This is a genomic window from Bradyrhizobium sp. UFLA05-89, from assembly GCF_059803475.1.
In genome coordinates this window covers 1-57,671 of sequence record NZ_JBANBA010000040.1, presented here as the reverse complement: position 1 = coordinate 57,671, position 57,671 = coordinate 1, and the positions used below count along the sequence as shown (strand labels likewise).

Here is a 57,671-nt window from a genome sequence, read left to right as displayed (position 1 = left end):
TCCATAAAAGATGCAAGCGACAAACGTTTTCAGAGCCTGCTCGCTCCGCACGGCTCGATCCCGTCTTCCGTTCGTACCAGAGCCAAGCTAAAAACCTGCAACGGTTTGATCCGTCGTCGTGGAGAGCCGACAGCTCTTGCTGCCGCCAGATGCAAGGCCGAGCAAGAGCTGTTCGATATCGCCGGGTGAGCTCGTTTGGACAGAGATAGCAAGTCACGGGCCGCAACGAACATCCTGATAACAGGTGGGTCGCAAGCCTGGAAACTCTGCGCCGGCTTTCTCTTGACCATCGTCTCGACGCGAAATCTCGCGGCGTCCGACTTCGGCCTGCTTGCCATGTCTGCGACCGCAGCAACGTTCGTCGGGCTCTTCAAGGACCTTGGTGTTGGACAGGCGATCGTTCAGCGCCCGGAAATCACCAAGGGCCAGCTCGATACGCTGTTTTGGCTGTCGGTGATCGCCTCCGCGGCATCTGCTCTCGTTCTGGGGTTGATCGGATATCCGATTGCGCTGCTCTACGATGAGCCGAGGCTCCAACAACTCACCATCGCAATTGCCGGGCTCAGCTTCATCGCGGGCCTTCCAACCGTTCCCGCCGCGCTGCTCGCCAGAGAGAGCCGGTTCAAGGCCTTGGCCATCCTGGATGTCGTAGCGACAACCGCTTCCGTAGCGGCAGGGATCGTCGCCGTGATCATCTTGAGAGATTATTGGGCACTTTACCTGTCCACACTCGTTCTGACGCTCTTTTCGACAGTCGGGATCTGGGCCTGTTCGGCCTATCGTCCTGGATATCCCCACTTGGAAAAAGAGACTCGCCAATTGGCGAGATTTGGCCTGCACGTTTCCGGATTCAATCTGGCCAACTATTTCTCGAGAAACGCGGACAATATTCTCATCGGCAAATTCCGCGGCGGAGACGAGCTCGGCCTGTATGATCGCGCCTATAAGCTGTTGCTGTTTCCGATCATTCAGTTGCACAACCCCATCGGCCAGGTGATTGTCCCTCTGCTTTCGCGCCTTCGTTTCGACAAGGAGAAATATCTGAGCACCTACGAGGATGTTCTTTCGCTGGTCATGCTTGCATGTCAGCCCGGCATCGTCTTCGCCATCCTGCTGTCGGAGCCGCTCTTCAAATTTGTGCTTGGAGAGCATTGGGTGGGTGCAGCCCCGATTTTTTCGTGGCTTGGCCTTGCGGGCCTAATCCAGGTCGCGACCGCGACGGCAACCTGGCTGTTTCTCAGTCAAGGCCGTGGCCGAGAGTACTTCAGGCTCGGCATTTGGACCGCCCTGATCAACGTGACCTCATTCGTCGTTGGCCTTCCCTGGGGCGCCCTCGGGATTGCCATGGCGTATGCGCTGGTGAATTGCGCCATCGTGTTGCCGCTCTACGCGATGTCGGTCGGTCGCACGGGCCCCGTCACAACGAGGAGCTTGATCGAAACGACGGGTCCGCATTGGATCGGTTGTCTCGTGGCAGCGGTCTTCGTTAGGATCTCGACCATCTCGTTGCTGGATGGAAACTCCCTGGCTGGGCTGGCTACACTGCTGGCACTTGCCTATGCCTCATATCTCGTGACCATCATTCTCTTCCCGCGGAAAAGGGCACTCGCAAGACGCGTGTTGCGCAACGGCTATCAGAGGATAGCGACCCAAAGATCCTTCAGCGAAGGATGAAATTGTGCATTTCCGCCAGATGGGCGTCGATCGGGGCCAACGCATGAACGAGGTCGACCTGATGAACGCCGGGGTCGACATCCATGCGACTTGTCTCCACGAGGGACGCTACCCTGGTCGATTCATAGAGTGCCTCGTTACCGAACTCATAGGTGCCCTTTGAGGCGGCAGACTGCGCAAGAACAAATCCGTCGCCTTCCAGGCGCACCGCGGTGACGGCCGGTGTGATTGCGGGAGGCCGCGACGCCGGAACCGACGCGAAATCAAAGCCGGCTTTCGGAGGATCGATGACCAGCGTGCCTCCTGTCCCGTCGCTCGAGAGATTGAAGGTCGACTTGGTGTAGTCGCCGACCAGCGAAATATGTGCGGTGTGATTTTGGGCATCGACCACGGTCAACGTGCCGCCGGCCGTGTTGCCCGAAAAGGACGCCGACGTCCCTGCTCCGTACGCGATGTCCTTCAGATCGAGATGGTTGGAATTGGCGGCGGTGCCGTCGCCCGTCAGGTTGATCAGCGTCCCCGTAAATTGCGCCGCATGGTCCAGCACCAGATTGCCCGTCGTAGCCTTGAAGGTGATCGATCCGGAAGCTGCGCCGGACAATTCGAGTGTGGCGCCCGCGTCGATCGTCGCAGCCTGCGTCATATTGCCGAGCTTCAATACGACGTTCCCGGAAATCTCGAGGACGGTCGATGGCGTATTGATCACGCCGTCGCCGTTGAGGTCCTGGTAAAACGCCGTCTCAATCGCCTTGAGCGACGGGTCGGTCGGGGACACCTTGTTCAGCAGGTTCGATAAGTAATTGCCATTGCGGTCGGTGGTCCATACCGAAAATTCGCCGGTGGCCGGAATCTTCCAGGCCACGTCATAGCCGGAGGACGTCTGCTCCACCGCCACCGGCGTCCAGACGCTGAACTGTCCCGACACGACCGCGACACCGCCAGACTTCAACGTCGGTCCGGTGCCGGCCGCCATCGAGACCAAGGAGAAATTCTTGCCGACGGCAACCAGACTGGTCGAACCGGATGCCTCGATCGTCGTCCCTGCAATTGTTGTCGTGGTTGAGGCCTGCGCCGTAGCAGTCGAGGGAACGCCGATCACGCCGTCGCCATTGAGATCCTGGTGAAAGAGGGTCTCACTCGATTCAAGCGTGGGGTCCGTCCCCGACACCTTGTTGAGATAGTTGGATACGAAATTGCCGTTGCTATCGGTGTTCCAGATCGTAAACTGGCCGGTGGCGGCAATCTTCCAGGCGACGAGATAGCCGTTTGACGACGATGCTTCCGCACCAACCGGCGCCCATGGGCCAAGCTGCCCCGCGACAACCGCCGTCCCGCCATTCTTCAAGAGAACCGATGATCCGGCAGTCGACAGGTAGAAATTGCTTCCTACCTTGGTAATCGTTGTCGCACCGGCCGCTTCGATCACTGTACCGACGGCAGCACTGAAGGCGTCCGACTGCTGGCTTAAATTGCCGGCGATGTCGGTTGCCGTCGCTGTGAAGCTGTGCTGGCCTGCCGTGAGCGATCCGGTGGTGACGCTCCAGGCCCCGCTCACCGCCGCCACGCCCGTGCCGAGCAAGGTCGCGCCCTCATACAGCCGGACCGTGCTTCCGGCCTCAGCCGTGCCGGAGACGATCATGCCGTTCGAAGCGGCGGGTGTGCCCGAGGTCAGGACAGGTGCAACCGGTGCACGCGTATCGACCATGACGTTCAGCGCGCCCGAGGAAGCGCTGACATTGCCGGCGGCATCCGCGGCCCTGCCGGTAAAGGTGTGGTTGCCATCCATCAATGTTCCGGTCGCAAAGGACCAGGCTCCATTGGCATCAGCAACTGCCGTTCCAATCATCGTCCCGGCGTCGAAGACCTGCACGGTGCTCCCCGCGTCAGCGGTTCCAGTCAAGTTCACCCGGTTGACATTGGTGACTCCATCGCCGACGACATTGCTGTCGGGCGAGAACGACGCCACATTGGGCGCGGTGGGAGCCACCGTGTCGATGGTGACATTGACCCCGGCCGAGAGCGCGCTGAGATTGCCGACGCCGTCCGCTGCGGCAGCCGCGAAGGCATGTGCGCCGTCGACCAGCGTTCCGGTCGCAAAACTCCAGCTACCATTGCCGTCGGCGACCGTCGTGCCGATCTGATTGGTCCCATCGAACACCTCGACGGTTACACCTGCCTCTGCGTGGCCCGTGAGAATCAGATGATTTGTGTTGACGAGGCCCGCCACGATCGAGCCGCTGTCGTTGGTCGCCGAGATCGTCGGCACGGCGATAGACGTCATCGCCATGGGCGAATTCGTCGCGGAAACGAATGAATAGTCGGCCGACGTCAAGCTGGTGACGCCGGCAATGCGCAGCGTATCTGCTCCACCCGCATAGTGAACGGTCCACACGTCGTTCACGTGGGTCAAATAGGCACCGCCGTCATAGCCTTTCAGGATCAGCTTGTCGTGTTCGGCAGTCGAGCTCGCGGAGACATGAAAATCCGCGATCGTATCGTTGCCGCTGCCCGCGTTGTAAATAAACGTATCGTTTCCGGCTCCACCGTAGAGCCAGTCATTCCCGCCGGCGCCATCGAGGACGTCGTCGCCGCTAGAGCCGGCCATACGGTTTGCCAATTGGTTGCCGACGCCAGCGAACCCGCCTGTCATCAACGTCAGGTTTTCGACGTTGGCGGGCAGCGTGTACGACGTCCAGGCCTCCACGCTGTCGATGCCGCCACCGGAATTCTCAACAATCTTCTGGTTCTTATTGCCGATGACGTAGGTATCGTCGCCGTTCCCGCCAACGAGCGTGTCATCGCTATTCACCGCCGTGAGCTTGTCGTTCGCCGCGGTGCCGTACACCGTGTGGCTGCTCGCCTTCCCGCTGATCCAGGACGTAATCGACCCGCCGACGGGCAGCGTTGCGGGCAGTTGGAAATCGTCGCTGGTGAACGCCGAGACCGTCGTGTTGCGGAACACCAGGGTATCCTGGCTCGTCAGCCTCAGATACACATCGTCTCCGACTTGGCTCATTGCCGCCTGCACGTCGGCGAACGAGGTGAAGGCAAAGCCATTCAACTGGACGACATCGTGACCGGCGCCCGATCCAGGCGAGAAGTCGGTAATGATGTCCGAACCATCGCCGGAGTTGATGACGAAGGTATCGGCGCCGCCACCACCAGTCAGGATATCATTGCCGAGTCCGCCGGTGATGACGTTCGCCGCGGAATTGCCGATGATGATGTTGGACTCGATATTGCCGGTGGCATTGATGGCCGCCGAACCGGTGAGCGTCAGATTCTCGACGTAGCTGGAAAGCGTGTACGTCACCGACGAATTGACCGTATCGACGCCTCCGCCATAGGCTTCGACAACCTTCGCACCCGGATCGGTCACGACATAGGTGTCGTCGCCGGCACCGCCGGTCATGGTATCGGCGCCGCCGGCACCGCCGATCAGGTCATTGCCGGAAGTGCCGGTCAGCGTATCCGCAGCCGCACTTCCCGCGATCGTATTGCTTGGGGTGCCACTCGCGAGAAGGGTGTAGTTCGCAAGCGTGTACTCCGGCAATTGATAGGCCTTGATTGAATCGATGGTCATCGAGGCCGTCGATCCCGCAGCGGCGTTGCCTGGCCAGCTCCCGCCCATCGCCAGATTGGCGATCATGTACATCGCCGTATTCATGTCGGCGGGCGTGGCCTGCTGTGCGACCTCCTTCCCGTCCACGAAGAACGTCAGGTCATAAGGCGTCCATTCGAGCGCGAACGTGTATTCTCCAGTGGTCAGGTTGGCTGTATTTGCCCAACCCCCATTCGCCGCGGGCGCATAAGGTGAGTGAATGGCCCAATGGGACTGGTCAGAATCCTGACCAAAGGCTTCGAGCACATCGATTTCCGTGTTGAGGTTGTTGGTGGTGCTGGGCAGCAGCCAAAACGCCGGCCATGCGCCGCTTGTACTGGGCAGCGTGGCCGTCATCTCGAAATAGCCGTAGGTCTGGGTGAAGCTGTTCTGGGTCGAGATCATGCCCGACGAGAAAATGGCGCTTCCGGTATAAGGCGTGGCACTCGCAGGCAAGGGCTGCGCCGTGATGACAAGGTGGCCATCCTGAATCGAGAACGGATTTAGCCCAAGCGACGTTGATGCCTGAGTTGCCGGCAGCCCGGAAAAGCTGGGATCGACGTACACTTCCTGTTCGCCGGCCAGCCCGTAGCTTGCTGCTCCGCTCCAGGCATAGCTTGTGCGCCAGGTCAGGCTGGGATCCTGCCCCGCGGAGAGCGTGTTGAAGTCGTCGTTGAAGGTCTGGACCAGTCCGGTCAGGGGACTGACGATGTTTATATTGGCGGCCGTGAGATTCTGGAGGCTGGTGTTTTCAAGCGTTATGGTTTCGCCGCTGGGGATCGTCAGGACAAGGTCGGTGCCGACCTGCTTCATGGCCGCCGTGACGTCGGTGAACGTCTTGAAGCCCGTGTTGTTGAGTTGCAGGATGTCACCGCCGGCGCCAGCCTGAAAGTCGGTGACGATGTCGTTTCCGTTGCCTGTGGTCACGACAAAGGTGTCGCGACCGGCCCCACCGGTCAGCACATCGTTGCCCCGCCCGCCGTCAATCATGTTGTCGCCGGCATTGCCGACAATGATGTTGTCGAGATCATTGCCGGTGGCGGGAGAAGGAACGCTATCCGTCAGGACGAGGTTCTCGACGTTCGGCGCATCGAGGAGACTGTATCCATTGATGTTCCAGACACGGATCGTATCGATCCCCTCGCCGGCCTGCTCGACGACCTTGGTGTTGTGGTCGTAGACGTAGTAGGTGTCGTCCCCGGCTCCGCCGATCAGGGTGACGCCCGTGCCGCCGGCCTGGATGCCGTCATTTGTCGCTCCGGTCGTCAGCGTGCTGCCTGCGGGGACAGTACCTGCCCAATTCCACGCCGTTCCGCTTGCCGGCAGCGGATTATCCAGCGCAACATTGTTTGCAACCAAGGTCGAGAGCGCGACATTCTGCAGCGTAAGCGTCTCGGTCGACGACAGAGTTACGACGGTATCGGCGCCTACCTGGCTGGCTGCGGCCACGAATTTGGCAAACGTCGCAAAGCCGTAGTTCTGCACCCGCAACACATCGCCGCCTGCACCCGCCTGAAAGTCGGTGACGGTATCGGAACCGTACCCTTTCGAGATCACGAAAGTGTCCGAGCCTGCTCCTCCGGTCAGGAGGTCGTTTCCGGTTCCGCCAAACAGGATATCGGCTTCTGCAGTTCCGTTGATAATGGTCATGGTTGAATCGCGCGCCCCTTTGCGCGACACGCAACTATGCCCACAATCAAAAGGGGCTTACGGGATTCCACACAATTTGACGCATGAAGTGAGAATCAGCCGAGGCACCGTAGCGCTACGGACTCACGCGAGGTCGGCGCTGCTTGGCAACCGGCAAGTTCAACCCACGCGCCGTCCCGTCGCTTCAATGGGCGCACGCCGAACACACGCTTGGTTCCAATTCGGGAACCGAGTTATGCGTCCGATATTTGACCGACTTCAGCGCGCGAAATTCCTGGTGCGCACGCTCGTAGAGTTCGCCATCACTATAGCCGGTGGCCCCTCCGCGCGAACCCGGCCGTTCTCGATGCATACCACATGATCCGCATCGCGTACGGATTCCAGGCGATGCGTTATGAGCAGTAAGGTTCGACTCCTGAAGTGCAGCTGGATCGCGCGTCGAATGCTGTCCTCGAGCGTCAGATCGAGCGCGCTCATCGCTTCGTCAAGGATGAGGAATTTTGGATTGCGCACAATCGCGCGTGCAAGACCAAGACGCTGACGCTGACCGCCCGAAAAGCGCAGGCCATGCTGCCCTATCCAGGTGTCGTATTTGTCGGGCAGGGCCTCGACGACCTCTGAAATTCCCGCCACCCGAAGCGCCTGCAGAACCTCCTCTTCGGTGGCGTCGTTCTTGGCCATCCGAACGTTCTCGATCACCGTGCCTTCGATCAGATCGACATCCTGGCCCGCAATCGCGAGCATACCGAGCCAATCCGTCCGGCAAAGGTCTTCGATGGGCCGACCGTCAACCCGTATGACACCCTCGTTGGCCGAATAGAGCCGCAGCAGCAGATTTACGATCGTCGTCTTGCCCGCTCCACTGGCTCCAATGAGCGCAGTGGTTTTCCCCGCCGGAATGTCAAACGAAACATCCGTAAGAGCGGCTTCGCCTCCGGCATCATAGCGGAAAGTCACGTCGCGAAATGAGATGCCTTCGTCCAATGCAGTCACGGCGACGTGCCCGGCCTTGGGGTACTCCTTGTCATCCGTCGACAGCATGTGTCGGATCGACCGAAGCTGAGGCTCGATTTGCGCCATATACAGCAAGTTCCCCTCCAGGTCTCGCATATGCGGCTGCAGTCGATAGAGCAGCGCAACCGCGGTCAAACTCGTCGCAAAGCCGATTCCCCACATGTCTGCGGACGCGATGACGAGAAACAGCACGACAAGATAGCCTACCTCCGTCAGAGGCGAGACCAGGGCGGACAGACGCGCAAGCCGCAGCGCGACCTGTCGCGCCTGTGTCGAAGCCTGCTCGAATCGCCTCTGGTGACTCTCCTCCTGGCCATATGCGCGGATCGTGCGCATACCCTGGAGCGTCATCAGCATGTGCTCCCCCAGTCTTTGATGAACCAGCTTCACGCCGGTGCCCAACTGCTGCATGGGCAACGAAAGATGACGCAATCCGGCCGATACCAGCATCGAGGCAACGATGGCGAGGACGGTCACCTTGATCGAGAGCGCCAACAGAAAGGACGCGAACAGAAAGATCGAACACGAGCTTACGATAATGCGGGTGAGGCTGGCGTATGCTCCAGAAATCACCCATGTCTCAGTTCCCAACACCTCCATGAGATATGCTTCGTCATGGCGTTGAAAGAACGAGTACGAAGTCGAGAGATACTGCAGATGGACGCGGTTGCGTGCGGCTTCATTGATCTGTTCGCCAACACGCGCACTGATGAGTGTGTTGACAAAGGAAAGAGCACCGCGAGCAATGATGAGAAGGAGCAGCACGACGGCAGTTTCGGTCGAGCTGTGAAACCAGTTCGCCGCATACCGGAGCGCCTCGCCCAGCAGGCCGCCGGTAGACGTCGCAAGTTCCACCTGCCCCATGGCGAAATAGAAGAACAGGAGCACGAGGGTGATCCCGACCGTCTCGGCCAACGATGCAGCCAGGCCAAGAACGATCAGCGTCGGCGTCACCCAACGGGGCAGCGGAGCAAGCTTGAGCAGCTTGAACAGTTCGACCAATGCAGCGCTGCGCGCAGCTCTCGATCTTCTCGTATTGTCTGCGTTCTCTGTCATAGCGTTTGATTTGGATCTCCGATCGCAAACGACGACAGGGGATGTCGAACCGCTCTGTGACGCTGATGGCGCCATTTCCACCGTATCTCCGAGACGGTATCTCGTGGCACATCGTGCACGAAAACCCTGAGCGCCAGCATGGGATTCCGTCTGCACAGGAGCCCAAGGATTGAAACGAAGTACCACAACTGACCGCCCGTCAGAGCTCTCCGAAGCAGCCAACGCGCATAGTTTCTGAAGCCCTGATCGAGTAGCGCCGTGCGCCCGGGATGCCGCGTCATGATCTCATCCGCGACCAGCATCCATGACCGGAACATCCGGGTCATGTTGCTCGACATGTTGTTCGGGAGATAGCGATAGCCAATCTGGTACTCGGGCACGACCGCGAAGTGGTACGACTCCGCGACGCGGCAATAGAACAGCAGATCTTCGCAGCCTTCGGCACCCGATGCCCTGAGTCCGCTCTCGAAACCTCGCGCGGCTATGAGCGCTTCCCGGCGAACCAGCGCCGAGCTCCCGTTGCCGATGAAATTTCCCTGACAGAGATAGTCCAGCACCTCGCCCGCATGAAACACCGGATCGGATCTGGCGCTCACGCGACTGTCGACGTCGATCCAATCATACCAGCTGTACACTAGACCAGTCCTTTTTCCCGCATCAAGCAAGACCTGAAGCTGCTGCTCGATCTTGCGGGGCGTCCAGAGATCATCGGCATCAATGAACGCGACGAAGTCCGCGCGCGCCGCCTGCCAGCCGGCATTCCGGGCTGCCGCTACTCCTGCATTACGCTGTTCTATGATTACTATTCGAGAATCCAGATCCAGATGTCGCTGGACGACCGCAACCGTGTCATCCGTGGAGCCGTCGTCCACGACAATGATTTCCAGCTCCCGGTGCGACTGGGATCTGACGCTCCGAAGCGTCTCGTCGATCGTTGCACCGGCATTGAAGGCGGGGATAACCACACTGACCAGGAGCGCACCGATGCTCATTGATATTGCTCCAGGTCGCACGCGAATTTGTCCAGCGTAGAATCGCCTCTGACCTCAATTCGCGGCAGGTCTAATAAATTGTCCTTCAGTGTGGCGGCCCGGCTCACCGTATTGAACAGGGTCCTGTAACCACATTCGGCTGCGAGAAATCCAAGCCGCTGATCAGTGGAGCCAAAAGGAGCAGCAAGCGACGTTATGGGGCGCCCAAGCCATTGCTCCAACTGTGCACGAGATCGCGTCAGTTCCTCGGCGAGATTCCAGGTCGCAAGCTCCTCGCTCCGCGGGTGGCTCGCCAAATGGCTGCCAAAGGCCACGCCCTCGGCGGCAAGCCCGGCAATCCTCGCCGCATCCAGCAGCGAAGCGGGCTCTCCAAACGGTGCATCCCACTCCGCCCGCTTTCCCACGAAGTCGGTCGCAACGAACACCTCTGCCGTGAAATCGTTTGCCTGCAGGATCGGCCATGCATGCTCGGCAAAATCCGCGTACCCGTCGTCGAAGGTGATCAGCACCGGCCTGCCGACGAACGGATGATTGTTGGCCACGAACCAAGCGAGCTGGTCCGAATTGATCGTGTGGTAGCCATTGCGGCGAAGCCACAGCATCTGTTGCCGGAACGCATCGGGAGACAGGCGATACCGCGCCAGTTCACCTGGTCCCTCAAACGCAATTCTGTGGTACATCAGGACCGGGGCGTGCGTGCGTCTTTCGGATTGCGCGACGTCGAACCTGCGCGCGACGGCACCACCCCACACGATGGACCGCGCAACCTCGACATCGATCGGCGCGTTGACGGCCGCAGCTCTTACCTGTGTTTCAGGGATGGATTCGCCCGGGAGTAAACGCCTGAACCGATCGATGCGGTACAGCTCCGTCTCGATCGAGGCCTCCAGCGCAAGTCCGGGCACGCCCCCGATAATCCGCGTAATCGTCTCCGCTCCATACGGACTATCCCAGTCGAGCCCCGTTCGGGCCATGTTGTCCTTCAGCACAAAGGCATGGGCCGCCACGAGGTAACCGCCAGGACGCAGCGCCTGCGCCAATCGCCTCGCGACCGATTCTAGTTCCGCCTCGTCATTAAGGTAGTAAAGGACCTCGGAGCAGATGATCAGCTCGATGTCCTGCGGGAGTGGATCGGCGGACAAGTCCAGTTGAGAGAACTCAATGTTCGGATGTCCATTGCATCGGGCACGGGCGCGATCGAGCGCTTTGGTCGAAATATCGGCGGCCTGGAGACGCTTGACCCTGGGAGCCAATTGCTGCGTGAAATGACCTTCCGCGCACGCAAGCTCAAGAGCACGATCCATCGGCCGGTCTGGAAGGAGCTCGAGCTGCCGGTTGTACTTTTCCTGTTCATACGGCGAACCGTAGTTCCAGGGGTCTTCCTGCTTGAAGAGGTCTTCCCAATATTGCCTGCGTACGGTTGCCTGAGACTTCTCGGCGCGCATCCGGCTGCTGGCATCGGGGATGCCTGAAATGATGAGCGGCCGCGCTTGGCGTGAAGCCCGCAAGTTCAACTCACGCAGCCGCGCTTGGTGCGTATCTCGGCCATCGCGCAACAGAGATCGAACCCGTCCGGTTCGCTTGTGGAGTGCGATTTTTGCCTGAACCAGGCTTCCGATGTGGTCTTTGACCTGGAAATGAACGAGGCCATCGGCAGCCAGCTTGATCCAGAAACGGCCGCCGACAGTGCCGAGGGCGCCAATATCGACCAGCGTCAGGATGCGAGAGCCGTCGCAGAGATAGACGTACAATCGATCAATGGTCCCGACCGGCCTGATGGTGCTGACATGACGAAGGTCGACGCGCGTACCGAGCGTCAATGTGAGGACCCTGGGCGCCGAAACGTCGTCATAGTCGAGCACTTTCCGCTCGATTCTGTATTGGCACTTTCGCCCAGCCGCCGGGTCATTCCATGCACGACCGATTGCAGAGATGAGACCGGTTAAGCTCTCCCCGTATTGCGGCCACCGGTCCGCCAGCTTGGCAGGCACCGTTCTCGCACCGACCATGACGGCATCGAGCAGGACAGCCGTGATTTCGTCTGCCGACGTCTCGGTCTTCGGAATGTGGCTGAGCAGTTCCAGCGAAATATCGAAGGCATTCCTGCGGCCGCAATCAAATCCAGCACACCAAAGCGCGAAATGCGCGTACGCCGCGGCAGCGCTGCCATATGCAGTTGATGCTCCCGCTCGATGTGCGGGTGCCGGCTCTTTCACGCGATCATCATTCGAGAATCCGCGCGCAATGACCACCCGCGCGTCGGCCAGCATACGTTTGACGTCCTGCGTCAGCGAACGGTCGCTCGTCCGGTAATAGCTCAATTTCTCATCGACATGGATCCACCTGCCGCCGCAACGCGCGATCCGTTGCCACAGGTCCCAGTCTTCGCACGAGCGGAGGCTTGCCTCAAAGCCGCCGACCTTTTCGACATTGCTTTTTAAGACGAGCACGGCATGGATGAACGTGGCACACGTGCGAGCGAAACGCTCAAACGCACCGTCCTGGATGGTCGGATCGCTGCGAACGGGTGTCTCACTGCCGTCAGGCATGACCCGGCAACTGTTGCAATAGGCGGCCACCGCCGAGTGATCGAGATCCAGCGCAGCATTCATCCGGGCAAGGAAGGATCGATCAATCCAGTCGTCACTATCCAGGAACAGTATTCGTTCGCCGCGCGCGCTTGAAATTCCCCTGTTGCGGGCGCTCGATGCGCCTGCTCCGTCAGACTTCAGAACGCGAACGCGAGAATCGCGTACCGCATGTTCGGCAATGATCGCGGCCGTGCCATCATTCGATCCGTCATCCACGACGAGAGCCTCCCAGTCGGGGAAGCTCTGCGCGAGCAGGCTGTCAAGCGTTTCAGCAATGGTCGCTTCGGCATTGCGGGCTGCAATCACGACGGACGTACACGGATAGGCCGTCATCTTCGAAACCTTCGGCGATGATAGAACAGCAATCCGGCGAGATATCCCGTCACCTCCTCCTTCAGGAAGCGGTCGCGAACGCTGTCTCCCTCCATGACTTTCCGGAGCAGTCGATACAGGTACCAGCGAGGTTTTTGATAGTAGGCCAGACGCCGATTAGCCGAGATCCCCGTTCGCTCATACTGCACCAAAAGTGCCGCCGCATGACCACGCATGTAGTGATAGATCTGGCTGGCCAGGCCATCCATCGTCCTACGGTGAAAATGGAATGCGACCGACGCCGGAGTGTAACGACAGGTGTAGCCACCCGCGAGCAATCGATACCAGTATTCCGAGTCACCCGAGCAGCCCGCCTGACCGACGTCCAGTCGCTCGTCGAAAAGTCCGACGGTTTGAAACACATCGCGCCTGAACGCCATGCTCGCTCCAGCGCCAATGTCCCATGCCGGAAGAACTCGGTCGCTATGCGATCGGAAGACTGTGCCGTCGTAATCCTGTTCGCAGTAGCCCTTGCCAAATCCCCAATACGTCTCGAAGTGCCGTTGCGCCTCGGTTGCAAGCTCCGCCGGAAGCACCAGTCCCGTCACCGCCCCGATCTGGGGAGAGTCAAACGCGCACGTTAGTTGCTCCAGCCAACGCGGGTGAAGCAACACATCGTCGTCCGTATAGGCGACGATATCTCCGGTTGCCCGGAGCGCGCCGGCATTACGCGCAATATCCAGACCGGGTCTATCCTCGCGAACGTAGGTCACTCCCGCGGCCAACGCCACATCCCGCGTCCGCTGATCGCGCGACGCATTGTCCACCACAATAATCTCTCGCGGAGGATGGGTCTGTTGAGGCAGCGACAGCAAGCATCTGCTCAGCTCGTCCGGACGGTCCCGCGTGCAGATCACCACGCTTGCCGAGAGCCGCGCCTTCGTCGGCGTTCGCACCTTGGAGTCGACCGCTGAGATAAGCGCATCGTCAATATGCTCGATCCTGGAGTCCGTCACCCGGCCTTCATGCATCAGAACATGACCAATCGGCTGATTGGCACGCCAAAATACCGTCATGCCTTCGCTCAATGGCGTTTCCGCAACAGCAGAAGCCGACGCCACGGAGACATGCGTCACGCCCCTTCCCAATCCAATGCCTGCAATGAATGGGCTATCGGTCATCTTCGTGCGACGTCATGCCGGCGGGTTGCTATCGCTCCACCTGAGCGCAGTTTCGATAATGAAATCGATCTGGGATTGCCGTGGCCTCCAACCGAGCTCCTGCTCGACTTTGGCAAAGGAGGCGACAAGCGTGGGCGGATCTCCCGGACGGCGCGGGCCGCGGCGGACGATCGGATCGTTTCCGGAGACACGCTTCACGGCCTGTAGCAGTTCAAGCACGCTCGTGCCGATCCCCGTACCGAGATTGAAGACGTGAGTACCGCCACGAGCTGCCAGCATATTGCCTGCGAGAAGGTGGGCCTGCGCCAGGTCACTGACGTGGATATAGTCCCTGATCGCGCTGCCGTCCGGCGTCGGAAAGTCCGTTCCCAAAATGGTGAAAGGTCGATCGGGTCGGCGCACGGCTTCAATCGCAAGCGGAATGGCATGCGTCTCCGGTTCGTGGCGCTCGCCGATCTCGCCGTCCGGATCGCAACCCGCAGCGTTGAAGTAGCGCAGGGAAGCCGACGACATCCCGTACGCGCGACCAAAGTCCTCCAGCATGCGCTCGATGATCATCTTGGACCATCCATAGGGATTGATTGGCGCTTGCGGATGCGTTTCGTCTATCGGGATGCGATTTGGAATTCCGTAACTGGCACACGTGCTGGAAAAGAGGACGCGCGAGCAGCCGGCCGCTCGCATCGCCTCAAGGAGCGCAAGTGTTCCTCTCGTGTTGTTGTCGTAATAGATGGCGGGATCGGCCACGGACTCGCCGACATAAGACAGCGCAGCAAAATGCGCGACGAGGTCCGGCCTGTGGGTTTCCAGCGTCGCGCGCACGCCGGATGAATTGCGAATGTCGCATTCGATCAGCGGTCCCCAGCGGACGGCATCGCGCCAGCCCCGGGAAAGATTGTCCAGCGTCACGACGTTCCAGCCGGCCATCGCAAACGCTTTGCAACAATGCGAGCCGACGTAGCCGGCACCGCCGGTGACAAGAACGGTCTTCTTCATCTCGTTGCGTCCGCCCGCTGGGCATCGATCGCAAGCGCGGAATTACCGAGATTTGTAGGATCGGCGACATCGTCGCGCATCTGCCTTCGCGCCAACAACACTCAACTCCCTGTCACGAAGCACAACCTTGTTGTTGATCTCCCCGATCTGCCAAATTCCAATCAATTCTTATCCAAATGGATTGTGGCCGCATTCGTACCGTGGAACGGACAGTTGCAAAGGCCCGAAACTCTCGCTGCGAGATGCAGCGACTGAGTCAGCAACTACCTCAACAAACCGACGAACTTTCCGACCTCACACGGCGGCCGCGAGTGCTGCCATACTCGCCTTGCGACATCGCTGCGTAACTATTGTCTCGCTGTGGTTTCGTCCGCGGGATAGAATTGCGCTTGATGCGCTTCCGACAGAACCTGCCCTGTCGGTGATTTCGCCAAGGCAGTCCATTCATACAGGCCAGGATTGCACGGACCGAAAGTGTGGATCGTGCCAAATGGCAAAATACCGTTGCTCGGAACCGGAACATCCTGGCCTCCCATTTCTCGAGCGCCTTGCCTCAACGTTAGCGATATCGAGGTGGAACCCGCGGGAACATTGCGCAGATGAATCTCGGGATTTGGGAACAAAGTGACGCAACCGTGCGCACCGCGCCATGAAAAATCCAGCGTCATCGGATCAGCCGATGCGGGACGACACACGGCAAGCAGCCAAGCCAGGACGACAACAATAACTCTCACATACCACTCCAATTCGTGTTCGCTTCCAATCTTCCAGCGATCGGCCGGACAAACTATCCTCGCAAATAGATCGCCCTTTTAACGCACGATCGGTGAGCACACTCACTTAGTTGCGGCGGCACGAGGAGGCCAAGCCGGGAGGTCACGAGTTGGCCATTCTTCTGGCTGACCGTCCGCTCGTCCTTGGCGTGCATCGAATAACATTCCCGCGCCCGCCCAATGGTTGAAGACAACAACGACAAGTGGCAGCTAAACCGTGTCCAGAAAAATCCTGATCGTCATACCCGCTTTGAACGAGGCTTCCCACATCGAGACCGTTGTCCGCAACCTGGCTCGGGACAGTCTGCACGAAGATCGCACAATAGTGGTTGCAGATGGCGGCAGCACCGATGGGACGCCTGACATTGTTCGCTTGCTCGCCAAGGAGATCGACGACGTCCATCTGTTGCGCAATCCCCAGCGGCTGCAGAGTGCCGGCGTCAATCTGGCCGTACGGGGTTATGGCGCTGCGGCTCAGGTGCTGGTGCGGTGTGACGCTCATTGCGAATATCCGGCGGATTATGTTTCGAGTCTCATCGAGACCTTGGACGAGCGCCAGGCCGATTCGGTCGTGGTCCCCATGGACTCGCGTGGTGACAGCTGCCTGCAAAAGGCCGTCGCCTGGGTCTCAGACACAAAGGTCGGATCGGGCGGATCGGCGCATCGCGGCGGAAAGCAAAGCGGCTTTGTCGACCACGGACATCATGCGGCGATGACCATCGATGCGTTCCGCAGGGCCGGCGGTTACGATGAAACCTTCACTCATAATGAAGATGCAGAGTTTGATTGCAGACTGCGTGCAATCGGCGGCCGGATATTTCTCGATTCGGACATCCGCCTTTCATATCGACCGAGGTCGGGTTTTCTGAGCCTGGCGAAGCAGTACTTCAACTACGGTCGCGGTCGATCGAGGACCGTGAGACGGCATCCCGGATCGTTGCGACTGCGCCAGTTCCTGGTGCCCACTCATGTTGCATTGACGTTTTGCGCCATCGCGCTGTCTCCGGTGATGCCGGTGCTGTTGGCATTGCCAGCGGCCTATCTGGCAATTCTGGCGCTGACTGCAATGATGATTGCAGCAAAGCATCGCTCAATCTGCGGGCTGCTTGCGCTGCCGGCCGCTGTCGTGATGCACTTCGCGTGGGCACTTGGCTTTTTCTGGGGCATTCTGTCGATCCGCCAGACCACCTGGCAGATGACGCCGTCAGTTTCGTAAATCCTGCAGAACCTTAACGCTAGCCGGCGCGCCCCCCACACGCCGGCTCGCTTTCGCATAGGCGACTTCGGTCAGGCGGGCAATCGAGGTCCATGTCGGCACGGAGTCGCGCAGATCCAGCATTCCTCGACCCTTGGAGTTTCGATAGTCGGGGTCGCGAATCAAGCGTTCGAGCGATCGAGACAATGCCGCCGGATCATCTGGAGGAACGAGCGTTCCCTCTGCCTGATCGCTCAGCCATTCCGAAAACGTTCCAAGGTTCGACGCCACAATCGGACGTCCCGCCGCAATCGCCAGCATCAGCACACCCGATGCGTCGATGTCCCGGTACGGAAAAGCCAGGATGTCAGCGCGCGCGACCAGGGAGGTCACTTCATTTTCCGGGACAAAACGCAGGTCGAACTCGACATGGTCTTCGAGCTCCAGGTCCTTCACCATCGCAAACAGCGGCTCCATCGGCATTTCTGGCCAGCCCACGACCTTCACCACGCAATGCGCCCTGACCTCGCGGGGAAGCAGCGCAAGCGCGCGGAGCATGACGTCGACGCCCTTGTAGGGCTTTATCTTGCCGAACAGGAGTATTTGAACGCGCCCGGCCGCTGCCGAAGACTCGTCGGCCCGTCTGGCGATATGATCCGTGAGCAATCCGTGCGCGATAACGGATATCTTCTCGTCCGGGATACCGACGCGCAGCAGGCGATCGCGTGCAACGGTCGTATGAACGATGAGATGGTCGAAGCAATGCAGAATCCCGAGCGCGCCAATTCGCTGTATCCGCGAGCTCGGATTGTTGTTGAACGGATTCGAATCGTGAACGGTCAAGACCGTTGGCGCGACCCTCCTGAACTTGGGGATGAACTGGCTGTCAACGATTGCCAGCGGCGCCCACTGAAAATGGATCACGTCAGGCGGCCTTCTCCTGAAGCGCCTGATTAGCCGTGTCATTGATTCCGCGTGACTGAGGCCCTTCAACCCCAGTTGCACGCTGCGCGGAAGTCTCTTGAAAAAACGCGATTGCAATCCCGGATAAAAATGCCGGTCAAGAAACAGTTCCTCATCCACGGAGGGCTTCTGTCCAAGCTGGCGGCCGACAATGCTGGCTGCATGCCCAATATCGGTCAATCCTTTGGCTAATTTGAGATCATACGGCCACGTAAATAGTGAGGGATCGATCAGAGAAATTTTCATGCGATTGCCTTACCGACCATGCTTTGCGGACCGTGAAATTACTTCTGGCTCATCAAGACATGGATTGATAGCCTCTCGTGACATCCGCGAACTTCGTGAGCGACACACGTTGAAGATCAGCATCGTCATAACGGTCTACAACTACGAACGATATGTCGGATTGGCGATCGACAGCGCATTGAATCAAACGCGTCCAGCGGATGAAATTGTTGTCGTCGACGACGGCTCGATCGACGGTTCCCGTCAGATTATCGCCGGCTATGGCGACAGGATTCGAGCCATATTTCAGGCTAATCAAGGCAACATCGCAGCATTCGAGGTTGGTTATCGCGAAGCGACAGGCGACGTGCTGCTCTTCCTCGATGCGGATGATATCCTGCTGTCGACGGCGGTGGAACACGTCGCTGCGCGCTGGTGCGAGGGTGTTTCGAAAGTTCAATTCAATCTGGAAATCATCGATGGCGCCGGCAAGCAACTTGGACGCTCGTTTTGTGCGTTTCCCAAGTCCTACGCGCCAGACGACGTGCACGCAGAATTTATCCGGTGGGGAACATACACCTGGCCGGTCATGTCGGGAAACGCGTATTCCCGAGAGTTTCTTCGCCAGGTCATCCCTCTCAATCCACCTGTTGGATACGATGGGGCTCTCAACACGATCGCGCCTCTCTACGGGAACGTGGTCACGGTGCAGGAAACCCTGGGGCAATATCGGCTTCATGGCAGAAATATCAGCCGGAATGACGCGAAGGGCCGCGCGCAGTGCTTTCCCGATTTCCCCAGGCAGATCGGGTTCCGTGTCGCCGAGTTCGATATCCTGAAGGCGCATTGCGACAGGAAGTCGATGCACGTGCAAGCTGCACGGCCGATCGACAACGAGATCGTCTTCGTCAACTATCGCCTCGCGTCGCGCAAATTGGGACTGAGGTATGTTGGCCAGGATGCGGACTCCTCGAGTTCGCTCGTGCGCCGTGGAATATGGCTTGCCCTGACCAGGACGACCCAGTGGCGCGCCGCCGCCTCTCATATCGTCTGGTTCTCCGCGTTGTTCCTGAGCCCCTCCTGGCTTGCGTACCGGCTGATCATGCTCCGGTTCAACCGGGCGGAGCTCCTGAGGCCGCTTCTGCGGTTCGGCAGCGTCATTCGCCGTAAGCACGCCTGAGTGCGCAACGGCGCACCCGCCTCGTCAGATCTCGCTGCAGGCCCTCGAGGCGCCGATCACACGCTTTCGATGGTGCGAATTGTCTCGCGCATTGGCCCGTGAAGAGTCGTTAAGCCGGCAAGGCGGCTGCGAATCCGCTTATCGGACTGGCGAAGACGAATATTTTCCGACAGGCGCAGAACATATTCCTTTGATTTCCACGCAAACCATGCCGCTCTGTCGATCGCGGTCGGCTCGCGGACCGAATCTGCCGCCTTTGCAATCGACGACGTCATCGTCAGTTCAAGGCACGGGAAAGGAAACAAGGCGTAATTGTAAAGGCCGTTTGCCCAGAACCGGTCCATCTCCCAGTCGACGGGTCGATGGATCGTCGTCACGCTGTCGATGAATCGACGCGCGGCGCGGCTGGAGATCAGATAGGCCTGGGTTCCCATCGGTGCACGCTCAAACCGCACCAATTCCCGCTGATCCAGCCAGGCAACATGCTTGCACTGCGCCATGTGCCGTCCATACAGCCGGAGATAGCCAATCTCGGCAGCCTTGCAGATATCCGGAAGTGATCGAAAGCCGAATCCAGCATCGAGAACGACGTCGTCTTCCATCACAAGAGTCCACGAATCGTCCGAGTCCGACTCCGCCAGTTGCGCCATGATGCTCATATGGCTTGCTGCGCAGCCGATCTCGGCTCGAGAAAGGCCCCTGCCCCAAAAGCGAATGGCCAGCGCTTCATCATATTGCGGAAGTCCCTGGGCCGGCACACGCAGGGCATCGAAGAAGGACCACGGAATATCAAGCGCATCCAGGTTTTCAGTTGCGCGCTGGCGGCGATGGGAACCGGCCAAACTAATCGCCATAATTCTGAGATTGCTGCCCATTGCTTGATCAGTCCGACGCTGTCGACTTGGAACCGTTTGCACACGACCCTCGGAACGATTAGCGCGAACTTGTCGGTGCTGACAAGGACGCGTCACGCATCTGAAGGCCGCCATGCTGTCGGCCATGTTTTCATGTTCCTACTCGGTCAGCACGACCAAATTCGCGGCTACGCTACGGCGGTCCGCCTTCGCAGCGCCTTGGAGCGAACCAAAGATCCTCACGTCAGAGTGAATAGTAGGTCGCGAGAGTCGCAATGGTCTCGAGCCAAGAGAGGCGTGGATGCTATCAAAGCGTCGAACCAACGGCACCATGGCAATACTGTTCGTCGCATCGTTGGTCGCCGCCGGCGCAGCACTTTATTTGGCCTTGAACCGCGAAGGCTTGCGACATTGGCTGCAATCCATGCCGCCCTTCAATCGAAGCAATCAGGTCGTTGGCGGCGCCGTCGTCGGCCAAAATGGCACTGGGTTGTATGAGGGCTATACGCTGTCCTGGGGCGATGATTTTGACAATCTCGACATCGTTGGTCCTCGAAATCCCCGCGGAAAATTCTTCCCGACCGGTGCCTATCATCCGGGCATCCGCGGCAATACCACGTCGCTAGGGACAGCCTTCGATGCCGACCCGCTTGCGACGGGCTACAAAGACCGCAACCGCGGCGTCGCGGTCGGTTTCGACAACATGTCGGTTTCCCACTCGGTGCTGCGGCTGGGAGCGCGCATGGCAACAGAGCGCGAGCAGGCATTCCTAACGCCGACCGATCGGTCCATCAACGGGGGCGTCCGTCCGCATCTCTCCGCAATGATCCATACGGCGGGAGCATTTGCATACTACCCGACCACCAACGCAGTCATTGTCGAGATGCGTGCCCGGTTCAGCTCCAGGCTTACAAATCCGGCCGGCTTTCATCCGACCTTCTGGACTTATGCGGTCGCCCCCGTGCTCAATCCAACCGGCAACGAGTGGGATCTGGAGTGCAACTCTCAAGGCATGCATTTCAGCAATATCGTCCACACGTCGGGGGCAATCTCGACCGACAACAGCGCCGGACCATTCGACTACATGGACGACACGTTTCACGTGTTCAGCTTTGTCTTTCGGAACGGGGGGAACACCCAATTCTATGTCGACGGCGCCCTTCGGGCCCAATTTGTCGGCGTCGACTCGAATACCAAGAGCATGCCTTCATATGTTCTTCTGACGTCACATATCTTCAACAGCACGTTCGCGGGCGAGGCGTATGACGCCGAGGCGTGGGCCGGCTCGACGACTGGGGCCTATCTCGATATCGACTGGATCCGCGGCTGGCGGACGGCAGGCGTCAAGCATTGGAAGCCGCTGGTTTCGGTCGCAGACCTTAATGTCGACTACGACGGCAACGGCAAGGTTGTGCTGCCGAGCCCCAAGGCCCTCTGGGGCGATGCGAGCGTTACGGAATTCGTCCAGGTCTTGCCCTATGACAGCTCCGAACCGGGCATGTCGGAGCAAACGACTTTCACGCAATTTCCGGAAGGAATTTCGTACGACGCGGCCTCGCGCACGATCAGGGCAGACTTCACCACCGGCACGGGCAATGCCGGGCGGTCGCACGTCGTCGTATATGGCTATAAGCCCGACGGCTCGACGATGGAGCCTCTGCGATTCTCCATCAATCGCGGCCCAAACGTGACGACCGGTCCCCTTTCGGCCACCACGGGCGGTGGCTACCGCCACGATGTCTATGGTGACTGCGACGTCGGCGTCATGACGCCGAAGGTCTTGTCCGTCAAAGGACTACCGCAGGGTCTTTCCTTTAACGCTTCCACCGGGCTCATCACCGGCACACCAACGGCAACAGGGGTCGGCAACCTGACAATCTCCTGCACAAACAACGCGGGCCAGACAACAACGAGAGCGGCCACACTAGCCGTCGACGCGCACGATCCGGCGAGCCACCCGGACGGAGGATGATGCTTGACCGTCACCCTTGATCCGCCGGAACCCGACTGCTCTTGCAGATATCCAGAAAGGTTGCGACGGCCTCATCCACACTTCTGCTCAATGGCCGGCCCAGCTTTTCGAACGGCTTGCTCCAGGCGTCGACGAACGTGCTGATCTTGCCATAATTGTTGTCAAGGACCGAGTGCGGCACATTCAACAACACGCAGAAGATGTGCGTGTGAAGCCGGTCCGTGATCACATAGGCCGACGATCCAACTTGCTTCATTCCGCGGGCTACCCGGTTCGACGCCAAAAGATGAAACCACCGAATACGCAAGTCGAGCTCGGACGGCATCCTGCCCTTGAACAGGCGAAGAGATGTTTCGAGCAGCGCCTGAAGCAAGAGCCACTTTCCCAAGCCTCGCTGTTCCGTAAGCCAGTCCTCGACGACTGCAAAGCTCGGGAGCGGGCGAGATCGCTTCTGCTCCCCCTTCTCGTGATCGGTTCGGAGCAGCAGCAACAATTTCCTAGTAATCTCCGCTCGTGAGCTCTGCGACCCAAGGCAGAATGCCATGTCCGGACAGAGATCGACGGCGGCTGTGAATTCCTTTCTCGCGATGTTCAGGCTTTGCAGGTCGCGGACCAGAATCCGGAACTTTTTGTGGGAGTTGATGATTTCCGCGGCGCGTTTGAGACTTGCCTTCGTGGAGAAGTGAATGGTTTGCGGTAACTGGATGATCTGGCGATCCGGAAACTCCGACAGAAGTCTGAGCCGGAACTCCTGATGACTTGGCCACAGGTCGCCGAAATTTCCCCCACCATGGATCAGGATAGGTCCGGCAGGAACGGCTCTCTCAAAGTCTTCCTTTGCCCAGGTGTCGTAGGTGCACACGTAGGACGGTGCCCTGCCCAGCTTCTGCTGCAAATAGGTCTCTTCACCCAACCAAATGGCGCTGTCGCCCACATTCGGATGGTTGGGGAAATCCACCAGCGCAAAGTTCTCGACGCCCTCCAGATGAGGCCCGATGACCTTGTCGATCTCGCTCTGCAATTCTGCAATGAGTGTACGAGAATCCTTCATTGGAGTTTCTATGGGACTTTCGGCCATCGTCCTTAACTCTTCGGCGCCGTCGGTCACATCACAGCATCGAACGGCTTCCGATGCATCGCCAACATTTCGCATTCGACAAATCCACCTCTGCGATTGCGCGAGACACTCGCTACGGGAGAGCGAACGACGAATCTGCGTGCAGCAAGCGAGACCGCTGGACAGTTTGCGCTGCCGTGCTCCCCGCGTCACGCATCAGATTCGAACTTTCACGCTCAGCCGGCGTCTGCCTCTATCACTCTCTCGTGTCCCCGCCGGTGCCGCCCCGCCGATCCAGAAGCCGCCCCGGTTCCAAAATACCGAATTGGTCGGCCTGGCAACCGAAGGGAAGACTCGGCAACACTGCGAGTAGCGACAACACCGCACATATTCATGACAAAAATCGACTCTATTGACGTCTTAAGGCAGGCAAATGTGTTCGTTGCAACGAACATGGGCAACGAGTGTACGGGAATGCCGCTTCCTGCAGCACTCACGCGGATTCGTTAGCGAGCTTCCGCGACCGTTGACTCGCAATCACGGCCGTCCCCTACTCCGTCGCCTGCCGGCTTTCGCTGAGATATGCCTGATAGGCGAGCTTGAGCCCATCCTCGAGCGAGGTCTTGGCCTGCCAACCCAATTGCATCAATCGGCTGACGTCTAGCAATTTGCGCGGGGTGCCGTCAGGGCGCGAGGTGTCATAGCTGATCTCGCCGGAATAGCCGACGGTCGCCGCGACCACGCGCGCGAATTCGGCGATGGTAATATCCACCCCTGTGCCGATGTTGACGAGCTCGCCGCTCGAATAGGTCTTCATCAGGTGGATACAGGCGTCCGCCAGATCGTCGACGAAGAGAAATTCGCGCCGCGGCGTGCCGGTGCCCCACACCGCGACGTTCTTCGCCCCCGATATCTTGGCCTCGTGGAAGCGTCGGATCAACGCGGCGACGACATGGCTGTATTCCGGATGATAATTGTCGCCGCGACCATAAAGGTTTGTCGGCATCACGCTGATGAAGTTCGAGCCGTACTGGCTGCGATAGGCCTCTACCATCTTGATGCCGGCGATCTTGGCGATTGCATAGGGTTCGTTGGTCGACTCCAGCGCGTCGGTCAGCATCGACTCTTCGCGCAGCGGCTGGGCGGCAAGTTTGGGGTAGATGCAGGACGAGCCGAAGAACATCAGCTTCTCGCATCGATTGACGTGCGCGGCGTGGATCACGTTGGTTGCGATTACCAGATTGTCGTAGAGGAACTCGGCGCGCAGCGTATTGTTCGCGACAATGCCACCGACCTTGGCAGCGCCAAGGAACACTACCTGCGGACGCTTTGCAGCGAACCATCTGTCGACGGCGGCCTGGTCACGCAGGTCGACCTCGCTCCGCGACACCGTCAGCAGCTCGACATCTTCCTCCGCAAGCCGCCGCACCAGCGCGGAGCCGACCATGCCGCGATGCCCGGCGACGAAAACGGTCTTGCCGGCCAGCTCAAACGGAGTGCTTGCCATTGGCAATCTCCCGCCTGGCCTCGCGTAAATCGCCCGCAACCATTTGCTTGGCCAGTTGCGCGAACGGAGCCCTGGATTTCGAGCCCAGCTTCTCGTGCGCCTTGCTGGGATCGCCGATCGGGAGATCGACTTCGGTGGGGCGGAGATAAGTCGGGTCGATCCGCACGATGACCTTCCCTGAGCGTTCATTCATATCACTCACCCGACTGCGCGGTCATCATCGACGATTTTCCCACTTTCCCAAATCTGTTGGCGATCACGCCGAGGATCCGCAGGATCTCACGCTCAGGTCCGGTCGGCGAACCCGCCACCCGCCAGAATCCAAACACTGACCCGACATAGGCAAAAATGCTCACGAGAACAACAGCGGTCAACCGAGCATAGACGTGAGACTCGTGGCCGAAGAATGTGATGAAAGCCCAATTGGTTAGAAGACCGACGATGATCATCGTGCACGTGGATAAGGCTGTCCTCAGATTCACGAGAAATTGCCGGAAGACAGAGGTGCCGATCAATTCGCGGACCAGGACCATGTTGTAGACGACACCGCCCAGCGTAACCGCCACACGAGCGACAAGCAGGCCAAGCAACCCTCCCACCCACAAGCCCGCAACAATGAAAGGCAATCTCACGATCAGGACCGCAACGTCGCGATGAAATAATTTGCGCGTCTGCCCAAGGGCCAGACCAAGAGGTTGGACGGTCGCGCTGAGTGTATGCAACGCAATTGCGCCACCGAGAAGCTGGATCACGATTGTCGCACCTGCCCAGGCATCACCCAGAGCGAGCGGAACGAATTGATCGGCGATCATCGCGAAGCCGAACCCCGCCGGAAAGGCGATCGCACACAGCATCGATTGCGCCGACAGATAAGCTCGCTGAAGGGCGGCTTTGTCGTCCCTCAGCTTCACGAACGCAGGAAACAGCGTTCCTGCAAGCGGGTTTGTGGCTTCTCGGGTCGGCGTGGCGGCCAGGTCGCTGCCCAGCACGTATCCGCCCAGGGTGGATTTACCGAGAAAGTATCCGATGATGATCTGGTCAAAACGCCAGTTCAGCGTGCTGACCGCCTGCCCGAGCGATAGCCACACAGAGAACGACCATAGGGAGCGGCTGCCCCTTATCCGGAATTTTGGCCGGAACGGCTGGATCAGATAGGAAGCGACGACATCGACGAGGTTGGCGACGACGGCCCCGGCGATCAGAGCCCAGTAGCTCCTGAAGAAAATGGCGATCCCAGAGGAGACGAGGATGGTTGCGAGTGCCCGGCTGCTGCTCGTCACGAATTCCTGCCAGAACACGAGCTGGCGCTGCATCATCGCGAGCATCGGATTTCGAAGGCCTGATATCGCAACCGAACAGCTCAGCACCAATAGGATCGGAATCAAACGAGCATCGCCGTAGGACAGCGACACCGGATAAGCGAGCAACGACAGCAAGAGTGCGAGCAGGCAGGCGCGAGCCAGGCTCAACGTCCAGGCGGCGTGGAACTGATCTTCACTTGGATCCTTGTGGTGGATTAGCGCCGATGTCAGGGACAGCTCGGTCATCGACGCCAGAATAGCAATGATCGCCGTCGCGACGGCGACCAGACCGAAATCCTCCGGCGTGAGCATCCTCGCCAATATCAGCGTGTTCAGGAAGCCGAGAGTGGCGACCACCACCCGACTCACGCCGATCCAGGCAGCTCCGATGGCGATTGAACTCTTCGACAACGGAGGCGCCGCTTTCGCACCGACAGCGACCATTTTTCAATGCTCGTTCATTGACAGATGGTTTCCAGCGCGAGCAAACGCCGCGTCACGGCTGCCGAATTGAAGCGGCGCCTTTCGCATCAGCACTTCTTCCTCGACGGCCGTCAGCCAGGAATGCGGATGTTCACTTCTCCACGTGCGATGACCGCAAAGCCGGCTAGGGCTGCCGCGCAATGCGCCACGGAGGATTTGCCTGACGGTGCGAACCTTAGAGTTCATGGACGACTACCATTGCAAGATAACGCCTCTGGCAGGAAGCCGCATCGCGCGCTTTCCTGCCACAGACAGAACAAAACCCAGACCGACCTGCAGGCAGCCGACCGCAATCGGCGTTACTCGGCTTGATCCAGATCACACAAAGTTGTGCTCGCGCTGGATACACCGTTCCGGTCAGCGGCGCACATGCAGCGACAATAGGCGGCAAGATCTGGCTTTTTTGGGTTGGATCACCTGGGTGTCGCAGGCAACGGGAACTTCTTTGGGGCCGACCTCGCCCGCGACTTCGGCCGTGAGCTTGCTGCCCAGAATATAGTTCCCTTCACGAGGCAAAGCCGGCAGCGCCAATTCGATCACGCTGGCGCCATCTTCCCCTTCCTTGCGAGAGACCTGCAGCGGCTTCCTGGCCGATGCGACCACGGCGCCGGTTGTTTCGTCGAAGACGTACGTTTGAAGCGTTCGATTTGTCGGATAGTCTTCCGGAACCTTGATCGGAATTTCGACCTTGAGCGGGTCGGTTGTGCTTAGCGACAATACTCCGGCATTCGGCTGCTTGTCCGCCACGACCTTCGTCACGTTGAGGAATGTCGGCTTGGGCATGTCGTTGAGCGCTGCCGTGTATCCAAAATCCGTTGGATCCGGCGTCACCTCGCTCGGACCGCATTTTCGGCCTCCACGCGCGGAGGACGTGAACTGGCAGACCCGAACGTAGTCGATCTTGAACGCCTGCGGGAAAGCCGCGTCATCGATTCCATGCCGGCCCGCCCAGCCCGCTCCACCGACGGCAAAGTTGAGATCGACGTGTGCAGGCGGCCCCAGTTGGCCGTCCTTCCTGAGCCACTGGTACATGCGCGTGTAGACAAGGCGGCCGTCCCAGAAGAACGAAATGCGGTCAGGGGCCCAGACGAAGCCGGCAATATGCCAATCCTTGTTCAGGTCCTCCTTGCTGACCATGTCCTGAAACTTGAGCACGAACGAGCTGTCCACATACGTGTAGGACTGCGGCGTCCACTTGTCCTGGCTCATCGCGTTCGAGTGCAGCATGTTCGGCTTGTCTTCCACGCCGTTGATGACGTACTCGAAAATGTCGATCTCCGGCGGATGCCAAAACTTTCCATCGATGTCGTAATCGGCTTCGAGCCAGAATGCCGGCCACGATCCGCGCGCATTCGGAAGAAAGACCCGCGCTTCATAGTAGCCATAATAAAATGTCTGGTGGCTTCGGATCATCGCGGAATCGAACGTATCCGAGCCCCCGTTCTTTTTTGCGGTCAGGCTCAGTACACCCCCGGACACCACGTGGTCGTCGCGGTAGCGTTGCTTTTCGTCATTGAACCGGTCCATCGTTTCATTGTTGTAGATGTATCGGGTCGCCCATTTCGTTCGATCAAGCTTGTCGCCGTTGAACTCATCCGAAAACACCAGTTCCCAACCGGCACTGCGCGCAGGTCCAGCCGACGCGACAATCAGCACGATCGGAACAATACTCAAGATTTGTTTGCGCCAATCGGCAATCATCACTGATGTCTCCGGTCCGCGTTCGATCGAGTCTCACCGGAACTACATGCGAATATTGCGACACTTTTGCGTCGACATGGCATTGATTGCCAACTACGTTTCTCACGCTTTGAGGAACGATAGTGGCCACCATCTTCAGTTCCCGCCTGCAGCAAATAAAGGCCTTTGGGTCAATGGCACCCGGGCATGCCTGGAAGCAACACAACTTACCAAAAGGGCAGCATAAGTGACTTTTGATATGCCGATGAATGAGCTGTCTCCTGCCGGCCAAACATCGGCCATTCGGATGGAGATGGAACTGGACAGAGCCGGAAAAGCTGTAGTCTGGATCTCGGTGATATCTCCTCTCTTCTTGTCGCAAATTGCCTACAACCTGGGCACCTTTCCGATCTCGGCGGATCTCATCTCATACGCGTTATTTGCAACCTATCTCCTCGTCTCCGGCTACGTATCGCTGAGCGTTTTGTCATTGCTGCTATTCATCAGCGCGATCGCCTTGGCGGCTTTCCGCATGTCGTTTTCCGACACCTCGGGGACGTGGACGTCGCTCCTGCTTCTATCCGCCCTGTACGCGCCCTTCTGCTTCCGCTTGAGAAGCGCCCGCGATCCGCGGCCGGTGCAGGATTACATCCAGCGCACGTTCGTGACTGCGGCGACAGTGATTGCCGTGATTTCCATTGTTCAGATCGTCGCGGTAAACGCGGTGAAGAGTCCCTTCATCACGAATATTCACTTTGTGCTCCCCGAGGCGATACGGAGCGAGGGGGCTTATACCTATAGCCGCGAAGACGCAGGCTTGATAAAGGCAAACGGCTTCTTCCTTCGCGAATCATCGACTCTGTCCTTGGTGATGGCCCTCGCCATCATCCTCGAATATTGCACGAGGGCCAGGTGGCTCGTTCTCGGCGTTCTTGCGGGCGGGTTGGTCAGTTCATTCTCCGGTTCGGGTGTCATCGGAATCATAGCCGGGCTTCTGCTTCCACGGTCGCCGGCCCGCATTCCAGTCTTCGTTGCATGTCTGGTCGGCGTGGTCGTCGTGCTGTTCACGCTTTACAGCGCCGACATTCCATATCTGAACGTCTGGCTGAACCGGCTCGACGAATTTACGATGCCGAATACGAGTGGCTACGCCCGCTTTGTAGCGCCGCTCGACATGATCGCGCACAGCTTCGACGACGGATTCTTTTCGACGTGGTTTGGCAACGGGGCCGGCAGCTACCTGCGGGAAATCGGCCTACTCAAAGTCAAGTACGAGGTGAATGATCCGACCTGGGCGAAACTCATTTACGAGTACGGGGTGCTTGGATTTGCGCTGGTTTTGTCAGTTTTCGTACTTCGGCTACATTCGAGCGACCTGCGGGTCGAGGCCTGCAACTACTTTCTGTTCACCTGGCTTGTTAGCGGGCAGCTGTTGAAGCCTGAATTTGCCGTTATCGTTTGGTTGTTGACGTTGGTGCCCAAGCGACATCGACGCTCCGGCGTTGCGAGGCCGGCAACCGCAAGCCATTTGCCCTGGCATCGCGGGGAAATGACACCGATGAAGATGGCATAGTCGTACCACTTCAGCGGAGACTGATGAGGGATCACGACCAATGAGCTTTTGGTATCACGTTGGCCTTAATATCGAGGATGTACGACTCTTCGGTCCTCGAATTCTTTTGCGCCACGTCGCACGGATAACCGGCGCGAATGCATCGCGCGTGTTCCTTCCTTCGATCGGCAGTGTCTACCTTCGTCCTCGCGAAAGCGACGTGTCGACGTTTCGGGACATCTTTGGTTCGCCGAAATATGCGGCCTATTGCTATCCAGCAGTGAGGGCCAGACTCGAGGCTTCGTATTCAGAAATCCTGCAGCGCGGCGCCAAGCCCGTAATCGTTGACGCAGGCGCCAATATCGGAGCGGCGTCGCTTTGGTTTCGGAAGGCCTTACCCGAGGCCTCCATCGTTGCCATTGAACCCGAGGAGAATAACGTCAAAATCCTCCAAAAGAATATCGGCGATCGCCCCAATACCTTTGTCGTCCAGGCTGCGATCGGCGTAGCCCCCGGCTTCGTCACGGTCACAAACTCCCAACTGTCCTGGGGCGCACGGACAAGCCGCTCCAACACGGGAGTACGCGTGCTCACCGTTGATGACGCGCTGGCCATGGTACCGAACGGCGTCTTGCTCATCGTCAAAATCGACATTGAAGGCTTTGAACAGGAGCTCTTCTCGGAAAACACCGAGTGGATTGATCGCACAACAATGATCATCATAGAACCGCATGACTGGCTTATGCCTGGCAGGCGAACAAGCCGAACGCTTCAGAAGGCCATGGGTCGAAGAGATTTCGATATGATACTGGATGGCGAAAATATTGTGTATGTTCGTCCTGAATAGAGTCCGCTTCGCGTCCTTATCGGAGGACGCGAAGCCGCCTCAGCATTGACTTTATCCATTTTGGCCGTTCCGCGGGTACAAATCGCCAGCCCACGAGCTGACGCCCGAGACGTGATGGACTGACCAGCACGCAAACGATCCACAGCAGCAGCGAAACACTTTGTGAGGTCGAAAAGCCCTGCGGGTAAAAGAATGCCCTAAGTCCATCAGCCAAAATCGAGCTCGCAGTGTCTCGCGCGATGGGATGAATGTCAGGCCGCAACCGGTATGACGCCGTCCGCAGGCACAAGTATGTCAGGTTCCTGTTCAGAGCGTGCTGCCTCACGGGCAGGTTCATCGTCCGCGCCACCTCCAAAAAGAATTCGTAGCGCCGCCGCGTGAGGTCGATCTCTCTCGCAAAGCGCGTATCGTCCAATTGAAGGAAGGCCCCGTGATTGAGGCCATGTACGCGATAGTCTGCCAGCGGCTTGGTGATCGTCACGATATCGCCACACGCGGGAGCTGCCGCCAGAAGATAACTATCCGGCGCGCGATCGACAAAGTCGGATTCAAAGCCGAAAACACGCTCGACAAACCATCGCGGGTAGGCATTTCCCGACCCCGGCGGGGTCGGATAGGCACCAGTCGTTATCATCCAACTGCGGATGTCCTCTGAGGTCGGAGAGGAGAAGTACTGTGGCAGGACATTTCCAGTCGGCCGCCCCTTTGCGTCGATCACGCGCATCTGGAACTGATATTTGCTCGCGAGTTTCGACCAGACGGACGCAATCTCGGTCATCACATCGGGATGCAAGATATCATCCGAGTCGAGAAATATGATCACGTCGCCAGAGGATTTGCGAAGGCCGTTGACACAGGACGTCGTCTGACCTGCGTTCGGCTGGCTGATGACTGTGATCTCGTTGGCAAATTCGTTGATGACCGCAAGCGAATTGTCCGTCGAACCGTCATCGACAACGACCACGTCGACCTTCGGCCATCGTATGTCCAGTGCGCTGCGGATCGCAGATCCCACGTAAGCAGCGTAGTTGTGGTTCGGGATGATGACCGACAGACTCGGTACGGCCGCCAGTTCGGCGTCCCGCAACACAGTGTGTCCTGGCATCTCCTTCAACATTAGACGTCGATAATGCTCGCGTTGTGGATACTCATCATATGATGACCGGTAGAGTATCACAGTCGACGGGTGTTCGGTGGCCTGACATTGAAGAGTGCCGTCACCCCTTTCAATCGCAAGGAAACGGCAGAAATTCGGTCACAGCAATTAGGGAACAATTCGTTCGTCATTCTGTTGCCGTAACTACAACCCTATCCTGCCGCCGACGAGCGCGGCATCCTGTCGAGCCGGCCTCAGCTGTCATCACATGTTAGATGCGATCATACGTCGGATGTGGTTCGTCCTGACCGATATCTATGCAGAGCGAGCAGTGAGGATGCGTAACAACCGATCAACGCGCACAGATCGTTACGTGGCGATGTGCATCGTGGTCGCTTCATCGCTGCTTGCAGCGACGGCCGATGCTCAAATATCCGGCTTCGGCCGCACATCTCAACCGATGTATGGCGGCTCAGGTATTTCCACTCGGCCCTCGAGTTCGATTCGGCCGATGGAAGGCACCTACGCTCCAAATCACAAGACGGTGGACGGAAAGCTTTGCATATCGGTCCACCCGTTGACGCATCCGCAAGCTAACAATTCCAAGATCGTCGACCAGATTGTCCTGGTTCAAAACATTTGCGGTGACGCCATCCGGGTTCAGGTTTGCTATGCCGGCAGCACCGATTGCATCATCGTTCCACTCGCAGGCTATCAGAAGCTGCAGAGAACGCTGGGGATCGCGGCCGGAGCACCGAACTTTCAATTCGAATATCGCGAGCTCTATTGAGCAAGCCAACGCAGCCGAGCAGCCACGAGTGATCGTCCTCACACCTCATCATGAGAAATACAATCGTTCTCGCGACGAATGCGCGAGCATCCGCTCGATATTGCCGTTTCCGCAGAGGAGCCGGATGGAACCGACGAGGTCGTCGCACGCACAGGTAGGTAACGATCTTGTTATCTCGGTCCGATGATTGGATACCCAACCAACTCCTGCCCCGATTTTTCGCCAAATCTACCAAATCTAAATGACGAGCCGTGGCGGGAACCGTACCGCGCTACGCGCAACTGCATATCAAGCGATCAGCCTTTGCGGGCTTGGCGCTTGCGTCGGAGGTCGTAAGCGGCCTTCGAGAATTAATGCCAAACAAGTGGGGGCGACCGTGTCCGTGGAACTGTATCGGCAATTGGCGTGGCTTCCAAAACCACCCTCTGATTTTGCGTCACGCTGCAGGGAATTTGCGAACAATTCTGGCGACTTGGGAAAACAAGTCAGATTGCTGGCGACACACGCATTGGATGAACGCCAATCGTCGCGCTTGGGTCGCGTTATTAAGTCAGCTCAACAAAGTGGCCAATCGCTCGCCCCCCTGGTTCCATTTCGCCTCGGCCTGATCGGCAATGGCACGCTCGATCTTATCGTTCCGGTCCTGGTCGCAACGGCCGCGCGTCACGGCTTCGCGCTCGAATGCATCACAGGAGCGTATGACCAGTTTTTGCAGGATGCATTGACGCCGGAGTCAACCATGAACAAGGCGCGCCCCGATGCGGTCCTGGTCGCCCTCGATCATCGCGGACTCGCGCTGCAACCTTCTCCGGGCAACGAGCAGCTTGCAAACGAATCTATCGATGCCGCGATCGGACTTCTCGATTCGATCCGCGCCGGCATATCGCGCAACTGCGGCGCGCCGTGCATCGTCCAGACGTTGGCGCCGCCTCCCGAGGGGTTGTTCGGATCCTTTGACCGCGCGCTGACCGGAACAGCACGCAATCTGGTCGATCGTGTCAATCAGAGGATCAGCCAGTCGGTCCTGCAGTCGACCGACATGCTACTTGATGTTGCAGGCATGGCTGAGACGGTCGGGCTGGCCGATTGGCATTCCCCTGCCTTGTGGAATCTCGCGAAATTGCCATTCGCTGACGCCTTTGTGCCGCTTTACGCCGAACAGGTAGGGCGGATTATGGAGGCGATGCGCGGCAAGAGTCGCCGTTGTCTGGTACTCGATCTCGATAACACTATCTGGGGCGGCGTTATCGGAGACGACGGAATGGAGGGCATTCAGATTGCCCAAGGCGACGCGACCGGTGAGGCCCATCTTTCCGTGCAGCAACTCGCGCTCGCGCTACGTGCGCGCGGCATCGTTCTGGCGGTAAGCTCAAAGAATACCGACAGCGTCGCCAGAAGGCCGTTCAAGGAACACCCGGACATGCTCCTGAAGGAAGAGCATATCGCGGTATTCCAAGCCAATTGGAACGACAAGGCGACCAACATTCGCGCAATCGCGAAAGAACTCGCGCTCGGGCTCGATTCGTTTGTTTTCCTCGATGACAATCCGGTCGAACGCGAGCTTATCCGGCAAGAGCTTCCGGAGGTTGCCGTCCCCGAACTTGAGAGTGACCCGGCCACCTACGCGCGCACGTTGGCTGCGGCCGGGTATTTTGAAGCGATCAACTTCTCCGAAGAAGACCGCGCGCGCGCCGAAATGTATCAGGCCAATGCGCGCCGACTGAGCTTGCAGGGTCAAACCGTCGACCTCCAGTCTTATCTTCGATCGCTGGAAATGCGTATCGTCTTTGGCTCCTTCAATCGAACGACACGCGCCCGCCTCACCCAGCTCATCAACAAGAGCAATCAATTCAACTTGACGACGCGGCGCTACACCGAATCCCAAGTCGAGCAACTCGAAACGGATCCGGCCGCAATGACGCTGCACGCGAGGCTAATCGACAAATTCGGCGATAACGGTCTCATTTGTGTCGTGATTTGCCGGGCAACCGGTTTCGCACGATGGACGATCGATAGCTGGCTGATGAGCTGCCGCGTGTTAGGTCGTGGCGTGGAGCAGGCGGTGCTGGCAGAGATCGTACGCCGAGCGCGTGCCGCAGGCATCGAAACCCTCGAGGGCCACTACGTTCCAACCGATCGCAACGAGATGGTCCGTGAACACTACGGAAAGTTGGGTTTCATGCGCATAGATGATGGCTCTGACGCGAGCAGTCGTTGGGAGCTGGGCACGGACGTCGAATTGGAACAGTTGCCGATGACGGTCGAACAGGAAGAGTCGCAGCTTGAGCTGGCGTGATTGGAATCAATCTTGCAGTGCAATTTCAGACAGCTCCGAGCTTTCCATCGATGAGTCTCACATCGCCCATATTCTTCGCTTTCGTCGCAGCGACAATCGTCGCTTTCCACATCAGTGAGTCAGTTTTCTATCGGCGAGTGGTCCTTGCGGCCGCAAACGCCATATTCATCGCCAGCTATCTGACCGATTTCACACAAGTGTTGCCGCTGTTCGCCTTCCTGGCGCTCGGCTACGCTTGCGTGTGCATGCTTTATGTTTACCGAGCGTCTGTCGTGTTGGCATTCGGCGTCGTTGCCGTGCTCTGCTCTTATATTTACCTGAAACGCTTCTCTTTCTTCGATGGTCTTGGACACCTGCCGTTCCCCTACATGACCATCGGCTTGTCCTACATCCTGTTCCGGATATTGCACATCATGGTGGATGTCCGGTCGGGAGATCTGGTCGAGCGAATTGGCCCGTTCGCGTTTTTTCGCTACGCTTGCAATTTTCTGTGTTTCGTTTCCGGTCCCATCCAGCGCTATCAGGATTTCAGCGAGACGGACGGAAAGGCCGTGGGAAAGCCCGACACATCCAGTGTTTACGGCGCGTTTTCCAGAATCGTCACCGGCTACCTGAAATTCGTCATTATCGCCGCCACCGCCGACTACGCCTTCTCGTTCCTCAGCCCGCAATTGTTACAGGCGGCGCCTGTACCCTTCCTCAAGCTATGTGCGGTCTACGCCATGGCCGCGTCGTTCTACACGGTCTATCTCTATTTCAATTTCTCCGGATACATGGACATCGTGATCGGTATCGGGGGCCTCCTCGGACAGTCATTGCCGGAGAACTTCGACAAACCTTTCACGGCGAGCAGCTTCCTCGAATTCTGGCAGCGGTGGCACATGACGCTGTCACAGTGGTTCAAGTTCTATCTGTTCAACCCGCTTCTGATGTTTCTCATGGCATGGCTGCCCTCTCCTGCCCTGACCGCTTACCTGGGCGTCCTGGCATTCTTCATCACGTTCCTGGTCATGGGCGTGTGGCACGGCACTACGGCGGTATTCGTCATCTACGGCTTGCTGATGGGTGCAGGCGCGAGCATCAACAAGCTCTGGCAGGAGGCCTGCATCAAGCGATTGGGTAAAAAGCGCTATCGGGCGCTTACCGAATCCACCACCTACATCTACTTTGCCAGAGGCCTGACGGTCGGCTATTTCGCACTCGCTCTCACATGCCTGTGGGTCACGGAGTTGCCTCAATTCACCGACCTGTTGGTACGCCTCGGTGTCGCCGGCGTACTAGGCACGTTCGTCGTATTGAGTGCAACGTTCGCAATAGCTGCTCTGGCTCTCGATCTGATCCGCGAGCGCGTACACATCCCGCTTTCTCTTTCGGCGATCCAGAGTGGGGAGATCGTCAGGAACTTAACCCTGGCAAGCAAGATGATGGCAATCGTCGCCGTCGCCACCCTGCTGCACAAGGCTCCGGACTTCGTCTACAAGGCGTTTTGAAGTGAAACACATCCTTCGACAGACCGCGCTGACCTTGTTGTCATTTGCCTTCCTTTACGCGCTGCTCGGCGGCGCATCGTTCCTGGTGTTTCAAGACCCTTCAGGAGGAGGCCCGAGGGATTTCCAAGCCGCGGAACGAACCCTCTACATGACGGTCCCGAAATATGTTGTCCTCGGCCGTAGCGTTCTGAATAACTCAGACAGGAAGGTCATTCTCGTCGGAGCGTCAAACACAAGCGTCGGCTTTCGACAAGCGATGGTGCAGGCGAATCTCGGCTGTGCCGCCGTGACCAATCTCGGGATGGGCGGCGCCAACATTTCCGAGGTCAAGCAAGTGATTGATCTGGTGCATGAAGTACAGAACGAGCACAATCGCCGGCTCAACACCTTCGTCATTGGCACCTGGTTCGGCATGTTTGTCGATTCAGACGTGAGATATGCGGAAGGCGATCGCCATCGCGGGGAAACGGACGTCGATATCGAGCGATACCGATATGGCTTCTACCGACGCACGCCGGATGGAGCCGTCGCGGTGCTGCCGCCGAAATGGCTGGACTGGGGCACGACAGCGCTGCGTCCGTTCCTGCTTTTCGAAAAGATCGCGCGTGAAGCCAGAGCCGGCGTCAGTTTGGTCCTTACCGGACGGACTACCGCGCAGCGCACCGATGACGAGCGCGAGAGCGTCGTTATGTCAAAGCGGGAGCAGCAGGAGGCACTGGAGTATTGGAAAGTGAGCATGGGCGGCAAGGATGAGATTTCCCATGCGCAGGTCGACGTGCTGAAGGAAACCATCGAGGCGCTACTGGCCTCCGATGAGAAGGTCGTGCTTGTGGACCTGCCGATCCCTGCCTGGCATCGGGATGCCAGCCCTTACCAACAAGGTTACCAGGAAGCCCTGAAGGACGTAGTTCAGCAATTTGGCCACCGCCCGAACTTTGTGTCGCTGAGCATGGATGATCTCGACCAGAACCTGGACTACTCCGACGAGGTCCACGCCAAGCGGCACCTGGCTCAAGTATGGTCTACCAGGCTCGCCATGGTGCTGAACTCATTCGTCTGCCAGGAGAAAGAGAAGGACGATACAGAACCACCGGTCGCAACCCTCCAATCTTCCCAACGCGTATTGGCTGTCCCGAAATCCAATTGAGACGTGATCCGCGAGCCGACCACCATCAAAGGATAAGACAAATGGAAAATGCCCAGCTCTACAGCAAGCTCACTGCCATTTTTCGGGAGGTGTTTGACGAGGACGAATTGAATGTTACGCCGCAGACCACGGCAGATGACGTCGATGGCTGGGACAGCCTGTCCCACATCCGCCTGGTACTTGCGGTCTCGAAGGCATTCGGCGTGAAGTTTTCCGCTTCAGAAATCGGGAACCTCAAGAATGTCGGAGAGTTCGCCGCTCTAATCGAGAAGAAAGCATGAGAGCATAAAAGTGGGCCGTGTCGTTCCTGCACTAGCTGGACTTGCCTTCCATCATCTGGGACTCGCGGTCGCATCCCCTGAAGCCGCGTTTCAGTTCCTGGCTTCGATCGGCTACACCCCGGGAAACTCGGCCTTTGATCCCATACAACGGGTCAACCTCGCCATGCAGCATCATCCCCTCATGCCCGATGTCGAAGTGATCTGGCCGAGTGAGGGCCCCTCTCCGATCGACAACCTCGTCCAGCGAACCGGTTCCATGATCTATCATTTGTGCTACGCCTGCCCAAATGCCGAACTGGCACTCGAGTCCCTGGCTGCCTCCGGAATCGAAATCGTTCCCGTGAGTTCCCCCGCGCCGGCGGTCTTGTTTGGAGGCCAGAAAGTGTCGTTCCATCATATTGCCGGCTTCGGCCTCATCGAGATGCTGGAGACCGGCGTCCCAGTCTGACCTCTAATCATCCGATCGAAAGGATACCGTCAGACGAATGACCACCGATCTCTACCCCATTACCCTAGTCGCACAGCCCGAATTCTACGCGGCTTTGGCGTGCCTCGCGTCCTCCGGCACTCCCACGCTCTGACCGCAAATTCGTCGCACTTGATCCAGTAGGCTTCACGCACTTTGGCCCGAACCATAATGTCCAATCCTACCCAAGCTATCGTGTTCGGCGGCGCAGGCTTCATCGGTACACATCTGATGACGCGGTTGGTCGCTTCCGGGAGCTACGACCGGATCGTCGCAGTCGATATCGGCAAGCCAAGGGCGCGCGTCGATGGCGTTGAATATGTCCATCATGACGTCCGTGAGCCGATCGATCCGAAGGTCGGAGACGGAATGCCTGCCGACATCTTCAACCTGGCTGCGATTCACGTCACCCCGGGTCACCCGGAGGGTGACTACTATTATACAAATGTGCTGGGCGCCGTGAACGTCTGCCGATTTGCGAGGGAGACGGGCAGCCGGAGTATAGTCTTCACCAGCTCGATATCGATCTACGGTCCCACCGAAGCCCCGCTTGACGAGGATGCGACACCGGCGCCGGTCAGCGCCTATGGACGCTCCAAACTCTCGGCCGAGGCGATCCATCGTCTGTGGCAATCGGAAGCCTCGGACAGACGGCTCACTATCGTTCGCCCCGCTGTTATTTACGGACACCACGAGCGGGGCAATTTCACGCGATTGTCGCGGCTTCTCGAAAGACGCGCCTTCATCTATCCCGGCCGAACCGACACTATCAAGTCGTGCGGCTACGTGAAGGACTTGGTCTCGTCGATGTTCTTCATGGCGTCTCGCAACGACAGCTTATCGATCTACAATTTCTGCTACGAGCAACGCTACACGATCAGCGAGATCTGTTCGGCATTCTCCAAAGCTGCCAAATACACAAAGCCAACGATCACGATTCCGGTATGGCTAATGAATCTCGCCGTGCTTCCATTCGAGATGCTGCACGCTGTCGGCATCAAGACGGGCATCAATCGCGACCGAATCAGGAAGTTGTGGTTTTCCACGAACATTATGCCGAAGCGCCTCGTCGCCAGCGGCTTCAAGTTCGAATACGACCTGGCAAGCTCGCTTGCGGAATGGAAGCGGGAATCCTCCATCGAGGATTTTGATTGAGATATCGACGGCCTGACTGTTTCACGATCAATTCGGTGGAACTTCGGAACAGTCGTTCGCCCTGGTGGCGGGTGTTCCCAAGCCGGGCTTTTTCGCATCGGGCCGTTCGTGGTCGATCGCAGCGAACAGGCAGGATTCACTTCCGCCCACTGCGGTTTTTCGATTCGTTGCCCGCCCCGTCACACTCAGGCCGATATTGCATCGCAGAATTTACGGGTTCGTCGGCGCCGGTTCCATTTAGTCGGCATGGGACTTGCTCGATCTCTATCCAACAGATCGGCGAACCAATGATCTTCCAAGGCGGTGCAGGTCATCCTGACTGACAGTCGCAGCCTTGGGCGGTTTGGCGGAGATGCGCATTATGACGACTTTGCGGCGAACGGAACCGATCGCGCCCGGCAGCGTTGCCGAAACTTCCTTGGCCAACAACTTGTCAAACAATCCGACTAGCTATTCCATCGATGCCGGCGGCGGCACCGGTCAACTCACGAGCGCAGCGATCTCGACTACCGTATCCGCCGTGTCGAACTTTTGCTGACGTCAGGCAGTTCGCTCCGGCGCGTTACACGCTCACAGATTCAGCGCGGGGGCACGGCCAGGCTGATGCCATACATCGCAAATCACAATAGGTTCACGTAGGCGAGCCGGATGCTTCAAACCAAAATCACATCTCGCGAGATCGACTCCACTGCGCCCGAGGCCCCATCGCTGGAGCAGACGATCTCCTCTGCGCTAGCGCTGTTCAGCCGGCAGTATCCCGTGATCATTTTCACGCTGCTCCTGTGCATCTTTCTTGCCGGCGTCTACGTGTTCACGGCGACGAAACGATATACCGGCACGGCCATCCTGATGATCGACAGCCGCAAGATGCAGGGCCTGCAGACGCAGGCTACGACAAGCGGCGGCGACAATCCGATCGATTCGGCGATGGTCGACAGTCAGGTCGAACTCCTCAAGTCCGAGGCGATCGCTTCCAAGGTCATCAAGGACCTGAAGCTTGTCGAGTCGCCGGAGTTTATGAGCGACGGCGGCGGCGGAGTGCTCGGTAGCATCAGCGACGCGATTTTCCGACTTTTTTCGGAGTCGAAGCCACCCACGGAAGACCAACTGCTGCGCGCAGCTCTCGCGCGCTTTGCAGGCGGCCTCAGCATCAAACGCGTCGGCGTGAGCTATGTTATCGAGATCGCCTTTCAGGCGTTGTCGCAGGAGCAGGCCGCGCAGATCGCCAACGCGGTCGCCGATGGCTATATCGTGGACTCGCTGGAGTCGAAATATCAGGCGTCCAGGCGCGCGGCGGTCTGGCTGCAGGACCGATTGAAGGAGTTGCGGTCGCAAGCATCCACCGCCGAACGCGCAGTCGCCGACTTCAAGGCCAAGAACAACATCGTCGACGCAGGTGGGAGACTACTGACCGAGCAGCAACTCGCCGAAATCAACACTTCGCTGACAACGGCCCGTAGCCAGCGAGCCGAGGCACAAGCCAAGCTCGAACGCATCACCACGATTTTGAATGCGGACACTGAGGATTCGACGGTCATTCTGAACGACCTCGCGACCGTGAGCGAGACGATGGCTAACCCGGTCATCACCAAATTGCGACAGACCTACCTCGAGTACAACGCCAAGCAGGCAGATTGGTCGAACCGATATGGATCGACCCATCTGGCCGTCGTCAATTTGCGCAATCAGATGCGTGAAATCCGGCGCTCGATTATCGATGAGCTGCGACGTACGGCCGAGGTCTACAAGAGCGACCTTGAAATCGCCAAGGCGCGAGAAGAGTCCAGCCAGAAGAGCTTGAACGAAACCATCGCGGTGTCGAACAACACCAGCCAGGCCCAGATCGTCCTGAGGGATCTCGAAAGTAACGCGCAGAGCGCCCGCGCCCTGTCTGACAACTTCCTGCAGCTGTACATGGTCTCGGTTCAGCAGCAATCGTTTCCCATTACTGAAGCGAGGGTGATCACCCAGGCCGCGTCGACTCTTCCCAACAAGACGTCGCCAAAGACGACACTCATCCTGCTCGCAGCGTTCGTAGGCGGATCGATTCTCGCGAGCATCGTCGCGATGTTGCTCGACATGATGGATCGCGTCTTCCGAACTGTTTCCCAGGTCGAGCAATTCGTGCAGACCAGCTGTCTGGCCTCAATCCCTGTCATAGAGCAAGGTGTGGTCAACGCCCTTCCCGCGCAACCGCGCAAGGCGGCATGGCGATTCGGTAAACGCGGCAAGCCCAAGCCGCAGCAGGCGCCGCCTGGAAACGGCGGATCCGGCACGACCTCGCCACTCTCGGGATCGGCGGCGGGTTCCGGTCATCCGCAGCCACACCGCGACCGTCTGCTTTCGACCGAGGAGAGCGTCGGGCGGTACGTGATCAACGCCCCGTTTTCGCGCTTCGCAGAAGGGTTTCGGTCCATCAAGCTGGCCAGTGATCTTGCAAATTACGGTTCGGCGTCCAACAAGGTTTTGGGGATTACCTCAGCCCTTCCGAACGAGGGCAAATCAACCATCAGCGAAGCCCTGGCTCAGACGTTGGCCCAAAGCGGCTGCCGTACCCTGCTGATCGACGGCGACATTCGCAATCCAAGCCTCACCGCAAGGCTCACGCCAACTGCACAGGCTGGCTTGATCCACGTCGTCGTCGGTCAGGCCGACTGGAAGGAAGTGGTCTGGATCGACCCCCAGACAAATCTGCATTTTCTTCCTTGTGCGGTCACATCGCGTTTCCCGAATTCGAGCGACCTTTTGGCCTCGCAGGAGATGGAAAACCTGTTCCAACAGCTACGCCAACACTACGATCGCATCGTTCTCGACCTTAGTCCGCTGGCGCCGGTCGTCGACGTTCGGGCGACCAGGGGGCTGGCTAACTCCTATATTCTCGTCATCGAATGGGCGAAGTCTAAGGTGGATATCGTCGAGCGCGTGCTAGGTGAAACGCCGATCGTGCGCGAGCGTCTGCTGGGTGCAGTTCTTAACAAGGTGAACGTGTCGGTGATGAGCCGCTACGATACATACGGCGCAGCCTACTATCGCAATCGATACTACAAGAGGTATGGTTACGTCGATTGACGTTCAAGCTTGGCTTGATGCTATCGCCCCACAACATCACGGTGTCATGCGGCGCGATGGATTATGTTTTAACAGGCCTTAGAGTACGACATGAAGAATTCGACTCCGGCGGAGGTTACGTCTGCGTTCATGATGATGCGCATAATCTTGCTCTGCGCTGGTGTCTTGGTGTTGCCGTATGGTTCCGGCCGAGCCGAGCCGCTGCGTCCGGGTATTCTGAACTGCGCGTCTGGCGTCGACGCCGAGCAGCGTCGACGTTGCGACGAAGAGGCGCTCAGGCAGGTCGAGGCCGGCAGCCAGTCGACACAGCTTGAGGGCGGTTGGCGATTGGTCAAGAGCAGAAATCCCGACGGTGGCGCCGACGCCATTTCAGTGATGCACGTTGTCGATGGCGCCAAATCGGATGCGCGCCTTGCGGGCTTGAACTTGCAATGCGGTAAGGACGGCATCGAAGTTGTGCTCATCGTTCTCGACCCCCTGTCCCGCTCGACGCAACCGAACGTGACCCTGATAGCAGGAGAAAAGCAGGCAGAGTTCCAAGCAACGGTGATCCAGGGCGGAGTGGCGCTGCTACTGCCCGCCGATGCCTCCAAGCTTGCTGCCAGCGACTGGCAGAACGCAAACGAGCTTGCCGTCGAAATCGGAACCAAGCCGAGCGCCATCCGCGGGGCGGTGCCAATCGCCGGACTGGCTACGGCCCTACGTTACTTGCTGCAAAACTGCCATGCCCGGTAATTCAATCATGCCCATCAATCCCGCAAATCGACTGCATTCGGCCCGGTGGCGCGCCACCGACCGATGATCAGTCACATTCTCAACGAACAGCGCAATGAGCAAGACTGCGTTAGATTCACATGTTCGCCTATGGGATAGGCGCCAACGTGAGCCCTTTGCCGCGGTGAACTCCATTTCCCCTTCGAAGTCTCGCGGCTTGTCGATCGCTCATTACCTTCTAATCACATTGCTGGCCGCGGCTCCGATCTTGGCGATCGCAAACGGCGCCTTCGCACAGCATATGGTTGCGCTCGTTGCCGCCATGACTATGGCCATGGCGGCAAGGTCGCCGCAGGCCGAACTCGCGTCTGCTGCACAATTGCTGAAGCAATTTTTGCCCGTGGTCCTGCTTCCGATCGTCTGGATGGCGCTGCAAATTTTTCCGGCGCCCACTGTTTCGCTTGCAAACCAAATCTGGTCGGCGACTTCGGTCGCATTGAACCAGCCATCCCTACCTGGCCGCATCAGCGTAGCCCCCGGCGCAACGTTGCAGAGCTTGTTTCACTATCTGGTTGATGTGTCGCTGGTGGTGTCGACCGTCATCATCACCAAGGATCGCCACAGGGCCGAAACGATCCTGTTCGCGTTGTGCGCGGTAACGACCTTCATGTCGATCGAGGTCCTGCTCCGCCGATTCGGTTTGTTCACCGGCATGATTTCCGGGACGAGCGCCGCTACGAGCCCATTTTCGGCAGCGGCTGCGCTCGCAGTATTGGCAAATGGTGCGCTCGTTGCCCGGGCACTCGAACATCACCTGCACCAACAGGACATCCACAATCTGGCCTCGCTCCAGCTGTGGGTCGGGGTTCTTTCCGGTCTGTTCGGAATTGCCGTGGCGTTCGCCGCTATGGCGACCCTCGAACGAGGCGCCTTGCTGGCGGTCACTGGCTGGGGATTGACTGTCCTCGTCTTCATCGCCGCTGTCCGCCGCTTGGGATTTCGCTCCTGGCCATCGGCGATCTTGTTTTCAATCCTTGCAGCAATGGCCGGCCTCATGGCGCTACCGCACTCTCAATCCGGTGGTTCGAGCCTCCTTCGATTCGCCAACCTCTCCCCGGAAGCGGTCGCACCGGTAAAACACCTGCTCTCTGATGCACCGTTGTTCGGGAATGGCATCGGAACATTTGGGCTGACGTCGATGGCCTATCAGGAGTTTGGCGTTGGAGCGTTGGCGATACCTCCTTCCACCGCAATCATGATCGCTATCGAGTCGGGACGACTGGCGATTGTGGTCCTGGCAGGCTTCGCCGCCCAGCTCTTCTTCGTTAGCTTTCGCGGCGCCGTACGGCGAGGACGCGATTTCTTTTTCGCGGCTGCCGCGGCCGCCGGCATTCTGGTCGTACTCTGCGAGAGTTTCCTCGATTCTAGTCTCTCAAGCCCGACGATCCAGATCGTCGTGGCAGTGATGGTCGGACTTGGACTTGCACAATCGGTGGGCCGGACCAGCGTGCGCCAACCGTTAGGCGACAGCAGGCTCGCGCCATGAGATTGCCTTACATCGAACTAGCCCGCCGAAAATGACCTCCTCACGCAGATTTCGCATTCTTCTGACTGCGTTGGCGCTGATCATCGGATCCCATGCGATGGTCTTGGCCATAGCAGAGGTGATGGCGTTGGAGCACACGACATTTCCTGCCGATGCAGCCAGGATTAGCTCGCGCTGGACTGAAGATCTGCCCTCCTCACTGGCAACGCTCTCTCCTTTCGGATCGGAGCTGGAGAGCAATCATGCCTTAATCGCCGCTCTGCAGGCGATCCAGTCTGGTCAGCAAAAGCCGGCGACCGTGCGATCGACAAAGCATGCAGACGCCATCGGCAGGGTCAGGCGGACGCTCTCAATCGCGCCTTACAATTCTGAACTGTGGCTGGCGCTGGCGCTGCTTCAGGCCCAACGCGACCCCCACGATCCCGTCGCGGTCGAGGCGCTGAAGATGGCTTATTATATCGCGCCAAACGACCAGCGCTTGATCCCAGTGCGGATCGACATAGCGAGCCGCTCCGATGCGCTGGCCATTCCGGACGTCAAGGACCTCGTACGCAACGATGTTCGGCTGATTTTGACCCGAGAGCCTGAATCGAAATCAGCACTCGTGTCGGCCTATCGGCGGGCATCAGACCTCGGCAAGGCTTTCCTGGAAGACGCTGTCGAATCGATCGATCCGTCATTCCTTGCGACACTGCGCGGCTGATTACGATGCGGTCAGCAGTCCATGCATGCTCGCCGTTTGACGACCGCTTCCCCTCTTGCTCTTCGATCCTAGTCGCGGCCTCGCCGAATGACGCGCGATCGACCGCTCTCAATCGGCTTCCTGATACATCAGCGCGACTGCGGTGCGGAAAATGATCCTGATGTCGAGCCAGATGCTCCAGTGCCTCACATACCAGGCCTCGCACTGCACGCGCTTCTCCATCAGGTCGACGGTGGGCGTCGCTCCCCCGAAGCCGTTGGCTTGGGCCCAATCGATCAGGCCGGGCTTCATTTGGTAGCGCCAGACGTATTTGCTGATTAAACGGTCATAGACCAGCGCATGCGGACGCGGCCCGACCAGGGAAATCTCACCCCGCAGCACGTTCCAGAGCTGGGGCAGCTCTTCAATGCTGGTCTTGCGCAAGAACTCTCCGACTCGCGTCACCCGCCCACCATTGGCTTGCGGGACCTTGGAGCCGTTCTCGGCCACGCCTATGCTGCGGAACCTCCAGATCTCGAACGGCTTGCCGTTGAGACCACGACGCGACTGGCGAAGAATGATCGGGCCCGGAGTTTCCAACTTGATCAGGATCGCCGTCGTGATGATCAGTGGTGCCAGCGCTACAAGGGTGACGGACGCACATCCGATATCGAGACAGCGCTTCTGAAATCGTTCGCGCACCGACAGGGAAGGCCTCTGAAGCTCAATAGCGACGGCTTCGCTGACTGGCAAAAGCGGCCGCGCGCTCGACTCCGCGATCGAGTAATCGCGACTCGGCTGCAGAATCGTCGGTCTCTGCAACTGAGTGCCGCAGTTCGGCTCCAATATGCGGAGTTCATCGGAGCGATACGCGCTCGCAGACATATCGAACCCTCCGCTCAGCGGCAACGGCCGCGTGAACCAAAAACCAACAAACACAACAAGTTTTGGCGAAAGGAACGAGCACAACGCGGAATGGGCTGCAACTGTTGCCCATCCAAGTTTGGAAGTGCGCTACAGAGCGAAGTTGCTTACCAAACACAGCGACATTGTGGCGCCGCTTCAAAGAGCTAAGTTGCGCGGGCTTGATATCATATCTCGAATTCTTCGTTGAGCAGCGGCCAGGCCCTCCCGCCGGAGGCTGGGAAACGTGCCCCGGTTATGTTTTCACACCGGCGAGAGCGGGAGCCCGGCGTCAGTCGCGATCGGTTCCGACGATGTTGTGCTTCGCCTCGAAGAACCAGCGATCCCAGGTGTGTCGATCGCAGACCGTAGTTGTCCCGGTCGCAATGACGATCATTGACGTAGCCGACTTTTGCCCGAATTGATAAAAACGACCGAGAGAGCTCCGAGGGCAGTTCTTGACTCCATACTTGATCCTGTATTTTTGGAAAGACCGGATGTCGGCTATACTTGTCATATTGAGCATCTGGCTGCTGCTCAACGTTCTATTCGTTCTGATCGTGGTACCTCCAAGGAAATCGAGCTCACGGCCCTCAAGAACCACCTTTGCGCCCGCTCCGATCGACAAGCACAAAGACCGGCTTGATCAAGGCGAACCAGTTTCGCTTCGCCATGTCTTCGTGTCACGTGCGTTGGGAACCTTTTTCATCCTAGCCTCGCCGCTGACCGCGGGACGTGATGCGATCGTGCGGCTCCGGAAGAGGATGCAGGATCCAGGACAGCGCCGCTGACAAGGTTAACGCAAGACCTTTGACGCAAAGCCCTACGGATGGGTTCTTGGTGCTGCTTCTCCTTGCGCTTCACGTAGACGCTAGTAGGCCTCCTGGAACAATACGGAAGCCGCCGTGCGCGACAAGATCTTGAGGTCGAGCCAAATGCTCCAGTTGCTGACGTACCAAACGTCATATTCCACCCGCTTCTCCATCAGGTCGATGGTCGGTGTTTCACCACGGAAGCCGTTAACCTGGGCCCAGCCGGTCAGTCCTGGCTTCATGTGGTGGCGGTAGACGTAGTTAGTAATAATCTCATCGTAGTATTTGTCGTGCGCAAGCGCGTGCGGGCGCGGCCCAACCAATGACATATCGCCGCGCAGCACGTTCCAGAGCTGGGGCAATTCATCGATGCTCGTCATGCGAAGGAGACGCCCGATCCGCGTCACTCGCGCGTCATGCTTCGTTGCCTGGATGATCGTCTGACCGTTCTCGCAGACCGTCATGCTACGAAATTTCCAGATTTCAAAGGGCTTGCCGTTGAAGCCCCGTCGCGATTGCCGGAAGATCGCGGCACCAGGTGAATCCAGCTTGATCAGAACGGCGACCATCACGAGCAGCGGCGCCAAAGTGACAAGAGCAAAGGCCGCGACACCCACATCAAGGCAACGCTTCTGCAGGCGCTCGAACACGGTCAGCGGAGGTCGCTGGATCTCGATCGCCACCGTGCCGCTGACCGGCAAGAACGGGCGTGACACGAGATCGGCGATCGAATTATCCGGAAGAACGCGTATCGGCTGCGGCACCGCGCGCAGATGTTGTCCGAGCTTCGGCAGCAACGGCAGCTCATTCCAGTCAACCGCAAGAAGATACTCGTCGACATCGACCGCGCGCGACTGCCGGATGATATCGCGAATCTGTGTCTTCCACCCGCTATCGCCATTATCGTTGGCAAGCACGAAATGGCGCACCACGTCGAACCCATTCCTGCGCAGGTCCTTGAATCGATCTGTGGTGAAATCAATCGGCCTGAGACTAAGCAGTACAACCTTCCGATCGACCAGCCGGCCATTCGCAAAACTCGTGCCGAGTGCAAACTGCCATGCGAAGCGCAGACTGAGCAGTCCGATGCCGCCGACTGCAGCAAACAAGATGACGGTGCCGCGGGAGAGATTGTCCGTCGATTTCAGTAGAAACGCCGCGACGGCAAGAATCGTCAGTGACGCGAGCCAAATGATGAGAGCTTTGCGCAACTGCCAGACGAGATTAAGCAACCGATGCGTCGCGTACACGCCTTTGAAATAGGCAATAGCAACGAACACCGCGCCTACGATTAGTCCCGCGCCGAGCGAGGCTCCGTCAGCATTGGAAGCGACGATGCCGCTGTAGAACAGGGAAGCCACGACATAACAAAGCAAGATCAGCAGGAAGTCGGCCGCAATAACGAAGACCTGAAAGGGACGCTGCAGAACGGCGCCGTGCGCTGACGAGACCGTCTCAACATCATCTGAACCGTATGTTGCTACAGCCATTCGAACCTCTGCGTGTCGATCGGATTGCTTCCGAGAGGAGACTTGATCCCTGGAGCGCGCGACACTCGTCGCGATCGCGAACACTTGCGAATTTCGACGCGGAGGTTGTTGACTGATCGCAGCGATATTGTGGCACCGCACGCAAAATCTTTGCGATGCAGAGAAGCATGCGATCTCTGAATTGCAGAGACAGATTCTCGAGGCTGTTTTGTCGGCGTTAACATTTGATAAGTGATGCGCGGCACCTTGCATCAACACGCTTGTTGATGGTTTACAACAGTTGATCTCGCGCGACGACGTCTAGCGGACAATCATCGCTTTCATGAGTTATCGGGCGCTCGCTCTCCATCGTCACCGCCCGTACGTGTCATGTCAGAGTCCATGCCCAAAATTTAGTAACGCGGCACTTGTTGCCGCATCAAGCCCTCGGGCGTCGTTTGCAGTTCCAGACCTCATGTTGTGATATAGCGACGGAACACTGTAGCGACGGAGCAGTTCCGGTCGGTGTGCTGAAGAGCTGGACGTGAAGCCGAGAGGACCCGCACGCTCGAACACAGATGGCCACGCTTCGGTTCCTTGCATCTGGAAAAAAACAATCTCCGAAGTTCCGGGATACGGTTCCTCACGTTTCATGGAAGCGCGCCGGGAACTTTCCAGCGCAGCATTCATAAAATAGGCCATCCTTCGGTGCTGAATGACTGCCTTCCGCGTGGGCAGCGCATAGGCGCTGATGTCTTACGTTGTCGGATTCTGACGAAGCTGCATGTTGGCTGAATGCCAATCTCGCCAATATCGATACCGGCGCCTATGCAATAGGCGGCCCTCACGACGACCCAAGACAGTCGCATGCTCGAGAGGGCCACAGAACCGCTCTCCGGCACAAACCACCACAGTGGAAGCAACGCGCGGACGATGCCAGGAGGTGGCGGCCGGGCAGCAGTTGCGCGGCTCAAATTCGTGCAAGGCAATCGCCTCCGTCAAATAGCGGCACGTGTGCGAATGGCGCTGCCATCTGGTGGGGGCAACGAAAACGTCGAGGTCCAGTTGATGAGCGCATCAACTGCCCCAATCAGATGCTGGCGCTACCGAGTGGACGTCGCGGCGAACGCCCCTCCGCGTGGAGCCGTTCTCGGCTTCTTGCATCTTCTCTAGCTACCCGCATGCCAGGAAGGGCACGCCCTTTGGAAGTCAGCCTGGGCCAGAGCTTCATCGAGCGCAGCGATTACTCGCAATCCGTATTTTCCTGACGAGCAAAGGATGCGTTGGGATTGCAATGGTACCCAGCGCCCTTAGGGAACTCCGGGTAGCGCTTTCCTCACATGGACAGGCGTCCCTCTTCGGGCGCAGGAGGCGGTCCACGGTCATTTAATTTTGTTCTGATTACGTTTAATGATACACGATCAGCATTTCTAATCATCGGCGTTACAATGGTGACCCGTTCCCCGCCTATCGCGTCCCATATACCGGCAAACCAAGATACTTATCTCGTGCTGGATGACCTAGGCGGGCGGCTCGGGCGCGCTTGGTGCGAGACGGATGAAGACAGTGCGGACCGAGCAACACTAATTCGGCGTCTTTTGGATGGTCAGTACATTCATCCAGCACGCATCGTGGCCTTCAACACGGCCGAGGGCTGGTCTCGCGATGTAACTGCGGAAATCGCAGATGAACTTCGTCGCCGTTTTGTCGAACTCGACGAGATGGAGCCATCCGTCCTTGAGTTTCTCGACAGACTAGTGAGGCGTCGATGACTTTCGTATCCCCAAAAGCGGCCTACCAAGCGATCTCACCTCGACAGCAATCACGCATTCGGGCGATTCGAGCCGGCGCGCTTGTGAACCACGCATTGAGCTTGGGTGCTCCAGCTCCGCTGATGCCGCAGCTCCCTTAATACGCTCCGCCTATATGCCGTCTCTCTCCGGAAAGCGACGACCCCGACATCCAGGGGGGCTGGGGGCAGGTGGGGATGATGCCGGGGCCGTCGTCAGGTTATCGCCTCGCGGAATCACCGCCAAGCCTCCATAGCTTATCCTATTTTTAAATAATTTAAACCTTTAATTTCGATTAATTTTATATTTTCGATTTATCGGCGAGGTAAGCATGGCGCCAGACGCCCCGACGCTAATCTCGGGACGATCAATCTTCAGTTTCCCCACCGGGACGCCGTCCACCCCAGGAAGCCGGTGGAAACCACCACTCTGCTCGCCGTCGCGCCTTATCGCCTGGCCGTTCAACACGAAATTGACCCCGGCACCCGAGCGTCCGCTTTGGAGGCGATGGGGATGGGTTGCCGGGGTCGTGGTCAGGTCCTGTGCTTGATGCGTGCATCCGGCACCAAGCTTCGTCACCTTATTATATTATCTTGCAACGATCTAGTTAATTTTAAAACCTTTAATTTATTATTTTTAAATGGCCCTTCAGGGCAAATGGTAGATGGAGACGGCTCCAGTCGCAGGGGTTTGAGCCGAGCCGCCAGGTCCTATTCCATGTGCCAGCATCCGTGGCAATCGGCACCGACATTTCCGTAGATTACTCGCTACGCAGAAGGGGCGTCGAAATGATGCAGTTTGTGCCCAAGCTGGCCGCAGGACCACCGTGATCTTGGCTTGAAACTGTCGCGAGCAGCTTTGTGCTGACCTTAGTGCAACCGCAACGAGAGGCTGAAGCCCGCCTCCATATTCGGCTGTCCGACCCCCGCGCAATTCCTTTTCCAAGGCTGCGGTCAGCGTCGGCCTTCCTCGGCGCCAGGGAGATCCCCTCGTGAGACGGAGTTCACTGCTCTGACCTACGGTCTGTGCTCTGTCGATTGAGCATCTCGAGACGGCGTTCAAGTTTTTGCTTTTTGGCAGATAATCTTGCGGCGAGAATATCGTTGACCGCGCTGTGGAGTTCCCACAGCTCGTCAACAGACATATTCTCAAACTGTTTCCGATCCATGATCCCCCCGAATCATGCTTTCATAGTTTGAACTCACTGCGCGGCGGCTGGCAACTAATCGTCGGTTTAGCGCATCAAGTACTGTTAGTTGTGATTCCTACGTGCCGACTGTCGTTCGATGTCCGAAGAGGCTTGATGAAGCCGGACAAATCCCCAGCCGCGCCGCCGTCGTTTCTCGCCTGGGCAGTCTTCAAAATTGAACGAAAACAGCGGCCTGCGATTTGCGATTGAGCTATCGCTGCCGCTCTCGTCTTTTGCCAACGCGGCGAAGCGCTTAATCCTCAACTTACCGAACTGGACGAGTTGCGAGCCCGAGCGCGCGAAGCGTCGCGGAAAGGCAACCCCGTTGGGGGCGTCCATCGCCAGGCGGCGAGCCAAGGCAACGAGCGATTAACGATGAACTCGTAGCATGGTCTTGTCGTTGATCTGTAGCTACCCCACGCGAGGTGGTTCAGCAGCTGAGTCAATACCATGAAGGACCTCAGGGAAAAGTTGGAGAACCTCCGCGCCGATGCCGCGGAGTTCGCCCTCATGAGCAGGCGGGCGAATGATGCGGAAAAGCGGGAACGGTTCGCACGCTTGGCAGATGAGATCGCAATAGAGGCTCTTGAACTTGAGCAGATTCTCGGGCGGCAGAGCGTGCGCTCAGGCCCGGTGATCGAACCGGACTCGGCTTCGATCGACCGACACAATGTGGTGCCGCTTGAAGTGCGATCGAAGCCATAAAGACGATCGTACGGCGGGGTCGCGCGGGCGTGGCTCTACCGTAAGCGCCGGAGCACGCTCTCTCTCCTGAAGAAAACAGAAGTTGCTATGACGGAAACACTCCAACCGAATTTCCGTGTTGAGGATTGCATTGCAGCATTCTGACCTCAGGTTCCAACGCAGCCAACCGCTGTATTTGCTATAACAGACACGGTTAATCGCAATGGAGTGCGGTTTAATGCGTGACGAGAGCTGGCTCTACAAGCTCTCAGCGATGCGCAGCGCATCCTTGAAGAATACCTGAAGCCTCAACCGCGCACTAACGAGCGCGTTATTCTCGATCAACTGGTTGAGGTGTTCGACTGTCCCGACCTTCTTGTGGCAATCGCCGCTAGCGCTATCGCGGTCCCCTTGCGCAAGCTTGAGCGCCGTCCGCCGAGTTCCCGCGCGTTCGGTGCGCTTGCAACAGTCTATTCCGACAACTTCCAGTATTTCAACCCGCTTGGTCATTCACGACGTAGCAACGCGGCAGTATTGGTTCCAATTCACGAAGCCCATAACACACGCGACTCACTTTCACCCAATCGCTGCCGAAACCAAACGGCTACTGCCAGGAAAGCTGCTGGGAGCCGATCGCATCGGCGTGGATCGCGTGGAACTTGGGTCGCCGAAACATTGCTTGAGGGGCGACATTTGATCGCATTTAACATATTTAATGAATATTGGGAAAACATGAGGATATAATCGTTTAAGTTGTCACAGCCGCGCAGGGAGAAAGTCAATGAAGATTGCCCAGTGCACTTTAACCGCCGCGGCTTTCGCTCTCGCTCTGGTGTTGTCCGCGCCACCAGCATCCGCCTGCAATGGCAACGGAAACTGTGAGAACGCTCCCGGCCAGATCAAAAAAGGCGGTGATGCGCACGGAGCTCCCGGACCTATTGCGGGCGCAGGACTGCCCATTCTTGCAATCGGGTATGGCGTGTATTGGCTGGTGAAGCGCCGGCGACGGACTGGATAGCAGGCAGTTCTGATTGTCACGCTCCGCCACTTGGTCCCCTCCAAAAACCGGCTCGCGGCGTGATCAAGATCTCGCGACAGTCACCCCCTAACCCGTGCACGTACATAGATCGAGCAATCTTGCGCCAGTTTGAGCTTTTGCTCGGATAGCGCCGTTCCTTGTCGGCGTTCTTCATCCCGGGGGCGCGCTGAAGCTGTTGCGCGTGGTGTCGCACTCCTCGAGCTCAGTGTCATCTGCTTGGGCGAGGAGCGCCTTCCGATCGCCGCGCGCGTTGTCATTATTGAACCCGGCGTCATGTGACGCGAGTAACTTGCTCGTCGCGTCTAGGATCGCCAGGCCGTGATAGGACGCTTGCCGATTGCGGCCCGATGGATTTGCGATCGCTCCCGACTAAACGCGTCGGCCTTCTTGGTCGCCGTCACGCTGCTGCGGCGACCATCAGGATCGGTGCCCATAATCTCGAATTTCTGCAGCGATGAAGATCGGAATGTGAGCATCATTTGCGCCTCACTTGTCGCCGGATCGTCGCGATGGTCGCCGGTCTTGTGCATCTGCCGATAGTGGACCTTTTGCTCGGCGTTGACACGCGCCTGCGCGCACGGCAGCCAGAGCGCGTGGCCTTTGAGGCCGCCTCCTCCCAGGCCCGCCGAGCAGCGCATCGTCGTGGGGTCATCCGCACGCCGCACACTGTGCCGTAGCTGGAACGGTAGAGGAGTATCGCTATAAGGCTGGCGAAAGGCCAGCGGGATACTCAGATGACGCGCCCGCCCATTGATAGCTAAGCACTCGGGATATCGATCGCCCATTGCCATGGGTGGCACGTTGTTTGCGAGTTGGCCCATAGAACGCAAGGAGGCGTGCAACTATGGCACAACAAGCTCGCATTCTTAGACGCCAAAAGCCCACTCTGACACATATTGCTCGCCAGCTTGTGACGTTGCTGGAAGCGATCGACGAACTCGAGGATCTGCGAGAGAAGGTCCGGCTCGCCGAGGCAGCCCGGATTTTGCATTAGCGTCCCGCTCCAGGATGCGAACCACAGGGACATCGCCAACTTTCATCGTCTCGTTGGCTATGTTGTCACATCCAGCGGCTCGCCGGGCGCCTGAATTACAACGGATAAGTAATTTGCAAGCCATTTGGGGTCCCGTTTCTTTGCCAGGTCGGCGGCAAGGGTGCGAATTAACCACGAGCTCCCGTTCAATTTTAATGAGGCAACGATACGTCTTGTCGCGTAAACGACCCAGATCAACTTTGGGGGACAGCTACTTCTAGGACGTCGGCGGGACCTGTAAACTGATCTCCCTCGCAACCGCACTCATTCGACGGAAAACTATCTTCGCGTTTGAGATTTTCCCCATGATCGAACGTCGGGCACTGAAGCGCGTCCCGATCAACCGGCCGATGCATGCCGTGCTTCGAATTCCCGGGGCTCATGCGTAGCGCTTCATCAAACCCAAAAGACGCATCTTGATGAACGCGTCCGATTGCTCTGCGAGATCCTGCAATATCTTCGCGCGCGACCCATTAAATTCGTCTGACATGGTCGCCATGGCAGCAGTATGGCGGCTTGCTGCTCCCGAGAAAGGCCGTATCCCGGCGCTCGCCACTCCATCACGCAATCCAACGCTTGCGCCTGCAAAATCGGCGGGGCCGCCATCTCTCGACGGTCGGCCCCTAACCTTGCGGGTACGCAGGTCCCACATCTGACCATCCCGTTCGGCTACGCCAGACCTTCATGGAATTGCAGCCCGGCGACAACATCATTTCGCAATTTAAGTAAGCGGTGAAGGTTAATTCCCCAGCGGCTGCGATGGCCTCCAGTTGGAAGCGTATCCGTGCCCCGAGGTCCCACTCGCCATGAGAGACCTTATCTACCGGCAGATACTCCGAACCAGAAAATGTCGTCGGGCCAGCAGATGACGATGAGCCGACGCTATGCTCTGCAACAGGAAAAGAGAGCGCCGCGAGACATCCTTGAGCATAGAGGCCGGATCGCGACGACGTATCCCAATCGCCGATCGGAGGCGCAAACGCCGGAGGCCCGCCGTGGGACAATGCGAGGCCCGCACCGGTCTGGGACGATGCGCTGCTCCGCACTAACAAAGCATCGCTCCGCGAAATCAACGCGCCTTTCTGTCGAACGCGCGGCGCTTGTGGGCAGCGTCCAGAGGATGTCGCGAGCCGTTTCTGTCAATTAAACCGAGTTTGTCGCCAGACGGGCTCCGCCTCGCCGCAGATTCGGCCCGTCGAACGCGCTCGCGCAGTTCAAGAAGCTCGCGATATGCTGCCTCGAGCGGATCCGAGTTGGCCAGAGATGTTCGCGCTGCGTAATTCGTACTGCCATACGATGAATATCTAATCATGAAATCGCGCCGCCTGTGTTCAGGCAAGGGTCCGCTCGAAAAATCCATCGATCGATACCATTGCGATCTTGAAAGTTGCTCAACGTATCAGGGGCGTGCGGGTGCGCAAACGAACATCGCTCGTTAAGATTGATGCCAGCGTCAAAGGTTAAATCTGGAACCTATTTGGTGGCCACTCGACCAACGTGCTCCCGCGCAAAGCACTCTGAAGTCGGCGAAAATGAAATGGGTTTCGCGGCCGCGCAATTCCCAGGAATGCGCCTGCGCTCATACCTCGCCGGTGATCTGAGCTAACCAGCTGTAGCGGCTGGGCTCGGCGTATCTCCGATTGGGGCCTGAGCTGCCGCTCGTGTCTTTTGTCGAATGAGCTGCACGAATCTCGCAAACCGCATTGATGGGACGAGGTCAGAGAACATCTACTGTTGCGACCTCGGCGATTGGGTGTGCGACGCGCGTGATGAGCCGGTATCTCCGCAGCTCAATGGTGCTTGACTCGAGCGCCGCTGCAACTATGTGCGCCGGTCCACCATCGCGGAGAATTCCGCGTATCGGTCCAGCCGTTCATGAATTGCGCAGGCACAGGCCGGGTCGATTCCGCGCCTTGGCAACCAAAGCCCAAACAAACGCACGGCCGAGGGGCGGCAGGCCGCTCGATCCGCTCAGGTCATCTGCCGCTTCTGATCAAGCGCTGGCCTAATCAGGAAATCATCCAGCTTCCGACCGCCCCGAAGTTCTGGCCTGAGCCATCGAGGCAGTCGGCCACGACCCGACCAGGTCTCCGCCGGGTTCTTCGGATTACGATACTTCGGATGAACCGGGGGATATCGGCGGCGCTTACGATCAAGCGGAGCGTGTTCGTGAGCCATTCCAATCTTGCGCAACCGCTCCTCTAATCTCGCTTTTTCTGCCAATAACTTCTTCTCGAGTTCGGAGGCCGCGACTTCGTGAAGTTTCCAAAGCTCTTCAAGGGAGAGCGACTTCAGGTGATCAATGTTCATAGCGCGATCCGGGTTCTTGGGAGCACTAACGAATAAAATCCACGCGGCAGAGACAAGCCCCCGCTTAGAAGGCAGTCTCGCAATCCACATTTAATTGCGGCACTTGGCGTCGAAAAAGGCTCAAGAGTGATAATTTTGCGACAATCGCGTGAAATTGAAGGCATTTTAACCGAGGGACCGGATTTGAGCAGCCACTGAAGGGCACGGTCATTCGGCGTGGATTGCGTGCGAGCTCAAGCTAGTGCGGTGGTTAATGCCATCACTGAAAAGCGATAGGGTCTCGTGGACGATCCCATTTAATTCCCGCACGTGGCTCAAATATGGGATAGTTCACAGAATTGTTTGATGGCTTGAGTAAGGTACCGCCGCACAGTTTTCTGGTTTTCGGGGACGAGTGGATGACGCGAAAGTTTTCGCCATTGGAAAAGCAAGCCGCGGACGCACTGAGGCGAGCGCGGCGACTTCCGGTTGGTCCGCACCGGAACGATCTTCGGCAACTTGCACGGGGACTTCGTTTGCTGCACCGCAAAGGAATGGACGCGCTCATCCACCAGCGAAGCACCGATGTCCCTGTCGAAGTCAATCATCTCGCCCAAAGCAAGCTATCAACATAGCCGGTCTAGGCCACACGACTTCGGCGTTTGCCACGCACAGGGCTACGACGACTGCTTCAATTTGACTTCGTTCTGCGCGAATTGTATCGCCCCCATCTGCTGCCGCAGATCAACGCGCGTAGGGCCGGTTGCAGTGCGTCAGCGCGCAGGCCTCATAGCATTCGAAACCATAGGTAGTGCGTGTTCCAGCCGATCGTGATCACCGATTCCAGGCCATCGTGATCACCCATTCCAGAGCATCGTGATCACCATTTCCAGCCGATCGTGATCGCTATTTCCAACGATCGTGATCGGGGACAACCGGGAGGCGCGCACCGCTGACAGTCTGCAACCGGGGTAGCTCGATCTTTTGCCAACCCGCAGAGTCGCTCGTGAAGAATTCGGAAGCGATTGATCTGTCGCTGTGATTTTGACGTGAGTAAGTATTCGATTGTGCAAGA

The 57,671-nt window shown here is 58.2% G+C and carries 39 protein-coding genes; 18 read left to right on the top strand and 21 right to left on the bottom strand.

Going from position 1 to position 57,671, the window contains the following annotated elements:
• Window positions 1-195 precede the first annotated feature (195 nt).
• Window positions 196-1,674, top strand: a complete 1,479-nt coding sequence (locus SO139_RS21630) for a lipopolysaccharide biosynthesis protein (RefSeq protein WP_498540551.1) — start codon at window positions 196-198, stop codon at window positions 1,672-1,674.
• Here SO139_RS21630 and SO139_RS21625 read toward each other — a convergent pair.
• From SO139_RS21625 to galE, 6 genes are all read right to left on the bottom strand, one after another.
• A complete protein-coding gene (locus tag SO139_RS21625; RefSeq protein WP_498540550.1) occupies window positions 1,661-6,925 on the bottom strand; it encodes an Ig-like domain-containing protein in 5,265 nt (1,754 codons plus the stop codon). The genes SO139_RS21630 and SO139_RS21625 overlap by 14 nt on opposite strands.
• A gap of 258 nt (window positions 6,926-7,183) precedes the next feature.
• The gene (locus SO139_RS21620) at window positions 7,184-8,941 is read right to left on the bottom strand and encodes an ABC transporter ATP-binding protein (protein WP_449380557.1); all 1,758 of its coding nucleotides are present in this window, start codon (window positions 8,939-8,941) and stop codon (window positions 7,184-7,186) included.
• Window positions 8,942-8,991: 50 nt separating this feature from the next.
• Entirely contained in the window at window positions 8,992-9,987 is a 996-nt protein-coding gene (locus tag SO139_RS21615; protein ID WP_449380558.1) for a glycosyltransferase family 2 protein, read from the bottom strand.
• Window positions 9,984-12,911 (bottom strand): trifunctional glycosyltransferase/class I SAM-dependent methyltransferase/polysaccharide deacetylase, encoded by a 2,928-nt coding sequence (locus SO139_RS21610; RefSeq protein ID WP_449380559.1) that lies wholly within the window; start codon window positions 12,909-12,911, stop codon window positions 9,984-9,986. Before SO139_RS21610 ends, SO139_RS21615 begins: the two co-directional genes overlap by 4 nt.
• A complete protein-coding gene (locus SO139_RS21605; protein WP_498540549.1) occupies window positions 12,908-14,026 on the bottom strand; it encodes a glycosyltransferase family 2 protein in 1,119 nt (372 codons plus the stop codon). The genes SO139_RS21610 and SO139_RS21605 overlap by 4 nt, the downstream gene beginning before the upstream one ends.
• Window positions 14,027-14,083: 57 nt before the next feature.
• Window positions 14,084-15,067: a UDP-glucose 4-epimerase GalE gene (gene galE / locus SO139_RS21600; protein ID WP_449380561.1), complete on the bottom strand. Its 984-nt coding sequence runs from the start codon at window positions 15,065-15,067 to the stop codon at window positions 14,084-14,086.
• 990 nt (window positions 15,068-16,057) lie between these two features.
• Between galE and SO139_RS21595 the strand changes: the two genes are divergently transcribed.
• Complete coding sequence (locus SO139_RS21595; RefSeq protein ID WP_498540548.1) at window positions 16,058-17,056, top strand: glycosyltransferase family 2 protein; 999 nt, start codon at window positions 16,058-16,060, stop codon at window positions 17,054-17,056.
• Here SO139_RS21595 and SO139_RS21590 read toward each other — a convergent pair.
• Window positions 17,045-18,244 (bottom strand): glycosyltransferase, encoded by a 1,200-nt coding sequence (locus SO139_RS21590; protein WP_498540547.1) that lies wholly within the window; start codon window positions 18,242-18,244, stop codon window positions 17,045-17,047. The two genes, SO139_RS21595 and SO139_RS21590, sit on opposite strands and share 12 nt — an antisense overlap.
• Window positions 18,245-18,353: 109 nt before the next feature.
• On the opposite strand from SO139_RS21590, the gene SO139_RS21585 reads away from it, so the two are divergent.
• Window positions 18,354-19,403 carry a glycosyltransferase family 2 protein gene (locus SO139_RS21585; protein WP_474799339.1) on the top strand — a complete coding sequence of 350 codons (1,050 nt, stop codon included), beginning with the start codon at window positions 18,354-18,356 and terminating at the stop codon, window positions 19,401-19,403.
• Window positions 19,404-19,459: 56 nt separating this feature from the next.
• On the opposite strand, the gene SO139_RS21580 is transcribed toward SO139_RS21585, so the two are convergent.
• Entirely contained in the window at window positions 19,460-20,278 is an 819-nt protein-coding gene (locus tag SO139_RS21580) for a glycosyltransferase family 25 protein (RefSeq protein ID WP_474799337.1), read from the bottom strand.
• A 310-nt stretch (window positions 20,279-20,588) separates the two neighbouring features.
• On the opposite strand from SO139_RS21580, the gene SO139_RS21575 reads away from it, so the two are divergent.
• On the top strand, window positions 20,589-22,229 hold the full coding sequence (locus tag SO139_RS21575; RefSeq protein WP_474799335.1) for a putative Ig domain-containing protein: 1,641 nt from the start codon (window positions 20,589-20,591) through the stop codon (window positions 22,227-22,229).
• 10 nt (window positions 22,230-22,239) lie between these two features.
• Here the strand turns inward: SO139_RS21575 and SO139_RS21570 are convergent, their stop codons facing one another.
• From SO139_RS21570 to SO139_RS21550, 5 genes are all read right to left on the bottom strand, one after another.
• Window positions 22,240-23,382, bottom strand: coding sequence for a polysaccharide pyruvyl transferase family protein (locus tag SO139_RS21570; RefSeq protein WP_474799333.1), 1,143 nt, complete (start codon window positions 23,380-23,382; stop codon window positions 22,240-22,242).
• A gap of 454 nt (window positions 23,383-23,836) precedes the next feature.
• Entirely contained in the window at window positions 23,837-24,793 is a 957-nt protein-coding gene (fcl, locus tag SO139_RS21565) for a GDP-L-fucose synthase (protein WP_474799331.1), read from the bottom strand.
• Window positions 24,774-24,986, bottom strand: a complete 213-nt coding sequence (locus tag SO139_RS21560; RefSeq protein WP_474799329.1) for a GDP-mannose 4,6-dehydratase — start codon at window positions 24,984-24,986, stop codon at window positions 24,774-24,776. The genes fcl and SO139_RS21560 overlap by 20 nt, the downstream gene beginning before the upstream one ends.
• A 1-nt stretch (window position 24,987) precedes the next feature.
• Window positions 24,988-26,538, bottom strand: coding sequence for a lipopolysaccharide biosynthesis protein (locus SO139_RS21555; RefSeq protein ID WP_474799327.1), 1,551 nt, complete (start codon window positions 26,536-26,538; stop codon window positions 24,988-24,990).
• A 396-nt stretch (window positions 26,539-26,934) separates the two neighbouring features.
• A complete protein-coding gene (locus SO139_RS21550) occupies window positions 26,935-28,278 on the bottom strand; it encodes a glycoside hydrolase family 16 protein (protein WP_498540556.1) in 1,344 nt (447 codons plus the stop codon).
• 244 nt (window positions 28,279-28,522) lie between these two features.
• Between SO139_RS21550 and SO139_RS21545 the strand changes: the two genes are divergently transcribed.
• Both SO139_RS21545 and SO139_RS21540 read left to right on the top strand, forming a co-directional pair.
• The gene (locus SO139_RS21545) at window positions 28,523-29,830 is read left to right on the top strand and encodes an O-antigen ligase family protein (RefSeq protein WP_449382837.1); all 1,308 of its coding nucleotides are present in this window, start codon (window positions 28,523-28,525) and stop codon (window positions 29,828-29,830) included.
• A 40-nt stretch (window positions 29,831-29,870) separates the two neighbouring features.
• Entirely contained in the window at window positions 29,871-30,656 is a 786-nt protein-coding gene (locus tag SO139_RS21540) for an FkbM family methyltransferase (RefSeq protein WP_449382838.1), read from the top strand.
• A 16-nt stretch (window positions 30,657-30,672) separates the two neighbouring features.
• Here the strand turns inward: SO139_RS21540 and SO139_RS21535 are convergent, their stop codons facing one another.
• Window positions 30,673-31,743 (bottom strand): glycosyltransferase family 2 protein, encoded by a 1,071-nt coding sequence (locus SO139_RS21535; RefSeq protein ID WP_449382839.1) that lies wholly within the window; start codon window positions 31,741-31,743, stop codon window positions 30,673-30,675.
• A gap of 301 nt (window positions 31,744-32,044) precedes the next feature.
• Between SO139_RS21535 and SO139_RS21530 the strand changes: the two genes are divergently transcribed.
• The 11 genes from SO139_RS21530 (at window position 32,045) to SO139_RS21480 (ending at window position 45,409) form a co-directional block, all read left to right on the top strand.
• Complete coding sequence (locus SO139_RS21530) at window positions 32,045-32,542, top strand: hypothetical protein (protein ID WP_474799324.1); 498 nt, start codon at window positions 32,045-32,047, stop codon at window positions 32,540-32,542.
• 490 nt (window positions 32,543-33,032) lie between these two features.
• A complete protein-coding gene (locus SO139_RS21525; protein WP_474799322.1) occupies window positions 33,033-34,838 on the top strand; it encodes an HAD-IIIC family phosphatase in 1,806 nt (601 codons plus the stop codon).
• A gap of 50 nt (window positions 34,839-34,888) precedes the next feature.
• Window positions 34,889-36,328: an MBOAT family O-acyltransferase gene (locus SO139_RS21520; RefSeq protein WP_449382842.1), complete on the top strand. Its 1,440-nt coding sequence runs from the start codon at window positions 34,889-34,891 to the stop codon at window positions 36,326-36,328.
• A gap of 1 nt (window position 36,329) precedes the next feature.
• Window positions 36,330-37,475, top strand: a complete 1,146-nt coding sequence (locus SO139_RS21515; RefSeq protein ID WP_474799320.1) for a hypothetical protein — start codon at window positions 36,330-36,332, stop codon at window positions 37,473-37,475.
• A gap of 41 nt (window positions 37,476-37,516) precedes the next feature.
• Window positions 37,517-37,756, top strand: coding sequence for an acyl carrier protein (locus SO139_RS21510; RefSeq protein WP_449382844.1), 240 nt, complete (start codon window positions 37,517-37,519; stop codon window positions 37,754-37,756).
• A 10-nt stretch (window positions 37,757-37,766) separates the two neighbouring features.
• A complete protein-coding gene (locus SO139_RS21505) occupies window positions 37,767-38,204 on the top strand; it encodes a VOC family protein (RefSeq protein ID WP_449382845.1) in 438 nt (145 codons plus the stop codon).
• 189 nt (window positions 38,205-38,393) lie between these two features.
• Window positions 38,394-39,377 (top strand): NAD-dependent epimerase/dehydratase family protein, encoded by a 984-nt coding sequence (locus SO139_RS21500; protein WP_449382846.1) that lies wholly within the window; start codon window positions 38,394-38,396, stop codon window positions 39,375-39,377.
• 648 nt (window positions 39,378-40,025) lie between these two features.
• Window positions 40,026-42,446, top strand: a complete 2,421-nt coding sequence (locus SO139_RS21495; RefSeq protein WP_449382847.1) for a polysaccharide biosynthesis tyrosine autokinase — start codon at window positions 40,026-40,028, stop codon at window positions 42,444-42,446.
• 90 nt (window positions 42,447-42,536) lie between these two features.
• Entirely contained in the window at window positions 42,537-43,181 is a 645-nt protein-coding gene (locus SO139_RS21490) for a hypothetical protein (RefSeq protein WP_498540546.1), read from the top strand.
• Window positions 43,182-43,275: 94 nt separating this feature from the next.
• Window positions 43,276-44,706, top strand: a complete 1,431-nt coding sequence (locus SO139_RS21485) for an O-antigen ligase family protein (RefSeq protein WP_498540545.1) — start codon at window positions 43,276-43,278, stop codon at window positions 44,704-44,706.
• Window positions 44,707-44,776: 70 nt separating this feature from the next.
• Complete coding sequence (locus tag SO139_RS21480; protein ID WP_449382850.1) at window positions 44,777-45,409, top strand: hypothetical protein; 633 nt, start codon at window positions 44,777-44,779, stop codon at window positions 45,407-45,409.
• 108 nt (window positions 45,410-45,517) lie between these two features.
• Here the strand turns inward: SO139_RS21480 and SO139_RS21475 are convergent, their stop codons facing one another.
• The 3 genes from SO139_RS21475 to SO139_RS21465 all read right to left on the bottom strand — a co-directional run bounded on the left by SO139_RS21475 (window position 45,518) and on the right by SO139_RS21465 (window position 51,530).
• Window positions 45,518-46,357 (bottom strand): sugar transferase, encoded by an 840-nt coding sequence (locus SO139_RS21475; RefSeq protein ID WP_498540544.1) that lies wholly within the window; start codon window positions 46,355-46,357, stop codon window positions 45,518-45,520.
• 805 nt (window positions 46,358-47,162) lie between these two features.
• Window positions 47,163-48,593, bottom strand: a complete 1,431-nt coding sequence (locus SO139_RS21470; RefSeq protein ID WP_449382852.1) for an undecaprenyl-phosphate glucose phosphotransferase — start codon at window positions 48,591-48,593, stop codon at window positions 47,163-47,165.
• Window positions 48,594-51,365: 2,772 nt separating this feature from the next.
• Complete coding sequence (locus SO139_RS21465) at window positions 51,366-51,530, bottom strand: hypothetical protein (protein WP_449382853.1); 165 nt, start codon at window positions 51,528-51,530, stop codon at window positions 51,366-51,368.
• A gap of 471 nt (window positions 51,531-52,001) precedes the next feature.
• On the opposite strand from SO139_RS21465, the gene SO139_RS21460 reads away from it, so the two are divergent.
• Window positions 52,002-52,256 carry a hypothetical protein gene (locus tag SO139_RS21460; RefSeq protein WP_449382854.1) on the top strand — a complete coding sequence of 85 codons (255 nt, stop codon included), beginning with the start codon at window positions 52,002-52,004 and terminating at the stop codon, window positions 52,254-52,256.
• Window positions 52,257-52,493: 237 nt separating this feature from the next.
• On the opposite strand, the gene SO139_RS21455 is transcribed toward SO139_RS21460, so the two are convergent.
• From SO139_RS21455 to SO139_RS21440, 4 genes are all read right to left on the bottom strand, one after another.
• Window positions 52,494-52,745, bottom strand: a complete 252-nt coding sequence (locus SO139_RS21455; protein ID WP_474799310.1) for a hypothetical protein — start codon at window positions 52,743-52,745, stop codon at window positions 52,494-52,496.
• Between the two features lie 831 nt (window positions 52,746-53,576).
• A complete protein-coding gene (locus SO139_RS21450; protein ID WP_474799308.1) occupies window positions 53,577-54,065 on the bottom strand; it encodes a hypothetical protein in 489 nt (162 codons plus the stop codon).
• A 621-nt stretch (window positions 54,066-54,686) separates the two neighbouring features.
• Window positions 54,687-54,959, bottom strand: coding sequence for a hypothetical protein (locus tag SO139_RS21445; RefSeq protein WP_449382856.1), 273 nt, complete (start codon window positions 54,957-54,959; stop codon window positions 54,687-54,689).
• 1,319 nt (window positions 54,960-56,278) lie between these two features.
• Complete coding sequence (locus SO139_RS21440) at window positions 56,279-56,617, bottom strand: H-NS histone family protein (protein WP_449382857.1); 339 nt, start codon at window positions 56,615-56,617, stop codon at window positions 56,279-56,281.
• Between the last annotated feature and the right edge of the window lie 1,054 nt (window positions 56,618-57,671).

Bases quoted from the DNA above. Each gene is read 5' to 3' on its own strand.
- SO139_RS21495 (WP_449382847.1), top strand. From the start codon at position 40,026: ATGCTTCAAACCAAAATCACATCTCGCGAGATCGACTCCACTGCGCCC.
- SO139_RS21445 (WP_449382856.1), bottom strand. From the start codon at position 54,959: ATGTGGGACCTGCGTACCCGCAAGGTTAGGGGCCGACCGTCGAGAGAT.
- SO139_RS21490 (WP_498540546.1), top strand. From the start codon at position 42,537: ATGAAGAATTCGACTCCGGCGGAGGTTACGTCTGCGTTCATGATGATG.
- SO139_RS21550 (WP_498540556.1), bottom strand. From the start codon at position 28,278: ATGATTGCCGATTGGCGCAAACAAATCTTGAGTATTGTTCCGATCGTG.
- SO139_RS21465 (WP_449382853.1), bottom strand. From the start codon at position 51,530: ATGGATCGGAAACAGTTTGAGAATATGTCTGTTGACGAGCTGTGGGAA.
- SO139_RS21470 (WP_449382852.1), bottom strand. From the start codon at position 48,593: ATGGCTGTAGCAACATACGGTTCAGATGATGTTGAGACGGTCTCGTCA.
- SO139_RS21520 (WP_449382842.1), top strand. From the start codon at position 34,889: ATGAGTCTCACATCGCCCATATTCTTCGCTTTCGTCGCAGCGACAATC.
- SO139_RS21485 (WP_498540545.1), top strand. From the start codon at position 43,276: ATGAGCAAGACTGCGTTAGATTCACATGTTCGCCTATGGGATAGGCGC.
- SO139_RS21580 (WP_474799337.1), bottom strand. From the start codon at position 20,278: ATGGGCAGCAATCTCAGAATTATGGCGATTAGTTTGGCCGGTTCCCAT.
- SO139_RS21570 (WP_474799333.1), bottom strand. From the start codon at position 23,382: ATGCGAAATGTTGGCGATGCATCGGAAGCCGTTCGATGCTGTGATGTG.
- SO139_RS21590 (WP_498540547.1), bottom strand. From the start codon at position 18,244: ATGAAAATTTCTCTGATCGATCCCTCACTATTTACGTGGCCGTATGAT.
- galE (WP_449380561.1), bottom strand. From the start codon at position 15,067: ATGAAGAAGACCGTTCTTGTCACCGGCGGTGCCGGCTACGTCGGCTCG.
- SO139_RS21615 (WP_449380558.1), bottom strand. From the start codon at position 9,987: ATGAGCATCGGTGCGCTCCTGGTCAGTGTGGTTATCCCCGCCTTCAAT.
- SO139_RS21530 (WP_474799324.1), top strand. From the start codon at position 32,045: ATGTGGTTCGTCCTGACCGATATCTATGCAGAGCGAGCAGTGAGGATG.
- SO139_RS21460 (WP_449382854.1), top strand. From the start codon at position 52,002: ATGAAGGACCTCAGGGAAAAGTTGGAGAACCTCCGCGCCGATGCCGCG.
- SO139_RS21560 (WP_474799329.1), bottom strand. From the start codon at position 24,986: ATGAATGAACGCTCAGGGAAGGTCATCGTGCGGATCGACCCGACTTAT.
- SO139_RS21455 (WP_474799310.1), bottom strand. From the start codon at position 52,745: ATGACCAAGCGGGTTGAAATACTGGAAGTTGTCGGAATAGACTGTTGC.
- SO139_RS21625 (WP_498540550.1), bottom strand. From the start codon at position 6,925: ATGACCATTATCAACGGAACTGCAGAAGCCGATATCCTGTTTGGCGGA.
- SO139_RS21545 (WP_449382837.1), top strand. From the start codon at position 28,523: ATGAATGAGCTGTCTCCTGCCGGCCAAACATCGGCCATTCGGATGGAG.
- fcl (WP_474799331.1), bottom strand. From the start codon at position 24,793: ATGGCAAGCACTCCGTTTGAGCTGGCCGGCAAGACCGTTTTCGTCGCC.
- SO139_RS21510 (WP_449382844.1), top strand. From the start codon at position 37,517: ATGGAAAATGCCCAGCTCTACAGCAAGCTCACTGCCATTTTTCGGGAG.
- SO139_RS21555 (WP_474799327.1), bottom strand. From the start codon at position 26,538: ATGGTCGCTGTCGGTGCGAAAGCGGCGCCTCCGTTGTCGAAGAGTTCA.
- SO139_RS21575 (WP_474799335.1), top strand. From the start codon at position 20,589: ATGGCAATACTGTTCGTCGCATCGTTGGTCGCCGCCGGCGCAGCACTT.
- SO139_RS21450 (WP_474799308.1), bottom strand. From the start codon at position 54,065: ATGGCAATGGGCGATCGATATCCCGAGTGCTTAGCTATCAATGGGCGG.
- SO139_RS21610 (WP_449380559.1), bottom strand. From the start codon at position 12,911: ATGACGGCCTATCCGTGTACGTCCGTCGTGATTGCAGCCCGCAATGCC.
- SO139_RS21540 (WP_449382838.1), top strand. From the start codon at position 29,871: ATGAGCTTTTGGTATCACGTTGGCCTTAATATCGAGGATGTACGACTC.
- SO139_RS21500 (WP_449382846.1), top strand. From the start codon at position 38,394: ATGTCCAATCCTACCCAAGCTATCGTGTTCGGCGGCGCAGGCTTCATC.
- SO139_RS21440 (WP_449382857.1), bottom strand. From the start codon at position 56,617: ATGAACATTGATCACCTGAAGTCGCTCTCCCTTGAAGAGCTTTGGAAA.